A 57,671-nucleotide genomic window follows, 5' to 3' on the forward strand; every position below is an offset into this window, starting at 1 on the left:
CGCATCCGGCCTCGACAAATAGCTGGCGGCAAGTGCGGAAACGGCAACGGTTCTCCGTCCTGTTATCGTGTTGCCATCCATCGATGCAAGGTGTTCGCCAGTGTCACCGTCGAACAGATTGTAGATCGATGTCAGAGCAGGCTTTGAAATCCGCGCGTTTCCTGGGAAGACGTTGACCTGCTTGACGCCGAGATACCGTCGTGGCCCCTGCTTCGACCAAGCAGGCATAAGAAGCAGTGTCGCGTTTTCCCCTGAGGCGACGTCAATCTCATGGTGTTCTCGAGGAGGTGCATGGCATCCGTCTTTGAATGACGTTCGCAGAGCCTCGACGAGTTTGTTCATGGGCAAAAGCGAAGAAAGATCTCGCTCGGAGATCGATATTGGTCCTGTCGTCATAGGTGTTCCCTTTGTTTTTGATTAATGCCGCACGATGGCGGAGTTCAGGCGTCGAGCACAAGATCGCTCAGAGGGACAGCCTGGCAAGTCAGGCAGGTCCCAGGGTCGTCTGGTTCGCTTCCGTGCAGGTGGCGCACCGTCCCTGAAACAATTCTCACCGCGCAGCTTTCACATTGTCCCACCCGACATCCGTTCGGGAGCGTTAGGCCCAGCCGCGTTGCGAAGTCGAGTAGAGGGCCATCAGCAGCCGACCAGAAAACCGGAGGTTCCTGGGACTGCGAGAAGGTCACCGCATGCTTTCGACCGTCATCGACGACCGGACCTGGTGGCGACCTGAAGATTTCGCGGAAGATGTCAAATTTGAAGACCCCACGGGCGGCGAGACCGTCGGCAAACGCGTTCATCATCCCCGGTGGCCCGCACATGTAGACCCGCGGCCTACGCTCGATCAGGTGGTCTGGGACTGCGTCGGCGCTGATCCGCTCGTTGCTGTCGTAATCCACCCCTTGAACGTCCTCGGGTAGGGGGCTGTCGTAGTGATCGATCACTTTGAGGTTCTTCAGGCGGCGCGCGTGCCACTTGATGCGCTCTCGAAAGGCGTGGGTGCCGCTGTTCAAGTTTCCGTAGAAGAGCCAGATTTCGGTGTCGCTGTCGTCGTCTAGCGATTCCAGCAGACTTATGAACGGCGTTATGCCGATCCCGCCTGCCAGCAGGATCAAGGGTTGTAGAGAATGTCTCGGGATAACGAAGTTTCCGGACGGAGCTTTGAGTTCGACAACCTCGCCAACTCTGAGATGGTGGTTGATATAGGTAGACATCCGCCCTTGGTACTGGGTGCCCTCGCTACCAATCGTCTTTTGATGGCGGACCGCGATGCTATACCGTTGTCTTCCGTCGACGATCGCCGCGCCCGTGAGCGAATATGCTCTATCGACCCTCGAACCATCGGTGAGGCGGACCTGGAGGTGCTGACCTGGAAGGAAGTCCGGGAGTTGGCGGCTATCTTCCGCTTCGAAGGCGACCGAACGGACGCCCTCGGCCTCCGCCTTTACGGCGACTACCCGAAAATTCATGAAGTCGCGCCACCCGCGTTGCCGAGTCTCGGTCAAGGGATCAAGCTCGATGTTGCATCGGAACGAGCGATGCGGAATGGAACCGCTGACGGGATCGATTGCGTCGGCCGATATCAGGCTGTTGGCGTTGCTGCTTTCCGGACCCGTTGTCGAAAACGAACCGCGGCCCAACTCCGGGCAGGATTGCCACCAGCCGAACTCAGCCACGACGACGTCGTCTGCGAGTTTTGGGGTGACCTTCGCCACGAAGCGTGCGCTCCCATTTCGTGTGGATATCCTGATCCAATCGCCGTTCCTGACGTCCCTGCTATCCGCTAGTCCAGGGCTAATTTCCGCGATCGGATCGGGGGCCTTTTTCCTGAGTGAGGCGAGGCCGCGGTGCTGGCTGTGGCAGTAGTAGCCATTCTTCGCGGAACTCAGGATCAGAGGAAACCTTCTGCCTTTTCCAGCGCGCTCCACAATCTCGTTTTCTGACGGCGGCACGTAGGTTGGAACCCCAGGTTGGCCGTGGCGATGAAGTAGTTCAGAGTAAAATTCGACGCGGCGTGTCTCCGTGTCGAAGCCTCGAACCCGACCGCTGCCGTCGTGGTGAGGTTCAAGATACTTCTGCTCTCGCGCATCTATCTCGCAACGGATTCCGCCGGAAGTGTTTTTCAAAGTGTCTACGGACGCGCCAAGCGGCTCAAGCATGTAGTCCCAAGCGGCATGCAAATCGCCGCCGAAGAAATCTTCGTCCATTCCCAGGCGGGTCGCGAGATCAAAGACAATCTCGTTATCGGAGCGGGATTCGCCACGCGGCGTCACCATCCGTGGACGCATCTGGACCAGCGAGGCGGCGTCGTCGTTTATCTCGAATCCGAACCTGATGCCTTCATGTTCCCAAGGCGAGTTCACAGGTAAGAATATATCGGCGTAGCGTGCCGCGGGCGTTACAAATAGGTCGCAATGAACGTGGAACTCCAGGTTTTTCAAGGCCTCTTCCGCCATAGCGGTATCAGCTTGGGAAACTGTGAGGTTAGTGCCGAACGCCATGAGCGCTCTGACCTTGTAAGGCTCGCCATCCGTGATCGCGCGGTACATGTCTCGAGCAGTAATCCATCCCGTCGACGGTGGACCGATGGGACGAGCCTCAATCCCCAACGCCTTCGAAAGCTGTTCCTTGGACAGCTCTCCGAGCGCATTTGTGGGACGGTAGAATGGACCGCGGCGGACCCTGTTACCTCCGATCCGATCGTAGCTGCCAGACAACGCGTAAAGCGACGCTACCGCGCGCTCCGTCTGGGTGGCATTGGTATGCTGACCGATACCGGTCCAGGCGTGATAGGCGATCCGGCGGCCGCCTTCCAGGAGTTGCGCGGCAGCTCTCAAGGCGTCGGGTGCAACGCCCGTTATGCCTTCCACCGTAATGGGATCATACGCGCGGGTCGCATTGTGCAGCAACTCGAATGCTGGTGAACATCGTACGGGCATCGAGTCTGTCGACGGAGACACATCGACGGTGCCCAGCAGCAGCACCCGATCGCGCAAACCTTCATTGATCGCTCGACTGTCGTCGACTGGAACAATAGTGGACGCAATCTCGTCCCAAACCAAATATCGATTGGTGTTTGCACCGGGCCAGATCATCTGTTCGCGCAGGAAGAGCCCGTTGTCTTCTCGCACCAGGTAAGGCGCATTCGTCCATGTACGGACGAAGACATCGTCGAAGGTTTCGGCGTCTAAAATCAGGCGCATGAGGCCAAGAGCGAGCGCGCCGTCTGTACCAGGACGCACTGGAAGCCAAACGTCCGCTTGTTTGGCGAAAGCGGTTGGTCGCGGATCAATTACGAGAAGCTTTGAGCCTCGAGCTTTGCCTGCTGACACAGCACTTGCCTGTGCCAGCCAGGTGTTTGCCGGATTGTGACCCCAGAGCATGATCGTGTCTGCGTTGGTGTAGTCCGCAGGTGGAATACCGCTACCGAATGTGAAAGCGTGCGCAGAGTCCTTGTGCCAATTGCAGATTTCGGTTCCGTAGCAGATATTTGGACTGCCGAAGTGACGGATGAACCGCTCGATCCAGTCGATGCTGTCTGACAGGGGCGTTCCACTGGGCGTCGTGACGGAAAACGCCACGGCCTCCGGGCCGCTTTCGGCTTTTACCCGTCCCAGCTTCTCCGCCGTTTCGGTGAGGGCTTCCTCCCAACTGATCCGTACCCACCCCGGGTCGGCGCCACCCTTGGGAGCGGTACGCCGCATCGGAAAGAGTTGACGGTGAGGCGAGTGTACGAGCTCGGGTGCTGCTCTACCCTTCATGCACATCGACTTGCCAGTCGGATGGCTTAGGTCGGGTCGAACAGCGACAAGCCTATCATCTTCGACGGTGTTGATTGTGCCGCATCGCGAGCGACAGAGGGTGCAGTATCCGGCTATCTCTGCAGTCACGGAAGGCCTCATTCGACTTGTAGCGCGTGATAGTAGTGCATTACTAAAAGCAGCCAATGGTCGTTGTCAATGCGTCTTTCATCGGGAATCAAACTCCTAATAAGCCGCTTGACAGGTCCTCAGTAGTGCGTCACTGTCGCGCATCACAAAGGATCGGCATCAAGATCGATCGAGGGGTTCAAAACAGAAATTGGTGCGCCCGCTTTAACAAGCGCTCGTATGCGTCCGCGTGGCTACCACGGGACCCTTCGCTCGACAGATTGCCATCTCCGCAGTTGACACGCGTCTACCGGCGCGTAACCCGTAACCGAGGGAGCTCCCCATGGCTGTGCTGGAAGCGCGAAAAATAAGCATCGCATTCAACGGATTCTACGCCGTGAAAGGGGTCGACTTCAACCTGGAAGAGGGCGAGATCCATGCGGTGATCGGGCCGAACGGCGCTGGCAAAACGACGCTCTTCAACCTGCTCACCAAGTTTCTTCAGCCTACGGAAGGCAAGATTTTTCATGACGGGGCAGATGTCACCATCATGAAGCCGGCTGCCATCGCGCGGAGGGGCGTCGTGAGGTCTTTCCAGATTTCCGCTGTCTTTCAGACCCTCACTGTCCGGGAAAACGTAGAACTCGCGCTACTTCGTCGAAGCGGCTTGCAATGGCGTCTCCTCGGAAACGCGCGCCGTGACCGAGCTCTCGTCCAGCGAACAGAGGAGATAATTGAGCAATTTGGTTTTCAGCGCGAGGCCGACACCGCCGCTGCCCAGCTGTCGTATGGGGGCAAACGTGTTCTCGAGTTAGCCACCACCGTCGCTGCCGATCCTCGCGTTTTGCTCCTCGACGAACCGATGGCAGGGCTTGGAAGAGAAGACATCGACCGTGTTGTCGACTTGATCCAGACGACGGCAATCGGACGTACCGTTCTGCTGGTCGAGCACAATATGCAGGTCGTCGCGCGCCTAGCCCACCGCATCACCGTAATGGTCCGCGGACAGGTTCTCGCTTCTGGGACGTATTCAGACGTCTCGACCCGGCCTGAAGTCATTGCCGCCTATACGGGAGGAGCACACTAATGGGTCAGGTCCTTTCAGTAAACAAACTCGAGGCATGGTACGGCGAATCCAAGGTGCTTCACGGCCTTAACTTCCACCTCAAGGAAGGTGAGGTGGTTACTCTTCTTGGCCGCAATGGCGCAGGTAAATCGACGACCCTCAAAGCGATTATGGGGCTGATGGAGAACCGCTCCGGTTCGATCCGTTATATCGACGACGAGTTGGTGGCTGCAAAGCCCTACGAGGTCGCGCGCAAGGGGATCGCCTTCTGTCCAGAAGAGCGCGGAATCTTCGCAACGCTTAGCGTGCGCGAAAACCTCCTGTTACCTCCAGCCATCGCCGCCAACGGCATGTCGGTCGAGGAAATCCTCGACCTGTTTCCGAACCTTCGCGAGCGCATCGACAGCCCTGGCACGAAACTCTCGGGTGGTGAACAGCAGATGCTTGCACTTGCGCGAATTCTGCGGACCGGGGCGAGGGTGCTACTGCTGGACGAGCCGACAGAGGGTTTAGCTCCGATCATCATCAAGCAGATCGAGAACACGATCGTAAAGCTCAAAGAGCTCGGCTTCACCATCCTTCTCGTCGAGCAGAACGTCGGCTTCGCCCACGCACTCGCGGATCGAAACTACGTCATGGAAACGGGATCGCTCGTAGACGAGGTCGTTGCCGCAGACTTTTCAAGCCGGCTGGCGGCCATCCAACGCTACCTGGGTATCTGACCCCTCGCACGCACGGAAAGCGAAATGACAACTATATTTGGAATTCCGACGGCGCTGCTCTTCGGCCAACTCCTGCTCGGTATCATCAACGGGGCTTTCTACGCGACCCTCAGCCTCGGCCTCGCCGTCATTTTTGGGATGATGAACATCGCGAATTTCGCGCACGGTGCGCTCTACATGATGGGGGCTGTCGGTGCCTGGCTCCTTCTGAACTGGCTGGGGGTTGGGTACTGGCCGGCGTTGATCATATGTCCTGTTCTGGTGGGCATTGTCGGCATCGCGATGGAGCGTTTAGTACTGAGGCGGGTCAGTCACCTCGACCATCTCTACGGCATGCTCCTGACATTCGGTCTCGCCCTGATAGTTCAAGGCGCTTTCCGGTTCTTCTTCGGTGCTTCGGGTCTTCCTTATGCGATCCCGACTTCACTGACGGGTGGCGTCAATCTCGGCTTCATCTTCCTGCCGTACTACCGAGCCTGGGTGATCGTCGCCTCCGTCATCGTCTGCTTCGCGACATGGTTCGTCATCGAGAAGACCAGCCTAGGAGCGACGCTGAGAGCCGCGACCGAGAACCCGAAGCTCGTACAGGCGTTCGGGATCAACGTGCCGCTCTTGATTATGGTGGTCTACGGGGGCGGTGCTGCGCTGGCGGCATTCGCGGGTGTTCTTGCCGCGCCGATCTTGCAGGTCAATCCGACGATGGGCGCGGACATACTTATCGTGATCTTCGCGGTGGTTGTCATCGGTGGTCTTGGCTCGATCAAAGGGGCCATCATCGCGGGTTTCGCAGCAGGCATTCTCGAAGGGCTCACGAAGGCCTTCTACCCCGAAGCGTCCACGACAGTCGTCTTTCTACTCATGGCGCTCGTTCTGCTCGTCTATCCGACCGGGCTGTTCGGGTCCAAAGCACAGGCTTCCCACACGTCGGTAGCCTTGCCATCGCTGTCTCGTGAAACGCCCCTTGTTCGTTGGGCGCTCTTCGGAGCCATGGCCGCTGCGCTCATCGTGGCCCCACTCTTTGCGTATCCCGCGTTCCTCATGAAGGCGATGACTTACGGATTGTTCGCCTGCGCTTTCAATTTGATGGCTGGCTACGGAAAGCTTGTCTCGTTCGGGCATGCGATGTTCCTTGGGACCGCAGGCTATGTCACGGCCTATGCCGCAAAGATGTGGGGTCTCCCTCCCGAACTGGCGATCCTTGCTGGCACGGGTTGCGCGGCGCTGCTGGGTCTCGTCGCGGGTTGGCTTTGCACGCGTTCCAGCGGTGTCTACTTCGCGATGATCAGCCTTGCGCTTGCCCAGATGGTGTACTTTGTCGCCTTGCAGCTACCGCAGACGGGCGGCGAGGACGGGATTCAGAGTGTTCCGCGCGGTATTCTCTTCGGGCTGTTCGACCTTAGCAATCCGACGACGCTCTACGGTTTTGTGGTCGTCGTGTTCCTCGGCGGGTTCCTGTTCCTTTCGGGACTTATCCGCTCGCCGTTCGGACAGGTACTAAAGGCCATCCGCGATCACGAGCCGCGCACACAGTCACTCGGCTTCTCGACCGAGCGGTACAAACTCGCGGCGTTCGTTATCTCGGCGGCGCTATCCGGACTTGCCGGGTCGACCAAAGTCATCGTGACCCAGATCGCCAGTCTTACGGATGTGCATTGGGCGATGTCCGGCGAAGTCATCCTGATGACCTTCCTTGGTGGTGTCGGAACGCTTTACGGACCTGTCGTCGGCGCATTCATCGTCGTTGCCATGCAGAACTATCTCGCGGCCTTCGGAGCTTGGGTGACCGTGATCCATGGCGGGGTCTTCGTGGTCTGCATACTTGCCTTTCGTCGCGGCATCGTCGGCGAAATCATCTCCTGGCTATCGTCGCGCGGTCGCGTCGATACCACCAAATCCTCACCGTCCATCCAGAAGAATCTGATCCCAAGTGCGTAAGCATGAGAGATCGAGGGCAAAGCGCATCATCAAGCAAAGGGAACAGCAGATGAGAAGAATGAATCATCTAAAAGGGACGAGCCGCATTCTGGCAGCACTTGCTATTGGCGTGTCCTGGGCGGCGTCTCCGGCCCAGGCCCAGTCGGTAAGCGATGACGTCGTGAAGATCGGCGTGCTTACGGATATGTCTGGCGTTTACTCGGATATGAACGGGCAGGGGTCGGTAGTCGCCGCCCAGCTCGCAATTGAAGACTTCGGCAAGACCGTTCTGGACAAGCCGATCGAGCTCATCAGCGCCGACCATCAGCAGAAGGCGGACGTCGGTACGAGCATCGCGCATCGTTGGATCGACAACGAACAGGTCGACACCCTGGTCGACCTAACCAACAGCGCTATTGCCCTGGCAGTCCAGGATATCGCTCGCGAAGCAAACCGGATCGCGATCTTCACCTCCCCAGGGACCACGGACCTTACCGGGGCGAAATGTTCGCCAACGGGGTTCCACTGGGTCTATGATAATTACTCGAATGGTGTTGGCCCAGTGAAGGCCTTGATCGCTCAAGGCAAGAAGTCCTGGTACTTCATCGTATCCGACTTCGCGTTCGGTCATTCTCTGGAAGCGATCGCGAAGAAGACAGTGGAAGCCAATGGTGCAACGATCGCAGGCTCGGTGCGGCATCCACTCAACGCACCTGACTTCAGCGCATTCCTGCTGCCAGCCCAGGCATCCGGCGCGGAAGCCATTCTCGTGGCGGGCTCAGGGCGCGACCTCTCCACCCTTGTAAAGCAGGCGAACGAGTTCGGTATCGTCGCAGGCGGACAGACAATCACAGCTCCCGTCATGTTCCTAAGCGACATCCACGCTATGGGCCTCGAGCAGGCTCAAGGCATTTCGTTTATCGATGGCTTCTATTGGGACCGCACAGACGACACCCGGGCTTTCGCCAAGCGTTTCGCCGAGCGCCATGGCGGTGCTATGCCGACGAGCATCCAGGCTGGCGTCTATTCCAGCGTGGCCCACTACCTCAAAGCGGTAAAGGCCGCTGGCACCGACGAGGCGAAGGCCGTCGCCGCCAAGATGCGTGAGCTCCCCGTGGATGACTTCTTCGCACAAGGCGGGAAAATTCGGGAGGACGGTCGAATGGTTCACGACATGTACCTCGTGAAGGTCAAATCCCCCTCGGAATCCAAGTACCCATGGGACTACGAGGAAATCGTCGCCACCATCAAGGGAGATGATATCTTCCTGCCGTTATCGGAGAGCACGTGCACGCTCGTAAAAAAATAAGGAGATAGGGAAGAGGCGCGATCTGCGCCTCTTCCTGCTACATCAAAATCGTCATCCGAATGCCCTTGCGCCCCTATCGGGTTGCATCGCATAAAGTCCGCACTTCGGAGCTTCGCTACGACCATCTGTCGTGACGAACAGGGGCCTCAATGAAAGTCCAAGATACAAACCTTAGAGAACAGGTCTTCAGCCAGATCAGGGGCGAAATCATCGCCGGTCACGCACCGCCTGGAAGCATGTACTCGGTTCCTACAATCGCCGAAAGTTTCGGGACTTCGTCAACGCCTGTTAGGGAGGCCCTCCTCGAACTCGTCCGTCTAGGACTTCTCGAGCCTCACAAGAACCGCGGCTTTCGTGTGACCTCCCCGTCGGTGGAGGAGACCCGGAATATTTTCGACATGCGAGAAGTGCTGGAGGTCCATGCGGCGATCAAGGTCGCGAAGATGCCGAAGAAGAACCTCGGCAAACTCGAGCGGTTCGCCGATCAGATTGCCGCGGCCGTAGAGACAAAGAGCTTCAGGGCCTATCTCATGGCCGACCGTGAGTTCCACCACGTGCTGACGTCGACGGCGGGCAATCCCATACTCACGGATACGGTCTTCTCGCTACGTGACCGGATGCGATTTTACGGCGATATCTCCGAAGAGGGTTTCGAGCGCCAGAAGGCGTCCGTTCCGGAGCACTACCGTATCGTTGAGCTCGTAAACTCAGGCGATGCCGAAGAGCTGTCTGTTTTGCTCAAGTCTCACATTCGGTCATGGGAGCCACTGTTCATGAAAGCCGTCAAGGAGAAGCCGAGGGCTGCCTTCTCCATTGGCAAATCTTGAGGGCAAGCGGCCGGATCAGGTCTGGTGTGCGGATGTGACCTATATCCCGATGCCGCGCGGCTTCCTCTACCTGGTCGCCATCATGAACTGGTTCAGCCGCAAGGTGCTGGCCTGGCGGCTATCGAACACGATGGATGCCGACTTTTGCGTCGCCGCTCTTGAAGAGGCGATCGCCTGCCACGGCAAGCCCGACATCTCAATACCGTCCAGGGATGCCAGTTCACCAGCTTCGCCTTCACGACGCGCTGAAGGACGCCGGCATTCGCATCTCCATGGACGGACGCGGGCGCTGGATGGACAACGTCTTCATCGAGCGGCTGTGGCGCAGCCTCAAATACGAGTGCGTCTTCCCCAACGCATTCGAGACGGGAAGCGAAGCCCGCAGCGGCATCGGTTCCTGGATCGACTATTACAACCGGCGACGCCCGCACTCGACCTTCGGCGGCAAGACGCCCGACGAGGTCTATGCTATGGCGGAAATGACGGAGAAACTGGCGGCGTAAAAACGTAACCCGATCCACCTTAGCCAAGCCGCCAAACTGTCTCACCAAGCGGGACCACCTCTCCTTTCATTGGTAACGCCACAAGCAAAACTAATGAGCGCGGACTGCCATACTGCGCACGATGACCAATTATCTGAAAACAATTAGCGACGTTTCGAGTCCTTTCAGCTGCAAAAAGAAGAAAATTGTTTGCGCGTCCGGCCATCACCCCTTTTCAGAGCATGCGAGCAGTTATGATCCACGCGTAGGAGTCGAAGAGTACTCCCTCGGGGGTAACATGCGCCTCAAGCAAATCACCCAATTGTTTCAATGCCCTGTCACGCTGCTCGGCGGCGTGGGTCATGTCCTCCTTTGCCAGATAGAGATCGATGAGTGCTTCAGAGGCCGCATCGATATCCACGCCATAGAAAACGGATTCTCGCACCTCGGCAAAATTGATCGAACCGAAGCCTGCATCCCTGAGGACTTCCGTTACAATGGCGGGATCGCTCATTGAAAATGCTGCGGGAGCATCGGGGGAAACTGCGATCAGGGGTGCCATAGCCCGTCTGATGGACCGGGCCCAATCATTGCGCTCCTGGCTCTGCCACACCATCCATGCAAGGCGCGCGCCTGGACGCATCGCGCGGGCTATATTGGCACACGCGGCTGCCGGATCGGCAAAGAACATGGTACCAAACCGACTGATGCATAGGTCAAAGCTCGCTGGCGGAAATGGGTGATGCTGGGCATCGCCATGCTCGAATGTAACATTCCGCAGTCCCGCTTCGCTGGCACGTCGTCGCGCGATCTCAAGCATCTTCCGCGACGTATCCACGCCGACCGCATGGCCATTCACCGCGACGCGGGCGGCCTCACGCGTCGTTTGTCCTGCCCCGCAGCCGATATCGAGCACGCGATCTCGTGTGCCAACGCCGGCGGCCGCGCGCAGGTGCTGATTGTGCCGTTGTAATTCGGCGTCATAGAAGTCGGCGCGATTCAAGGTCTTTGCTCTCACTGCTTGTCACTGTCATTTGGCGGCATTCCGACATGTTCGTTGATGGCGGAAACGATTTTGTCCCAGTCACCGGGATGAAGTTCATGGCCCCCACTTTCGATTTTCACAAACCTGGCACCAGCCACGGCTCGTGCGAGAGTCTCGCCATGCGCTATCGGGAAAACCGGATCGGCCGTGCCGTGAATGACGAGAAGCGGCACGTTCATCTCGGCCAGCCGCCCCCGCCATGTCGCGCCGACGTCGAAAAGGACGCTGTGGTTGGTGGCACTCAGATAGCCTCCAGAGCGGTCGAAATCTCGTTCGAGAAAAGCGCGGGTGCCTGCTGCGTCGAACTGGTGTGCCGTCCCTGCCGTCAGGCGCGCATCCTCGACCAGGTAGGCGACTGCATCCGCTCGGTCCGACCAGTTTGCCTCCACGGACATATGTTCCATCCAGGCCGGGCCGCTAGCTGGAAGGCCGGACGTGTCGACGCCGACCGGCGAGGTGCTGATCGTCGTCAGCGACAGCACGCGCTCTGGATTCCTCAATGCGGCCACCTGGCCGACCATGCCGCCGAGGGAGAAGCCGACGATATGAGCGCTTGAAGTCCCGTAGCCGTCGAGCACGCGGAAGACGTCGCCGACAGCATCGTCGAAGGTGTAGCCGGGCCTACCGGGTGGATATTTTGTCGAAAGGCCGGTGTCGCGCTGGTCATAGCGGATGATAAAGCGACCTCGCCCAGCCAGGCGCTCGCAGAATCCCTCGGGCCACCACAGCATCGACGCCATTCCGCCCATGATGAGAACGAGCGGTGGGTCGTTTGCATCGCCAAAGCTCTGCGTCGCGAGTTCGACCCCGTCAGTGCGGATCATCAGTCCACTCATGCGAGTCCCTCCCGGTGCAGCGCGGCTTGCACGGAAGGCCGCTGCATGATTCGTGCGATGTAGCCTTCGAAGGGTTCCGGCAGGGAGAACCCGAGGTGAGTCGCGCCCCAGGCAAGTTGGAAGAGATAGGCGTCCGCGACTGTGAAGATCTCTCCGAACAGATAGCCCCGTTCCAGTCGACCCGCGACGAAGCCGAACCAGTGTACTATTTGCAGGCCGGTCGGCTCCCTGACTTCCTCTGGAAGGGAGAGGTAGGTGGGAAAGCGCTTGTGAATCTCGGTCGCGATAAAGCTCAGCATCTCGAGCAGGCGATAGCGGCTGAGATGGCCTTGCGGTGCCAGCTTTGGTTCGCAATCGGCGACCCAGGCCAGGATCGCGACGTTTTCGGTCAGCATCTCACCATCGTCAAACATAAGAGCGGGCACATAGCCCGTTGGATTGATGTCCGTGTATAAACCGCCGCTTTCAATCTGCCTGGTCTCGAGGTCGACCTTGACCAGGTCGAACTGAAGTCCTGCCTCCAGCATCGCGATGTGGTCCGCTAGGCTTGTGAACCCGGGCGCCGAGTAGAGTTTCATCCAATTGATCCTTCCTTTGCTTGTTATGTGCGTTTCTGAGAAGAGGTAGGTCAGGCCATGCGGCCGGTCGATGCCCGTGGACGTCCCCTTTGTGCCCCATACTGTGGCTAAGGCATGGGGTGCCGCATCAGGCATATTGAGTAGGCCGATTAGAAATGCATGTTGGGAGCAGAGTAATCCGACGGATCGACCGCGCATTTCGCCGGAGACGCTCAGCTTCAACCGCGGCCCTGGCTTCCAGGCACCGCCGGTGCGCTCCCGTCAGTCGGACAGTCGTCTGCTGATCGCGCGCATTGGGACAACTGTGACTTCTTCTTTGCTGATTACGAGTTCACGTTAGCGGAGTATTTTGTGTCGACTTTCTGTAAAAGGGTGCCGCTCTCGGGCCGAACCGCAGAACTCGCTTTCATGGAAACCGCTTTCCGAGATGTTGCTGGCGGCCGGCAACGCTGCGTTCTTCTCGGGGCCGAAGCAGGGGGCGGAAAAAGCCGGTTGGCGCAAGAGTTCGCAGACCGGATCTCCGACCGCGCCTTTATTCTGAAAGGGGGATGCATTGAACAACAGGAATCAGCCCTACCCTATGCGCCTGTCACGGCTCTGTTGCATGAATTGGTTCGTCTGCGCGGCCAGTCCCTGATCACATCGCTCGTCGGCCGTGAGGGTGCGCGAGAACTGGCGTGGCTTCTTCCCGAATTCGGCGAGATCTCCGAACGATTTGATGCGGGCATCGCAAGGTCGCGGCTGTTCGAGACGCTGCGGAGGCTTTTCGAGGAACTGGCACGCGACCTGCCGCTTGTCCTTATCATAGAGGACATTCACTGGGCCGATCAGGGAACCTTCGATCTGCTTCGCTTTCTCACGAGGCGGTTGAAGGGAATTCGGCTCATGCTGATCCTCACCTACCGACCCGAAGAGGCGAGCGCCAGCAACGCCATGCGGACCACCATCGCGGACCTTTCTCTTTCCGAGGGTTGCGATGCGGTGAAACTTCCTCGCCTCACCCGCAAGGAGATTGGCATGCAGCTTGAGGGCCTGCTCGGGCGGCTGCCAACGCCTGCAATGGTCAACAGCGTCTATGCAAGGGGCTGCGGAATCCCGCTATTCACTGAGGCTCTCGTGGATGCATCCGGAAGCCTGCGGACAGATGTTCCCGGCTCGCTCAACGACTATCTGCTGAAAGCCGTGAGAGATGTGCCAGCAACGACGCGCGCATTGCTGAAAATGATAGCGCTCGGTGGGACGCATGTCACCCATTCGCTTCTTCGCAATGTGGCGAACAAGCCGGACCTTGAGCTCGCGGAGTTGTTACTCCCCGCGATAATGGCCGGGATTTTGGTGTCTGATCGAGAAGGGTATGCGTTCCGCCACGCGCTCATCCACAACGCGGTGCGGGACGACCTGATTGCCGGCGAAAAGGTGGCAATCCATTTGATTTATGCGGATGTGCTCGAACGTGGACCGGTTCCAAGCTATCGCATCTGGCATTCCGTAGCGCTGGCGCGGCACTGGCAAGGCGCCGGCCAGGCGGAACGATGCCTCAAATGGGCCTGGCATGCTGCGGCGGAAGCCGCTGCTGCTTTCGCCTATATGGACCAGATGGAAATGCTGAAGCTCGTATTGGCCGCATGGCCTGAAGTCGAAAATGCCAACGGATTGATCGGTGCGGACCATTGCAAAGTGCTGGAGCTCGCCGCTGACGCCGCTTGCTGGGCAGCCGAGGCGGAGCAGGGGCTCGCCTTTGTCGAACGCGCACTTGCCGAACTGGACATCGACCGCGACGGGGAACTGTTGGCAGGTCTTCTCCTGCAGCGTGCCGTAATGCGTCAGCATTCACTTATCGCAGGGGAGATCGCAGATCTCGAGCGTGCACTTGACCATGCAACTCGTCCAACAAGGTTGCGCGCTGACGCCCTCGGGCAGTTTTCCCGCGCGCTGATACTGCGAGGAGAATTCGATCGCGCCAAGCAACTAGGCGAGCAATTGATTGATCTCGCGGAAAGGCTAGATGACGAGGAGTATCGCATCGAGGCCCTGGTCATAGAGGCCTTGGTGAGTTTCGCGGAGAATGGGTCTGACGTCGAGGCGTTTTGGAGCGTGGCTCGGCGCGCCGACCACGCTTCAATCGGCCGGGTCGAGGTGCTGGCTGGCGCCGCCCTACTTCAGGCCCTGTTGGAGACGGGAAACTATGCGAGTATCCTTGAGATCGGCCCAGCGATTTTCGAGCGGACGGTCGAGCTCGGCCAAGCTCGATATATAGGCGCAATAGTCGGTTCACCCCTTTGTCGCGCGTACTTGGCTTTGGGCCGCGTATCCGCTGCCGCTGAGACCTGTGAACGGATGGCGGCGCTTGATCCGCTGCCACTGGGGCTTATTCAAGTCTTTGAATGCCGAGCGGAGATCGCAATCGTGTTAGGCGATGCGGATCGGATAGCGGCGGCGGTACGATCTTTGCGCGGTCTTCCGCCCGGACCGCAGGTTGTCGACTATATGGAGGCCAATCTTCTTAGATTTGAGATCGAAAGCGGTGCTCTTTCAGGTAACTGCGACTATTCGGCAGAGTTGGTGAGATCCGCCCGAAAATACCTGAAGACTCGACGAGGAGTGTCTTGGTCGCTCCTGGTTTCCGCCATACGCGTTGCCGTCGACACGAACCAGAACGACGTCGCTCTTGACCTCGCTGAACTCGCCGCTCGGGCCTCGTGCCGCAATATGCTGGAGCAGGTCCTGAGGCTGGAGATCTCGGCTGAGATGTCACGCGTCACAGCTTCTGATCTGGATACATGGGAGTCAGTCGCTCGAAGCTGGGCCGGTCTAAGCCAGCCGTTCCCGCAGGCATATGCCCTCATGCAGGCAGGTGCCGCCGCAATGAACGCTGGCAAGCGAGCGATCGGGGCGCACAATTTCCGACGGGCACTTCATCTTGCACAGTCGATTCGCGCGCAACCTCTGTCCCACCAGATCGAGGCCATCGCTGCGAAGGCTCGTATTGATCTCCGAGATGGAGAGAGCGGCTATGTCCCAAGGGCGCCTTTCGGCTTAACCGACCGGGAATTCGAGGTACTCCGACTTATCGCCAACGGCCAAAGCAACCGCGAGATAGCCAAGAATTTATTCATCAGCCCGAAAACGGCGAGCGTGCACGTGTCCAATATTTTGAGCAAACTTTCCGTTCCCAATCGTGGCGCAGCGGCCGCGATCGCGCATCGGCTTAGGATCATTGATTTAGGATAAGACTCGTTGGCCCGGATCCACAGAGCACATGCGGATTAACAAAGAAGTTCAGCCGTATAGCGCCGCTCTCAAGCAATGGCGTCTTGAGCGGGAGGCTCTCAAGGGCGACGGCTACTTCGGGAAATGACTGAGCGTCCTAGCCGCTTCGCCACAACTGTCGGCAACCGCGGAAAGTAAGATTAATCCTTGTCAACAGGCAAACCTCGGAAATGCTCCATCGCATCGTCAAGTCGCACCCACTTATGTTTCGATTGTTCAAATACCGACAGGGCAGGTGGTTCGAAGCTGAGATCCGCAAATGATCCCACCGCCACGCCGATCCAATCCGGGGAAGCATCGGCCTGCCAATAGACGGTCGAGCCACAAGTTGGACAAAAATGCATTCGGACCTTACGGCCACTCTCAGCAGTGCGAACGAACTCTGTGGAGGCTCCCGATATTTCGACGCTGTCGATCGAGTAGAACGCATTAGCGCTGAACGGCGCCCCAGTTCTCCTCTGGCAAGCGAGGCAGTGGCATAGCGCAGTCAATTTTGGCGGCTCGCCGACTTTCAATTTCAGAGCGCCGCAGGCGCATTCAGCATCGTGCATGGTACATCCTCCAGGGTGCACCCTGGGATTCTTGTCAAGGTTGAGGGATGAAGCCGCAGGCCCGAATGGCAGTTCTTTGCCCGGGCGGTAGAACGGGGCAAATATCCACTGTCACTTTAGGCTCTCATATATGAGCCGGATTGTAGATCGCGGATATTCCCAAGTCTAGCGGGGATTTGGTCGAAATTATCCAGAAGGCCGAACAGCGTCGTCGCCAAACCATGACGCCCATCGGCTGTGTCTGTTTTGCGCAGTCAAGTCAGTCCGGTGCCTATTGCGGCGTTTCTCCTGGGCCTGGAGGTGAGCTTCGCCCCATTCGGCCGGCGCAGCTGTCCTCAGATGCTCAAGCAAATGTATTTGATTTCGATGTAATCCTCGGTGCCGTACTTCGAACCTTCGCGGCCCTGCTCGGACTGCTGATGCCGCCGAAGGGCGCCACTTCGGTGGAAATCAGGCCGGTGTTGACGCTGACCATGCCGTATTCAAGTGCTTCGGCGACGCGGAAGATCTTCGAGACATCCTTCGAGAAGAAGTAGGAGGCCAGGCCGAACTCGGTGTTGTTGGCCATCTCGATAACCTGTTTCTCCGTCTCGAATTTGAACAATGGTGCCACCGGACCGAAGGTTTCCTCGCGGGCAACGATCATCTCGCTGATGACGCCGGTCAGGATGGCCGGCTGGAAGAAAAGGCCGCCCTTCTCATGCGGCTTGCCTCCGACAGCGATCTTCGCGCCCTTCTTAAGCGCGTCCGCGATGTGTTCCTCGACCTTCTCGACCGCTTTCTCGGTGATCAGCGGGCCTGCATTGACGCCCGATTCGAAGCCATCACCTACCTTCAACGCGCCAACCTTTTCGGTCAGTTTCTTAGCAAACGCGTCATAGACGCCGGCCTGGACGTAAAGGCGGTTGGCGCAGACGCAGGTCTGACCGTTGTTGCGGTACTTGGAGACCATGGCTCCCTCGACCGCCGCGTCGAGATCGGCTTCGTCAAAAACGATCAAGGGTGCGTTGCCGCCAATCTCGAGGCCCAGCTTCATGATCTGTTCGGCGCCCTGGCACATCAGGTTCTTGCCCATGCCTGTCGATCCGGTGAAGGTCAGCTTGTGGACCTTGTCGTTCTCCGCGAACTACTTGCCGATCGCCGGCGAGTCCTTTGAGGTGACGACGTTGCAGATACCAGCCGGGAGACCTGCACGCTCGGCCAGGAGCGCCAGCGAGAGCGCCGTTTCCGCTGCTGGCTTCGAGATCATGGCGCAGCCGGCGGCCACGGCCGGCGCAAACTTGCGGGCCAGCATGGCGTTCGGGAAGTTCCAAGGCGTGATCGCCGCGACAATGCCGATCGCTATTTGATGACGATGATGCGCTTGTCCTGTTGGTGACCCGGAATAGTATTGCCATAGACGCGCTTTGCCTCCTCGCCGAACCATTCGACACAGGACGCGCCGTAGAGGATCTCGCCCTTGGCCTCGGCCAGCGGCTTGCCCATTTCCATGGTCAGGATCGTGGCGAGGTGGTCAGCATTGGCGACGATCAGGTCGTATAATTTGCGCAGCACGGCTGCGCGCTCCTTGCCGGTCTTCCGCGCCCTGTAGGCGGCATCGATCGCACGGGCCGCCTCGGCCCGGTTCATGTCCGGCAGCGTGGCGATCAACTCGCCATTGGCGGGTTCGTCACCTTGGAGGTCTTCCCGCTGTCGCTCTTGGCAGCCCACCTTCCTGCAAGAAAAGCTTTGTCGCTAACGAGAGAGGTGGCGTTCAACTTCGATACGAGTGTGTCCGAGATGGTCATTAGGTAACTCCTGCGCATTTGGGGACAAGCTGCACGTTCACGTCGTTTAAGTTGTATGATAGTCGACATTCTACTCGCCCGAGGGAATTATTGTCATTGTCGCGGCAATGACATGTTGTATGATGTCACGATGATTACAAACCAAGAAACAGGCCATGATGACTGTGTTCAAAAGTGATATGGGCAAGATCGAATATAAGCCACTTAACGAGCGCGCCTACGACTCGATTAAAAGCAGTCTGATCTCAGGAGAGTTCACTCCACGGCAGGTACTTGTGATCCGTACGTTGGCAGAAGCTTACGGCATTTCCACGACTCCTATTCGTGAGGCTTTGCAACGGCTTGTCGGGGAAGGACAACTCGTCATGCTGGCTAACCGATCCATTGCAGTCCCCGACTGGGATGCCGCCAAATTCGTGGAGCTCTTCCGGATTCGATGCGAACTCGAGGGCCTGGCCGCCGAGCTTGCCACGAAGATCCTGCCGCCGCGGGTGATTTCCGAGCTAGCGGCACTGTCTCAACAACTTGGTGACGCCGCCAAGCGCGAAGACCACGCCGACTACGTCTCTCTTAACCAACGCTTCCACTTTACGATTTACCAGCATGCCTCGTCGCCTCGTTTACTTCGTATCATCGAGAATCTATGGGGTGAGGTTGGCGTCTATATGAACGAGCTCTTCTCACACCCCGGGTACGGCTCAATCGCCAACGAGGAACATGAGCACATTGTCAGGGAAATCCGGAATGGCAACGCTTCCGAGGTGCGACGCCATATGGTGGCCGACATCTCGAAAGCCGCAGACTTCCTTCTCCCAAGGATCGAATTTCTCGCAAACGAGGAGAAAACGATCACCGCGCAACTCCGCTAACGGCTGGCAAATGGGACTTCCAGGGATGATGATCCTCGACTTGAGCCGCGAGTTGAAGAAGAGTGGTTTCGTCCCCGTGCCTGGCAACGTACTGGATCCCCACAGGAAGACCAGCTTTAGACCGATGTAGTTTGTTGCGAGCGCTGACAGGCCTCCGGGTCAGGGGCAGGACCCCAGTTGGCCCCCCCCCCCGCGTGACGCCATTTTTCAATTCATCGGAGATTGTGTGCTAAGTGACAACCAACTCTGCTCCGGCTTCTACGTTGCGGAAGGATCGCCAGGAGAATTGTCTGAAGTAACGTCTAGAAATGCTGCCGTGTCCCGGACTGTAGGGCTTTTGCAAAGCGTATATACACAACCGAACCACGCATCAGCGATATCTGGACCATAGGTAATCCGGCCACGTGATCGTTTGAGGCCGACAACCCGCAGCACAATGCAGGAACTCGGATCGATCCGGCTCCGTCCGAACCTTCTGCGACTGCTACGAAACGTGCAGCAACTGCCGCCGCTGCGCCCCCCAGGACCCATCAGCGGTCCGCGATGTGTCGAAAGGATTCCGCGTCTTTCCATGAAGCCTATTCTCGGTGCCTATGGACCATACATTTTCCGGCGCGCTTGAGCGGCCCTGTTTATGCACGAGAGCGGAAATTGGCCGCAATGGCAAGTGAATTAGCCCCCGAAAGGCCCGGACATGCTCCCCCACTTAGCTAAGTGTGTAGGAGTAATGTTGGTAATATGACTAGCAGCAATTTTAAGATGGAAGTTCTCTCCGGGCCGGAACGTCGGCGGCGCTGGAGCACGGCAGAGAAGCTGGCGATCATTCAGGAGACCTATGAGGCGGACGCGACGGTTAGCATCGTTGCCCGGCGTCACGGCATCCAGCCGAACCAGTTGTTCGCCTGGCGTAAGCTGGCGTCCCAAGGGGCACTAACGGCGACGGCCGCCGAAGAGGAGGTCGTTCCGGCTTCCGAATACCGGGCGCTTCAGTCCCAGGTGAAGGAGTTGCAACGCCTGTTGGGCAAGAAGACGATGGAGAGCGAAATCCTGAAGGAAGCTCTCGAAATCGCCAACGGCCCAAAAAAACAGATGTTGCGTGCGCTCTCGCTTCCAAGGGGGATTTTGGGATGAAGACCGTCTGCGAGACTTTGGGTGTCGCCCGGTCGAATATCGCCGCGCGTGCCGCAGGCTCCCCTTCCAGAGCCAGAGGACGGCCACCACTCCCGGATCGGGAACTGGTGGAGGAAATCAAGGCCATCATCGCCGACATGCCCACCTACGGCTATCGGCGTGTCCATGCCATCCTGCGCAGGAATGCGCGGAAAGACGGGCGTTCGTGGCCCAATGCCAAGCGCGTTTACCGGGTCATGAAGCTGCACAATCTGCTGCTGGTGCGCCACACCGGAGCGGTCGACAAACGCCTCCACGACGGTCAGGTCGCTGTCGAACGTTCGAACATCCGCTGGTGCTCCGACGGCTTCGAGATCGGCTGCGACAACAAGGAGAAGGTCCGTGTCGCCTTCGCCCTCGACTGCTGCGACCGTGAGGCTATCGCTCATGTCGCCACCACCGAGGGCATCAAGAGCCGGGACGTGCAGGACCTCGTGATCACCGCCGTCGAGAACCGCTTCGGCCGCATCAACATACTGTCCGAACCCATCGAATGGCTCACCGACAACGGTTCCTGCTTCATCGCCAGAGACACCGCATCCTTGCTCCGCGACATCGGCATGGAACCGTGCACGACGCCGGTGCGAAGTCCGCAATCGAACGGAATGGCCGAGGCGTTCGTCAAAACCTTCAAGCGCGATTACGTCTCGGTGAATCCAACCCCAGACGCCGAAACCGTCATGGCGCAACTGCCGTTCTGGTTCGAGCATTACAACAATCTTCACCCTCACAGTGCTTTAGGATATCAGTCACCGCGCGAGTTCATCAGCTCGAAATCTCACACCTGAGCATGTCCGGTCTTTTGGGGGCAACTCCAGCAAGACCGTGGAGCAGCCAAGCTCGGTCTTCGCGTCTAATCTCGGGAGGCCTCGATCTACGCACGTCATGCATTGGATGCCGTCACTCGGAGGTAATCGTGTAGGCGAGGGAGCGGAGCATGTGGCTCCGCCAGTATCGATCGCCGCGCGTTAACCGGCGGAGATGCATTCTCAGGCGCTAGGGGCTGGCATTATGTGAAAGACGAGAGAAAATCACGGCTGACAGCAGGCGTCGCTAGTCGAAATTGCGTCTTTTCCCCGCAAGTCCTCACTCAGTTTGCGCGATGCGCGGAGGCAGCCACTCGCAAAAAAAGTCAACAAACGCACGAACTTTGGGGACGCGATAGCGATTTGGAGGCCAGAGGATATTGTACGTGCCTCGACGTTCCATCTGCCCATCAAGCACGGTCTTCAGCGATGTGTTAGCCAAACTGGTCGTTAGAATGAAACTCGGAAATGCTGCGATACCTCCGCCGGCGAGCGCCATGTCAAAGAGAGGTGCATTGATTGTAGAGGTAAGGCTAATGGGCGCTTCAAAATCTGGTTCGCTTGGGAAGGGCCACGGTACAAGCCGCCCATTCCAGAATTTTTGCCGAAGGCAGGTGTGCGTGAGAAGGTCTGCGGGGCTGCGCGGTTCTCCGTGCGCCTGGAGGTAGGCTGGCGACGCAGCGAGGACCCAGTCGAAGCTACCGAGTTTTCGATGAATGAGCCTTGAAGTTGAAAGCTCGCCAGTCCTTATCACCACGTCGTAACCCTCCTCGATAACATCGACCAGGCGATCACTGTAATCGAGCTCCAAAACGATACCGGGGTGAAGCGCGGTGAACCGCGCCATAACAGAAGTGAGGAGCTCTCCCCCGAGTGGAAGGCCGACTCGTAGATGTCCACGGGGTTCCTGCGAGACCTCCGCGACCTCGTCCTCGGCAGCTTTCAATTCCTCAAGAATATTGCGCACGCGACCGAGATAGATGCTGCCCGCCTCGGTTAACGACAGACTCCGCGTCGTACGATGAAAAAGTGCACACCCAAGCTGCATCTCCAACCCTGAGATCGATTTGCCTATCGCAGAGGACGTAATCCCGAGAGCGAAGCCCGCACCCTTGAAACTGCGGAGCTCGGCCGCTGCGACAAACGCTCTTAGGGCTGCAACGCTCTCGACATTCGACCTTATTACCAACTTTTCCTCCGCGGAGTTTTTCATTTTGGATGATTTATCTTTAGTTTGTTCTTGCCTAGGTTCGAACGGGTCGGAAGCTGCATAGCCAATAGCGGTGCCCCGAAGACCTTGCCTAGTGGCTCACTTGAGCCGATGCCAACTCGAAAGTGGGGATAGAGGTTTCGACTAGGCGGTATCGCGGGTAGATGCTGCATCTGAGCGCCACCCCTTGCTCCCAACAGATGGCGGGGATTTTGGTTCGCGCGGCTGACAGTATGGCTCTGCGAAAGCTAGCCGCAATTTTGCAAACGTTTCGAAGGACCTATGACTTCATGTCCACTTCTTCCGCTCAGTCCACAAGTGATGTACATCTGCCTTCCACCAAGCAAGTACATATTGCCGTGCTATTCGCGTTGGGTGTTTCCCACCTATGCAACGACACGATACAGTCCATCATCCCAGCCGTATATCCACTTGTAAAGGCAGAGTTTTCCCTCGATTTTATGCAGATCGGCATAATTACACTTGTGTTCCAGATTGCGGGAGCCCTTTTCCAACCGGCGATAGGCCTCTACACAGATCGTCATCCGCTCCCGTACTCCGCGGCTTTCGGCATGATCTTCACTATGGCTGGCCTTGCTGCGCTGGCTTACGCCTCCTCCTATCCGCTAGTGCTAATTGCTGTCACTTTGATCGGAATTGGATCATCAATCTTTCATCCCGAGGCAACCCGCGCTGCCCGCTACGCGTCCGGGGGAAGGCAGGGCCTGGCGCAAGGAATCTTCCAAGTCGGTGGACAGATTGGCGGCGCGTTGGGACCACTAGCCGCTGCGTTCTTGATTGTGTCGAACGGTCGACAAAGCGTCGCCGTATTCACAATCCTGGTTGTAATCGCGATTTTTCTGCTTGTCTGGACCGCCCGTCAGTCCGATCAGATCAAATCGCACTTTGAGGCTTACAAAAAGGCCGCGGGCGAAGCTGGCAGCATTTATCCGCGCCGAGCCGTCATTATTGGGATGGGCATTTTGACCGTTCTAATGGCCTCTAAGCTCTCCTATCTCGAAGGGTTCCGCTCTTTCTACACCTTTTACTTGATCGACCGCTTCAACGTGTCCGTCGAAACATCCCAATTGATGCTTTTTGTATTTTTCATATCTTCAGCCGTTGGCGTTCTGCTGGGCGGATTAGTGGGCGATAGGATCGGGAGGTATCAGATCATCTGGATCTCGATACTCGGTCCACTGCCGTTCACTCTACTTCTGCCCTTTGCAGATTTCTTTTGGACTGGCGTGTTAACCGTGGTGATCAACCTTCTGATGGCAAGCGCGTTCGCTTCGATCATGATCTACGCCATGGAACTGGTACCTAGCCGTATAGGGCTCATAGGCGGTCTCTTTTACGGCTTGAACTTCGCGATTGGTGGCGTCGCCGCTGCTTTGCTGGGATCATTGGCTGATCGCGTTGGGATCGAAGGGGTGTACAGCGTTTGTTCATTCCTGCCAGTTGTTGGCGTTCTAGCCGTGTTCCTACCGCGTCTTCGTAGCAAACGCTCATGATTATACGGACACAAGCACGTTGAGGTACCTTGCGCTCGGCGGCGGCCAAGCATGTTCGAGAAGCGCAATTAATTAGATAGTTGGCATGGGACCAGCTACCTCCCCTGGTTCAGCCAACCAGAATGCCGCCGCAGTGTCGGCGGCATTCTGTTTGAGCCCCCGCGTCGAAGCTAGCCGTATTGGCGCCCTTGAGCTCGGCGGCTGCATGGCCTTTTGACTATAGCCCGAACGACGATCGTCCCGGTGAGCCAGTAGGTCATGATGTCTGTGATCAGCCCGTCGCGACCAAAGCGTGCGTCGGTCTCTTCCGCCGCCCATGCCCGCCATGAAGCTCATGATCCAGGCGGCGAGGCCGACTGGCGAGTGGTTCATGGCAAAGACAGACTTTGCGGCTTGGTAGCGCGCAGATTTAAGGCGCCATGAGCGAAGAACCACTGCTGGATGGCCGCGGCATAGGCCTGCTCGGGCGGGGTAAGCAAGGCAAAGTCGGTGACCCGTCGGGGCGGCCGACATCGGTCAAGTGGTAGCCGAGCAGCTGCTCGGATGATGCTGAGCCAGCGACATCGAGATGATCGAGCCGCTGTCGCCGCCCGCGACGATAAACCTGCCATAACGCCGGGTCTCGTTAATGAGCTTGGAGAAGAGGTCAGCGACCCGGTCCATCGGCAGCGCCGTGCGGATTGAAGAGCCGGAGCCGGCAATGGACGGACAATGACATGGAAGTTCTTCGACAGCGCGCCGTTGTGTCAGGCGGCGGTTTGGAAACGGTTGCGTCGACGACCACCGCGGTGTTGGTGATCAGCTTGCAAACCCATGCCATCGCCGCCAGGTGGAAACGGCGATACTACTCACGGAAGCAATTCTATTAGCACTGAAGCTGCCTCGCTTATGTCACGGCCAGTTGCCTCCGATGCCGCGCATGCGTCCTTTCGCCTAAGGGCGTTTATCATCTTCTCGTGCTCGTCGTTGGCAATTGAATGGTATCGGCCTTCTTGCGCTAGGCCATTGAGCCAAGGACCGGTTCTAAGCCAGCATAGGCCAATCAACTGTTGCAGATAGGGCAGGTTGGACGCTTCATAAATTGTAAAATGAAACGTTTGATTGTCTGCAAGGTAATCTGGGAACGAACGATTGTTTATTGCCACTTGCATCCGTGCCGACAACGCATGAAGTCGGTCACAGAGTTCTTCCCCTGCACGAGTCGCCGCCGCTTCGACAGCTAGGCGTTCTAGTCGAAGACGTATGTCGGTAACTTCGACGAACCGGTCGCGGGTCATCACCGGGACCTGGATGCTACGATTGGCCGCCAGCTGCAGAGCGCCCTCTGCGATAAGCCGTTGCAAGGCCTCCCGCACCGGTGTCGACGAGATACCTAAGCTCGAGCCAATGCCGCGGATGGTTAAAGGCTGCCCAGGCGCGAGCCTGCCGGTCAGTAGCGCGTTGCGCAACGCAACGTACGCCTGTTCGTGCAACGGCTCCGACGTTAACTGAGTGAACTCCATTTGCTCTTCCAAGTTTGGGCTGCCAAAAGAAGCCGTCCGCGCAATGCGAACGTGGCCACTCCTTGGCATTCGGAGTAGACGAGCACATGGCCGGGATTTCCCACTAATGCTCGTCGGTCAATAGGCATTGAAAGCCGCTTTGATGGATTCTACGAGCCGCTCCGCGTCGCTGCGGCCAAGGACTAGAGGGGGCCGAATTTTCAGAATATTTGCCCCCGGTCCGATTGCGCTTATCAGGGCCCCGTTTTGACGGAGATGGTTTACCACGTGGCTCGCAAGTCCGGCGTTGGCCTTATCGCCATCGATGCATTCCACAGCAAGGAACAGCCCCGCGCCACGCACTTGTGCGACATCATCACGCCCGGCGGTTACCTCACTAAAGCTCTTGAGGAGGAAATCTCCGACGGTGCGCGAATTTTCCTGTAGGCCTTCCTGCTCAATAACGTCGAGTACAGCCATTCCGGCTGCACAAGCCACCGGGCTGCCGCCGAAAGTGTTGAAGTATCGTGCCTTTGTCCCAAACTCTTCGACGAGCTCAGGTCGTAGTGCGAGCCCGGCTACCGGAAAGCCATTTCCCATCGGTTTACCCAGACTTACCATATCTGGAACAACGTCGTGGCGCTGAAATCCCCAAAAAGTCTCGCCTGTTCGGGCGAAACCTGGTTGCACTTCATCCGCGATAAAGAGTCCCCCCTCAGCTCGAATGAGCTCAACGGCGGGTTTGAGGAAACCCGGAGGATCAACATAGAGCCCATCGCTGGAGAAGATTGTATCAACGACGAACGCAGCAGGCTCGATGCCGTCGCGGCGCATTTCGGCGATGGCTGCGGCGAGGTCGCGAGCGAGTAGCGCTCCCTGTTCCTCCGGTGGGACGCGGTACGAATCTGGCGCGGGGATCAGTCGAACCCTCGGTCCACGATGGACGAATTCACCTAAGGCAGGGGATATTTCCGAAACCGCCTCGGTCACGCCGTGATAGGCGCGGTTCGTCACGATGACGCCCTGTCGCCCAGTGTACGACCGCGCGATCCTCAGTGCGAGGTCATTTGCCTCCGAGCCGGTACAGGTGAACATCATGTGGCCGAGCGCGTCAGGCATGGATCTGAGCAACCTGTCCGCATAGGCGACCACGCCATCATGTAGATATCGGGTATGGGTATTGAGGATGCCGAGCTGGCGTGTGACCGCCTCAACGACCTTGGGGTGGCAGTGCCCCACGGATGTCACGTTATTGTAGGCATCGAGATAGGCTTTCCCCTTGTTGTCATAGAGCCAGACGCCTTCGCCGCGGACAAGATGAAGGGGCTGCTCGTAAAACAGACGATAGGCAGGTCCAAGAACTTGGTTTCGATGCTCGATCAAAGCCACGTCCTCGGCGTCGAGAGCCGACAGGGTATTGGGATCAAACGCATTGACCATGGTCATTGTACATACTCCTGTGTGGCGGAAAGGGCGGCGGCGCGTAACGCGCGCGCGGTCGGGACGACGCCAATTTCGTCGATAACGTCGAGCCCGCGCAGTGATGCGGCGGCGTTTCGCATAATGTAGCTCGCATTTTCAGGATAACGCCTTGCGCGCCACGAGGTGATGGCGAGCGTTGTAAGATGACGCAGCCGGATTAAATCCGGCAACAGCGATAGTTCGTCCTCATCAAGCGGCAGCACGCTGACGTAGCCGCCAACCATATCAGCTGCACGACGCAAAGGTTCCGCGTCATCCGTAATGTGATAGGAGCAAGCGACAGCTAAGTCACAAATGATCGGTGTGTGTACCATATCGCCGAAATCAATGATCCCGGTCAGACGGGACGCATCCACTTGGTCAACCACCAGGTTGTGGGGGTTAAAGTCATTGTGAACGATCTGGGTGCGAAAGTGCGGAAGCTGTGGAGCGATTTCAGCGTCGAAACGGTCGAGTAGCAAGGCTAACCGCGTGCGGAGCTGGCCATTTTCGATGGCTTCCAGCATGGGACGCAGTCTTCCAGCATGCTTGATGTCCCATTGCAGGGCGTGGCCCGCTGCCGGATGAAAAAAGCCGCGCAACGCCTTTGTCAACTGTGCAAGCAGGACGCCAATCTCCCGGTAAACCGTGGACCTCGGATTGGCTGCATGTAACATCGTGCCATCGATAAAGGTCAGCAACCGCGCGACGTGTTCTTGCCCAGATGGTCCCTGGATAATCTCCCAAGGTTCGCCGGACAGGGTTTGGCATATCCGCTGCACGGGCAGTGAAGGATCGACGGCTGCGATATGCGCAAGAGCCGCGGTCTGCATGGCAGTGACATCGCGATCTTCCGCCACGTTTGTGATCTTGAGCAACGCCTGCTCGCCGCTTGTTAGGCGGACGTAGAAGTTGGAATCTCGTTCCGATGATAGCATCCTTATCTCGCCGGAAACGCCAAATACGCGCTTGGCAATATCGCTTGCTTCTTCCGGGGAGATCCCTGGTGGCGCAACCGACAGAAGCGAACTCTCATCGGCGTTTCCGGTCGGAAATGAGGAGAAGCAATCGGTCGAAACAATAAATGGCGGCAGCTCAGAGGAGACGCCAGCTCCGCCCGCTCGAGGATTAATGACCACGGTTGTATCCTTTGGTTATGTATCGGGCCGCACGTCAGACCGAAGAGTTACTGCCGCCGGCAAGGCACTCGCCACCATCAACCACCAGCGCATGACCGGTGATAAAGGACGAGCGGTCCGAGCAGAGAAAGAGGACAGCTTCGGCGATCTCCTCCGGCCGACCGAAGCGGCCCATTGGCACGAGATCGCGCACGACGTTTTCCAAAGCCGCGCGGCCGCCGAGCTGGGCCTCGTACGGACCATTGAACGGCGTATCGACCCAGCCGGGGCAAAGTGCATTCACCCGGATGCCATCGCGGGCGTAGTCCAGTGCGATCTGCTTCGTCATGGTTATAACGGCCGACTTGGTGGTGATATAGGCAAGCATCCCTTTGTCGAGGAACACGCCGGCATTCGAGGCGGTATTGAGGATAACGCCGCCGCCCTGTGCCCGCATGTGCGGCAGCGCCGCCTTGCAGGCCGTGAACTGCGCTACGACGTTGATCTCGTAGCTTTTGCGCATGTCGTCGGCATTTATCGCTTCCAGCGCGCCTCCGATTTGGATCCCGGCGTGATTGTGCAGGATATTGAGAGCGCCGTGTTCGCGGACGAGCTTGGCGAATACCTCGGTGACGGCGGAATCGTCCGCTACATCCATCACGGAGGACGCGGCCAGGCCGCCGGCGGCGAGGATGGCCTGCGCAGTCTCCTCGGCCAGTGCCTCGTCTCGGTCGGTCACCATCACGAAGGCACCGTTGGCCCCAAGGATAAAGGCGGATTGCCGCCCGATACCGGAGCCCGCTGCGGTCACGAGCGCGGTTCTGCCGCTGAGGATCTTTTCGCTCATGGAGTGTCTCCGACATGGCGCAAGCTGCGCTCGGTCTTCGCGTCAAACAGGTGCACGGCCCCGATGTCGATATAGAAGCTACGCACTTCGCCGCGTTCAGGCGCGGTGCCTGGTTGGAGACGCAACGTGACTTCCCGGTCGGCGAGATCACCGATGACGTAGACCTCGGCGCCGCACGGTTCGATCAGCGACGCTGTGATGGTGAAGGTCGGCCAATCGGAACGCCGCGCCTCCAGGTGGAACGCTTCTGGCCTGACGCCGAGCAACACCTCTCGACCGCGTTCCTCCTTCAGGTTAGCGAAGGCTGCCGGAAGAGGGAAGGAGAGGGCACCGTCGACTGAGATGAGGCCATCTTTGATCTTCGCGGGCAGGAGGTTCATGGCTGGGGAGCCGATGAATTTTGCAACAAAGGTGGTGGCTGGGCGATTGTAGAGATCATCGGGCGAGCCGATCTGCTCAATGCTGCCGCCCCGCATGGCGACAATCCGATCAGCAAGCGTCATAGCTTCAATCTGGTCATGAGTAACGTAAATCACGGTCTGCTTCTCTTCCAGATGCATGCGCTTGATCTCGGCTCGCATCGTGGTACGGAGCTGCGCGTCGAGATTGGAGAGAGGCTCGTCAAAGAGATAAACCGCTGGCTCGCGCACCATCGCGCGGCCCATGGCGACACGCTGACGCTGGCCACCGGAGAGGTCCCGGGGCTTGCGTGCTAGCAGGTGTTCGATATGCAGCATCTTTGCCGCTCGGTTAACCTGCTCGTTGATTTCTGCTTGCGGGACCTTGGCTAGCTTTAGGCTGAAGCCCATGTTCTCCGCAGCGGTCATGTGCGGGTAGAGCGCATAGGACTGGAAGACCATTGCGATGTCACGATTGCGCGGCGAAAGATTTGTTACGTCTCTGTCGCCGATGCGGATCGCACCGGCAGTGGTAGTTTCCAGCCCGGCTATCATGCGCAGCAATGTGGTCTTGCCGCAACCTGAAGGCCCGACCAACACGACGAATTCTCCGTTGGCGATGCTCAAATCGAGATCGCGTATGATATCGACGGTGCCAAAGCTCTTAGCAAGCCGAACCACTTCTACCTGGGCCATGCGAAATTTCCTCTTCTAGAATCTCTTTGAAAAAAGGCCGCGTCGTTCACAGACATCGGCAGCCTCTTCAATCAGGTCGGCTATGCGGGTTGCGCCATAGTCGCGCCGCATAAGCACGGCGCGCTCGCGCAGCTCAGTGGCGGATTTTGCGCGGCCGGGACGTAGCAGTTCGTAAGTATCGAGCAGCATGTCCTGCGGGACAGCCACCAGCTCGGCGGCGCGCTCGAAATTCTCGGCCAGACGGTCGCGGTTGGTGGCGCGCGCCACATCGGCCTGCAAACGCAGCGCGTCGGGCGTGATCGCCAGATCTTGGGCGGTGATCCTGCCTTCCAGGACGGCGTCGACCGTGAAATCCTCGAGGCCCAGCCCAGTCTTACTGCGCACCAGATGCGGCGCTTTTTCGGAGAGCGGGTAGAGTTCGCGTGCATCGGTGCTCATGAGTTTCGCTCCGCGCTATTAAAGAACATCTCTTCCGGCTCGGCGCCGGGTTGGGTCATTTCCGTTTCGATTGCGTAAAGTAGCGCCACGCGCGGGTGGAACCGCGCCCCAAGCGCTTGCCCATCATTGGTCACGATAATTGGTTCGGGCGTTTCGCCCCAGGTCATGCGCCCGGCGTTCCGGCCCATAGCGCGGTATTGCTCCAGTGACACCAGCGGTGCGTTGGAAAACAGTTCCAGGTTCATATGCGGCAGCCGGTCGCGATGGTGAATTATCGCGGTTCCCTTTGCCTGTATTCCGATGCCATAGCCCGAGCCCGCGAGATGTGCAGCGCTAAGGCCAAGGAATGACGTGTCCGCCGTATGGCGAATCCGCACTACGCGCGGCATGCCACCACCTTCCAGCACGCCCCGCGTCAGTGCTTCCAGCACGTCGGCTACGGCATGGCCCGCTGTCGTGCGGTGAAGGCGTTCGCCGAAGGCCGGAGAGATGCCGATCACCACCTCGTGGGGGTCTACGCCCTTCTCTGCCTTGCCGATCGCATAGAACTGGGCCGACCCAGTTGGAGGCTCATGGCTGCCTTCCGCGCTGAGGACATGATCGCGATTGATCGTGCCCCTGACTGCTTTCACGCGATTCCATCGCGCCTCGTTCATCCGGTAGCCGGTGCCCGGCCCTGAATAATGGTTCGGCTCGTTCACGGCGCTGACGACCTTGCCGTCGCGCAAAATAGCAGAGGTCTGAAGGTAATCGCCGCTGATGCGCTGGCGCAGCATGTTCATCAGGTTCTCCGCCATTTGGCGATGGCCGCGCAGCGCCAGTGCCCGCACCACGTCGAGCGCCGTCAGGCCGCGCGCGGCTATATCGCGGCTGATCTCCAGGGTGCGGACCGGGGCAAAGGTGACCGTGTCGTTGGACCCGGACGCGTGGATAACGCTGTCTTTCATGTTAGGCTCGGTTTTCGCGAGACCGAGCTCATCCAGCACATCGTCAAGCGCGTCTACCGCCTGACGCCGCACATTAAGTGCGTCCTCCTCGGCTAGCGGAGCAAGCCCGCCATCCACTTCAAAATCTCGCTGCAGGACGAGGTAGTCTTCCATCTCCTCGGCATTGATAAGCGACGGGTTGAAGGAATTGTCATAGGCGCGAATAGAGCCGAAGCCTGAGGTGATGAGGTCCGACCCGGCGAGCAGATAAGGTGTAATCTTCGCGCCGATCCGGATCTCGGATTCCGAAGTTTTCGTGTCATTGCCGGAGGCGCATTCTAGACCTAGCCATACCGCAAGCAGATTCTCCGCCATCAACTCGCGAACGCCGCCAGGCATCGAAGCCGTCAAAGGCGCGCCGTCGACGCCGCCGTTCTGAGTGCCCTGGACGCCCATAGCACGCTGGAGACAAAGACACCGAGCCTCAAGGTAGAGCACCGAGCATTTTTCATGAAAGCCCATCAGTAGTTCGGCCCCAGCACCGGAGGTGCAGCGCGCCTTGATGCCACGTGAGGCATAAGCGGCGGCCAGAAACGTTTTCGACCATGGCGTATCGTCGCCATCAATGAACGTCCGTTCGCTGCCATATACGGAAACGGTCTCCGCATAAGTGGCAAGCCCAGCGAGACCGATCTTGAGTTCCTCGGCCTCCTCGATTGAGCATTGAAACAACGTGCTGCCGCGGCCGGTAGCGGCGCCCACCGTGCAGGCGAGCGCATTGGCCCAGGCGTTGCCTGCCACGCGCATTGTGGTTTCAATCTCGTCAAAACCCAGCGCGACCGCAGTGGCGGAGTCCGCCGCCAGTTGAAGTGGATCGTCCTTTGCATTTGTGACGTGCGCCTGGTTGCCTGGGCTGTGCCGCTGACGCATCTTGGAATAGGCGAAAGTAGCTTCCAGCGCGGAAAGGTCACCTACCACTTGCGCCAGCTTGGCGGGGGTCATGCCGCGCGCTAGCCGCTCCAGCTCCCCGCGGGGTACGTTCACGTCGACAAGCATCCGTGCAACAGCTGTGCTGTCCAGCGCCATGGCTTCCGCCGCGACAGTTCGGTCGATGTGGTGTGCGGCAATGAACGCGTCGAGAATGTCGAAATCGGCGGCTTTGCGTCCGTCCATCTCAAGGATCTCGCCATCTGGTCCGAGTACCAGCCCGGGTTCAGGGTCCCAAGGCGAGTGAAACACGGCAAACCCGTTCTCTGGGCTTTCCTCGGAAAAGCTGTCGAGGCGAAGGGGGCGCTTGTCCCATTCTTGAATGCGCTTCCAGCGCTGTTGATGATCGTGCGTCACATCAGTTCTCCCGCATGATGCGCAACAGAATGACCGTCAGGACAATCACCGCCGCGAGAAGAATGAACGAAACGGCGGCTGCCTGGCCGATATCGAGAAAGCGAAAGCCGAGGCGATAGGCGTAGAAGCTGATCGTCTCGGTAACCTTGCCCGGGCCACCCTGTGTCAGCATGTAGATGAGGTCATAGCTCTTCAACGCAGTGATCATGCGGATGAGAAGCGTTACGAGGATGACGGGCTTGAGCATCGGAAGCGTGACGTGGCGGAGAATTTGAAACGCGTTCGCACCGTCAATGCGTGCTGCCTCAACTGGGTCCTGCGGCAACGATTTCAGCCCGGCATAGAGCATGATCAGCATAAGCGAAGTCTCAGTCCAGACATCGACAAACACCACAGTGGCAAGGGCGAGATTGGGATCACCGAACCAGCCCTGGCCCGGGACGCCGACCAGCGACAGTAGCCAATTGATGATCCCAAGGTTTGGATTGAACATCAGTCGGAACATCAGCGCGACAGCCACCGGAGTCATGAGGATCGGCAGCATCAACACCATGAGATAGAATTCGCGGAACTTCAGCCAGGATTGGTTCAGGAGGAGGGCAAGGCCGAAAGCGAGCAGGAATTCAAGGACAACGACGGTCACCATAAGTTTCATCGTGACCCAGGAGACGCTGGCAAACTCACGCGTCATGATGACAGCGTAGTTCTCGAACCAGACAAGGTCTCCCATGCCGTAGGTGATAATGTACTCGTGCAGGCTGAGCCAAAATGAATAGAGAAGCGGTCCCGCCACCACTAATGCCAACACAATGATTGTCGGCGTCATGAACAGCAGTTTGTAAAATCCCGTCGAGAACCCGTCCGACTTACGGGCCGGGGCCGAGGAGGTTTGGCCTGCGATCTGGCTGGCGCTTGTCATGATTTGGCATCCGTGAAACTTGAGGAGTAAGCGCTGCGGCCGACGAAACGTCCAGCCGCAGCTATTTCGTATGAGGCGACGTTCACTTCAGCAGCGGATCGCCTTTAGTCAGGCGGGCAAACTTGTCCTCAGCATTGGCGACGGCCGTGGCCGCGTCAGTGCCGTTGGCGAGGACGTCACCCATCACCTCGGCGAAGACCTCTACGAGCTGGGTGGCGCGCGACATCACCGGCAGGCCCTTGGCGTGAGCGAGCGCATCGCCGACCGCAGCCATCTGAGGCCAACGCTTGAGGTATTCCGCGTCGTCATAGATCCAGGTCTGGGTCGCCTGACCGCCGGCCAAAGCGCGCTTTTTCGCGATGTCTTTGGATTCCACCCATTTGATGAACTCCCAGGAACAATCTGCATTCGCGGCATTGGTAGGGATCGCCCAGCCCCAAGCGCCAAGCAGGCTGTCCTGGCCAGGCATACGCGCAAAACCCACTTTGTCGACCACCTTGGATTCCTTTGGGTCCTGCAGGGTGGGCATCAGAAACAGGTAGGAGATCGCGAAGACGGCCTTGTCCTGCTTCAACGCATTGGCAACGTCATCGAAATTCGCGCCAAGCGCGCCCGGCTGCGCGGCATTCGAGAGTAGGTCAGCGTAGATTTTCACCGCCTCGATGCCTTCTGGGGAGTTCAGAGAGGGCTCCCAAGACTCGCGGTTGTAGAAGTCACCCCCAAGCGAAAAGACGTAGTTTGTCGCTTCCATTACGACCGGGTCGGCGCGCTGGCCGGCCATTGCGATGCCTACCTTGCCGGTTTGCTGACCCGCCCACTTTGCAACGTCCGCAAATTCCTGGAGCGTCTCGGGAAGGCGCCAGTCGCGGCCAAACTTCTCCTTATACGCGGCCTGGAACGCCGGGTCCTCGACGATGTCCTTCCGGTAGAGCATGCCCATCGCATATTGCCAGAACGGCAACATGTAGGTGGTACCCTTGACCTTGCCATTAATTTCCATCAGCGCGGGATAGTACACCGATGTGTCGATCTTGTCGGCGGCGATGCGTTCGTCGAGGGGCTGGATCCACTTGGCGGTAACGAATTCGCCCGCCCAATAGCTATCCACCGCAAGCACATCGTAGGAGCCTGAGGAGGCGGTCAAGGAGGGCACGAGCTTCTCATGCATCAGAGTGTAGTTGACCGCTTCGATGTTGAGCTTCGCACCCGAGAGCTTCTCAAACTCTGGGCCTACCGCAATCAGCGCGGTGGTATCGGGGACGGTTTCGAGCAAGAGGTTGAGTGTTTTTCCCTTGCAGACGGCGGCAGGATCAGCGAGCGCTGTCGAGGCGGCAAGCAGCGAGGCGGCCATCACGCCAAGCCTGGTTGTGATCATTCGGGGCATGCTTCGATCTCCTTTTTGCGTGTTGAATGCAGGATTGGACCGTCGTCCCGTTTGTCAGTTGGTCAGCCTTTGACCGCTCCGAGGTTCAGCCCCGAGACGAGGAAACGGCGCATAGCGAAATACAGAATTGCCATCGGCAACATGGCGAGAATGGTGGCCGCGCTTACCGCTCCCACAGCTGTACCCTGCTGGGTAACCAGACTGGAAATTGCGACGGGTAGCGTTTTTGACTCATTGCCCGATAACATCAAAGCAAAGAGAAACTCGTTCCAGCTCAGTACAAAGCTGAGAATTGCGGCTGCACCGATGCCCGGCAGTAGCGCTGGAACAATGATGCGGATGAACGCCGTCATAGGTGTGCAGCCGTCAATCAGCGCTGCCTCGTCCAGTTCGCGGGGGACGCGCTTCATAAAGCTCATCAGAAGCCAAACGACATAAGGTAGGTTGAAGGCGAGGTATGTGACGATCAAGCCGGTGCGCGAGTCGGTCAGGCCGATATTCTTGAAGATCAAGAAAAAAGGGATGACCAGGACAATGGGCGGCATCATCTGCGTGGCGAGGATGACGATCGGCATCGCGTTGCCGCCGGCCTTGTAGCGATCGATAGCATAGGCGGCAAACGCGCCGATGACGACCGCGAGCGCCGTGGACGTTAGCGCGATGATCAGGCTGTTTAGAAAGAAGGCGCCAAAGTTCATCTCGAAGATGATCGTTCTGTAGTTATCGAGAGTCGGCGTAAAAAACAGCGCAGGCGGCAGCTGATAGGCGATCACCTTGTCGGCGAATGACGTCCGCAGCACCCAGAGGAGAGGGAGGACAACGAAGAGGGCGCAAACTCCCAGAATGAGATGCGTCATTATCCGTGCGAAGAGTGACGGTTGCACGATTGCTCCTCCGTGTTATAACAAATACCGTATCACGTATATGAGATCATACCCGGCGTTGCTGTCAAGAGGTTTTCCGGCGAACCGACAACGCGCTGAGCGTCCAAGGCGGGGTACGGCGGCCCGCTTTGCCGCCGCGGAGCCGACTCGAAGTCGGTTCGAGGAGACTCGCGCCTACAGTGGAGACATCGTTTAATAGGATCTGCCCAAGGATACGAACGTAGCACCGTGGCGTGCTGGAGTGCAGCGGCGACGCGAGCACATCGCTCTACAGACATCAGCTCCGAAACAGCCACTGGGCTTTTTGCGCAATTGAATGAAGATGGCGACCCATTGCGGAAACCGCGCATGCCCGCAGCAGGCGAATGTTGGTCATAAAGGAATACTGATATGTCGAGAGAATTTTTGGGAAAAGTTGTTCTGGTCACAGGTGCTACATCCGGAATCGGTGCAGCGATCGCGACCGCCTTCGCCGCACTGGGCGCCTCGACGGTGCTGACAGGTCGCAACGTCGATGCCGGCGAAAAGCTGCGAAGTTCCCTCTCTCCGCTCGGCACAGAAGTGTCATTCATCGCGGCCGACATCACTGGGGCTGGCGAGGCGGATCGCATCGTCGCCGAGGTAATCGCCACCTTTGGAAAGCTTGATGTTCTCGTCAACAATGCCGGCATTCTATTTCGCGGGACCTCACTCGACTGCACCGACGAGGAGTGGCTCCGCACGTTTGAGACCAACGTCACCGCAACCTTTCGGATGTCGCGTGCCGCGGTGCGAGTAATGCTCGAGAAGAAGGCCGGTGTGATTGTCAATATTGCATCCGACTGGGGGCTTGTGGGCGCGCAGGGAGCTGTAGCTTATGGCGCAAGCAAGGGAGCTGTCGTGCAATTGACTCGTTCCATGGCACTTGATCATGCACGCGATGGCATTCGCGTGAACGCGATCTGTCCGGGCGACACCGACACCGCCATGCTCCAGAGCGCGCTGCCTGATACCGATCACGAGACGCGGCTTCAGCGTTTGGGAGGGGCTATCCCTTTAGGGCGAGTTGCTCGCCCGGAAGAAATTGCGCGCAGCGTTTGTTTTCTTGCGTCCGACGGCGCGTCCTTCATTACGGGAGCTACGCTTGCCGTCGATGGTGGCAACAGCGCGGGATAGGGCACCCAGCGGACCTTCGAACCGTGGTGGCGGAAGACCGGTCGCATGTCACCTGAAGGCTACAAGGAAACAAGTGCCCGACGGGCTGACGCTAAACTGTATCGGCCCGCCTCATATGTCACGAACCGGCGCCGGGCATCAGCAGGTCTTATGAAGGTAGAAGAAAATCCTCTTTGCCGCGCTCGCGCATCTTTCATATTTTCAGAAAGCTTGCTGGTCGGCGGCCTGCATGAGCGCGGTCCGCTCAGAGGCCGAGGGGCCCATGGGCTTTTGAGGAGAGCGGTACATGGCAAAGCTTTCGGGACGAACAGCATTCGTAACCGGCGCATCGTCGGGCGTCGGCCTCGCTGCGGCTCGCCATCTGGTCGACCAGGGAGCTCGGGTGGCGATTTCAGCCCGTCGGGTCGATATTCTTCGCCATATCGCATCAGAAGCGCCTGACAGTTTCATCGTTGTCCAGACCGACGTAGCCGACGCTGGAAGCGTTGACAACGCGATTGACCATTCCTGGCAGGAACTCGGGCATATAGATTATGTCATCCACGCCGCCGGGATCGTCACGCCAGCGGCAATGGCCGATCTGACCCCGGCGGTTTGGAAGCAGCACATCGATATCAACCTCACGGGCTCCTATAACGTCCTGAGAACGGTGGCGATGAAAATGAGACAGCGAGGTGAAGGGAGCATCGTATCGATTGCTTCCGACCTTTCGTTCAAAGGGCTCGCGAACTACGCACACTACTGCGCGTCGAAAGCGGGACTGGCAGGACTCACGAAGGCCCTGGCGCTTGAACTCGCACCGAGCGTCCGGGTAAACTGCGTTTGTCCTGGTCCAATCGATACCCCGATGATGGATTCCGAGCTTGGGTGGTTCGGTGGCTCTGACGAAGTGCGGGCCGTGGCCGTTGCCGCTGTTCCGCTAAAGCGATTTTCCAGCCCAGAGGAAATTGCGGAGTTTGCAGTTTACGTGGCAGCAAATATGAGGTTCGCCACAGGGAGCATGCTGAGCATCGACGGCGGTACGACAGCGGGGTGAGCCGCCCGACGGCAACGATCGCCAACATGTTCATTGCTAAAAGTCATTCTCCTCCCAGCATGCAAGCCTGGCAGCGGAGGGGGTCAGGCGCTGACCCATAAGACTACGACCCCTGCGATTGTGACGCAGGCTGATTAAGGCCCCTTCGATCGAGAGACGCGCCAGATGATTTCGTCGCGCCGGCGACCATGACTTCTATCTGGTGATTTCCTCGACTGTCAGGCCGCGCGCGATCAAGACCTCTTCCGCAGTACACCCCAGGCTCTTTCTCAAATCGGATATCCCCTGGACTATGTTTTCTATAGTGTTCGGCTCGCCGCGGGCTACAAGAGAAACACGGTGCAGAGACCACAGGCCCAGCGAGCGCTTTCCGATCGATCAACACTATCGCCTCGATTGCAGGCGTTTCCACGCGGCATCGATTGAAATTGAAAAGGACACGTATGGCATCGAGGCTCGTCGCGAAACAGACCACCGACGAACCGCACGACCGCCTTCACTTCCCGGACGAAGATCATGGCGGTGTGTTTAAACATGTCGTTCTCCTGAACGATGATCGGAAGATCGCCTTTGCCGTTCGGACATGCCTAGACCTCGTGCAGGAAGTGCCCGAACTTTTCGCGCTTGGTCCGAAGATAGTCGACACTATGCGACTGGGCGGCCACGATTAGGCTTCTGCGCTCCACCACGTCAATTTTCTCAGCGCGGAGTGCCTCGAGCTTGGCGGGATTGTTGGTCAGCAGGACAATGCTCGATACGCCGAGCAATCGCAGAATCGAAGCCGCGGCCGCGTAGTCTCGGCCGTCAACTGGAAAGCCGAGTTCCAGATTTGCGTCCATCGTGTCGTAACCACGATCCTGAAGTGCGTAGGCGGCGATCTTGTTTCCGATGCCGATTCCGCGACCTTCATGCCCGCGCATGTAGATGAGGCACCCGAGCCTGGCTTGTTGAAAAAATTCCAAGGCGTGCGAAAGCTGCTCACCGCAATCACATCGCAAAGATCCGAAACTTTCGCCCGTCAGGCACTCGGAGTGCACCCGCACCGGTACCTTTTGGCGGCCGAATAGATCGCCGCACGTAAGAGCGACATGCTCAACGCCCGTGCGTTTGCAAACAAACGTGGTTGCCTGGAAGTCCCCGAAGCGAGTTGGCATTTTGGAAGACGACGTCCTGTGAACGACGATCTCGTTCGCCCGCATGTGATGTATTAGATCTTCCATATTCGACAGCACCTTTGATGTCATGACAGCGATCGCGTACGTCTAAGCAAGCCGTAGGTTGCCGCTTAGAGCCATTGCGGTCGCTAGAAAAGCGCTTCCTAGACGGTCGCTGAACTCGTCTCTTCTTTGAGACCGCATTCCGGGATGCGGTATCAAGATCGCTGTTGGCGTGCCGTAAAACCGCCGTTCTGGCCGGAGCAAGAGGCCGGTAAGACGACTTCATTTTCCATTGCATCGCAAAACGAGCTTCAGTCGAAGCGCAGTAAATCCGTAGCCGCATGCGGGTTAAAGTGTTTGAAGAAGCGCCACCTTCGCCCGCTCAGCCAAGAGCTTCCGGGTTGCGTTTGCAGCCTCCCGGCCCTTGTGCACGAAGTGATCCCTGAAGAACGCGATTTGATGTTCATTCTCCTGGAAGGTATGCGGCGTGAGCACGGTGGACAGGACGGGCACGCCAGTATCGAGACTGACACGCATCATGGCGTCCAGAACGGTCCGGGCGACGAAATCGTGACGGTAGATGCCGCCATCGACGACGAACGCCGTCCCAACGACCGCGGCATATCGGTCGGTCCTGATCAGCGTCTGTGCATGCAATGGGATTTCGAGCGCGCCGGGCACATCGACGATCTCGACTTCCTCGCGGTTGCCTCCGAGCTTCTCCCACTCGTCGACGAACGATTCGACGCATCTGTCAACGATGTCCGAATGCCATCGGGCACGGATAACGGCGATCTTTTGTCCTTTCGGATCGAAAGCGATGGTCATGGGCGTCTCCATAATGTCTGTCGCACAGAAGTCATTTCTTGAGTGCTTCCGCGGCCTGCTTCGCCGCGAGGCTGACGAAGCCCTGGCGGTGCCACAAGAGGCAACGATCGGCATCTTGGTTAGGAAGAAGGATGTCGTGGATCTTCGCGATTACGATCGTGTGGCTGTATCCGTCATGCGTCTTGGCTATACGACAATCGAACGCAACAGAGGCCCCGGCTAGCAACGGGGCTCCCGTCTCCTGGAAATTCCACAATGCGCCTTCGAAGCGATCGGGGCCCTTGGCGCGTGCGAAGTGGTCGGCAAACGCCAGCATCGAGTCGGTCAAGACCGACACGCCGAGGAAACCCTGATCGATGATGGTATCGTGAGCGGAGGCGCTTTTGTTGATACAGACAATCAAGGACGGCGGATCGGCGGACAGGCTACACACAGCCGTGGCCATCAGTCCGCAAGGAACACCGTCTTTGATCGAGGTTATTGCTGTGACGGGGCCTGCGAACCGCTGCATGGCCTCGCGAAAATCCTCGGTACTGATCATGGCAGGGCAGTTCCCTAGTTGGCGTCGTGAGTGATGAAACGGGTGTTCATGTAGGCCTCTAGTGCCTCACTGCCGCCTTCGTAGCCATATCCGGAGTCCCGGACGCCGCCGTAAGGCGTTTCGGGCAGCCCAAGCCCGATGTGGTTGATAGACAACATGCCCGCCTGAACCCCTTGCGCGAGCCGTCGCGCATTAGAGGCGCTTGACGTCCAGGCGTAGGATCCGAGACCGAACGGCAGTCGGCCAGCTTCCTCGATTGCCTCGCCGAGATCGGAAAAGGACTTCACCAGAGCTACCGGGCCAAACGGCTCTTCGTTCATCGCCCTCATCTCGGTCGTCACACCCGTAAGCACGGTAGGCTCAAAGAAGAAACCGCTGTTTCCGATGCGGTGTCCTCCCGTCTCGATTTTCGCTCCCTTGCTAACTGCGTCCTCGATCAGCGACTCGACGGCGGCCCTACGGCGTTCGTTGATCAACGGGCCGACCTGGACGCCATCGGCCAGGCCGTCGCCGACCTTAAGAGCCTTCGTCTTTTTCACGAAGGAATCAACGAACTCGTCATGCACGTTGGTCTGGATTAGGAAGCGTGTTGGGGAGATACAGACCTGGCCTCCATTCCTAAATTTTGCGGCAACCAAAGCTGTCGTCGCCGCATCGATATTGGCGTCGTCTGCCACGATGACGGGGGCGTGTCCGCCAAGCTCCATCGTCACCCGCTTCATATGCAGGCCCGCCAACGAGGCAAGGTGCTTGCCAACTTGAACCGAACCCGTAAACGACACCTTGCGGATTACTGGATGCGGAACGAGGAATTCGGAAATCTCCGACGGTGTCCCGAAGACAAGGTTCACAACACCTGCGGGAACACCCGCGTCGTGGAGGCACTGGAAAAGTACCGCCGGTGCGGCAGGAGCTTCTTCCGGACCCTTTATGATGATCGAGCAGCCTGCCGAGATCGCGGGGCCAAGTTTCCGGACGATTTGGCTCATCGGAAAGTTCCACGGGGTGAAACCTACAGCCGGGCCAACCGGGTCCTTGACCGCATACTGCTGGATGCTAACGCCACGAGAAGGGATGACCCGACCATATGTCCGGCGGCCTTCTTCTGCGAACCAGTCAAGCAGGTCCGCGCAGGAGTTTACTTCTAGACGCGATTCGGAAAGTGGCTTTCCTTCGTCCGTGGTCAGAAGACGGGCGGCGTCCTCGAGACGATCACGGAGCAGGGATGCCGCGCGGCGGATGACCTTATAACGTTCGAAAGCAGACGTGGCGCTCCACGTTTTAAACCCCGAGGCGACGGCCTGGACCGCTCTTTCGAGATCCGTCCGCGATGCGTGGGCTACGTTTCCGATTACCTCTCCGTTGATCGGGTTTACGACATCCAGCGTCTTGCCCCCGGAGGCGTCGCTCCACTCTCCGCCAATGTACAGTTTGGTATTCGGATAAGCCATGTAAGTCTCCTTTTCGCAGTGCCATTGGGCCTACCTTGGAGGAGCAAGCCGCGTGCCACTCACCTAACCGGCTGAATTACAAGGCAACTTGGAGCTTAGATGACCTCCCGCTCAAACGTCTCAATTTTGTCTCAAACATGAGACGCACAAGGACGTACTCTCGTCCTTGACTTGACGCAATTTTGGATCACTAATTCGAGCAAATAAGGGAACACCAAAATGCTTGGACCAGACGATCACTTCCGTGTGATTGAGGAGGCTGTGCTGACGACTGCCGGAAGAGGCGAGTGGCGGACGGCCTCGTGGGCGCGCTGTCTTCAGGACTACAAGCTGGATCCCTCGCGCCCCAAACTGGTCGATCTCACCAATAGAGAGCTGCGCGAAGAGCAGGACACTTTCGACGCGGACGTGGCACTGGCGACAAACGAGCTCGAAGCAACGTTGATGATGATCGAGGGCGGTGGCTACAGTGCCCACATAGCCAACCGCAACGGAGTGATTATATCTGAGCGTCGCAGCAGAGATGCCGCGTTCTATTGCAGCACGGACCGGATCGGCGCGGTGTGGAGTGAGGAGGTCGGCGGTACAAACGGTATTGGGACGGCGCTAAAAAATTTAGAACCGACCGCGGTCTACCTCTCGGATCACTTTTATGCCGATCTAACCGGTCAAGCGTGCGCGACAGCTCCCTTCTTTGGGCCGGACGGCAACATACTCGGCGTCGTCAACCTTTCGACGTACAATCCGGGCGTACCCCAGTTGGCGCATCGTGTGGTATTTGGCGTCGCCCAGATCACTGCGGATCGGCTCGAGACCACATATTTTCGGAACGCGTTCCGGAAATACTACACACTAGCTGTCAGTACCGAACAACGATCGCCGACCATCTTCGCCGTCGACAGCGACTGCCGTATCGTAGGCGCGACACGGAATGCCAGACGCCTCTTCAAGCTGGAGGAATCTGCGATCGGAACGCGAACGCTCTGGGCCGTTTTTGAAAAGATCAAAGGAAATCCCCCGCTCGACTATCTGTGCGACAATCTACGCGAACTCCGGCCGCTGGGTAGCGGAAAGGTCATCGACGTGAACCTCAGGCGACCGCTATCGGTTCTGCCGGCTTCGATCACGTCGCTTGCCGCCGGCGCGACAACCAAGATTGCTAAGCCGAAGCTCGGGAAGAAGATTACCTCGCTAGCCGAGTGTGCGGGCAACGACCGCAATATGAAGCGGAACATCGATGTCCTGAGGAAGGTATTCGGCAGCGGGCTGCACATGCTGCTCCTCGGCGAAACGGGGGTTGGAAAAGACACGCTTACCCGTGCCCTGCACTACGAGAGCGAACGGGCTACGGGCCCCTTCGTTGCGTTCAACTGCTCCGCTGTCCCGGAGACGCTCATAGATAGCGAGCTTTTCGGATACAGCGGCGGCGCGTTCACCGGGGCAAGCAAGGAGGGAAATGTCGGGCGGATTGTAGAAGCGGATAAGGGTACACTTTTCCTCGATGAAATTGGGGATATGCCGCTCCCTCTGCAGACACGACTCCTGCGGTTCCTTGAAACTCAGGAGGTCATGCCGCTGGGCTCCGGCCGTGCGCGCACCGTCGATGTCCAGGTTGTCGCAGCGACCCACCAGGATCTTAACTCGAAGGTTGCTGCGGGCACATTCCGACAGGACCTCTTCTATCGCCTCGCAGGGACCATAGTGACATTGCCCGCGCTGCGTGATCGAGAAGACCTCGAAACAATCATCGGCAATTTGATGGAACAGTTTTCCGAGGATGTCGAGATTTCGTTATCGGACCGCGCTATGAAGATTTTGCTGGCCCACTCCTGGCCAGGTAATATTCGCGAGTTGCGCAACGTCCTCACGCGCGCGGCCAAGCTGGCCACCCGCGGCCTGATAGAACCGAACGACCTGATGCTTGTGCCCACTCCCGTCTCGGCCGTTCCCCCGCCTTCGTCAATGCCCACAGCGGTCACTTCGTCCGGAGAAGTGAGGGAAGTGCGAGTACGACGTCCGACGTCGCCGCTAGCCGGACGAAAGCGGCAAATGACGCCGTACAAGGCGGCGGCGGCCGAAGCCGAGAAGGTCGCGCTCGCAACTGCCATGGAACGGTTTGGCCGCGATCCCATAGCGTGCATGGAAGCACTCGGTATCAGCAGGGCCACGTTCTACCGAAAACTCAAGCAGCATGGCCTGGTTCTCGGTGAGCACGAGGATCCGTGAGGTGCGGCGCTGGCCTCGCGGCCAGCAGCGCCAATTTCAAACGGCAGCCTGAAGCGCGATCTCGATCAATATTTCGTCGGCGGCGAGATTGGACTCGACCGTAGCCCGGGCAGGAAGCGCGTCTTCCGGTATCCAGGATTCCCAGAGTGCATTCATCGGCGCAAAGTCGCGCTTGATGTTCCGGAGCCAGATCTGGGCAAAGAGTATCTTCGACTTGTCGGTGCCAGCAACACCGAGCAGGTGGTCGATCCGGTCTAGCAACTGCAGGGTCTGCCCTTCGATACCCTGGGAGCGGTCAGTCGGGACCTGCCCGGTGACATACGCAATGCCATTGTGGACGAGCACGTGGCTCAGACGTTTGCCGTTGGGTTCAAAGCGGTGAATGGTCATAGTGCTCTCCAATTCTGTATCAACGGGTCCCGACACGCATTCCCATGACGCGTGGCAAGTTCGAGATCGCTTGGGCGATAAGCGGCTGGCGGCGACCAGCGTCCTCGGCGTCTTCACAACGGACGATGGCATCGCGCACCATCGTGCCGCCCACAAAGCGGAATGGCTCGATCGGGAAGGTCATCCGATTTCGCGAGCAGAAAGCCGACGTCGTCCATTCGTCTTTCTGGTTCAAGATGAGGGACGAAAGGCATTCCCCGGCGATAACCGTGGCATTGACGCCATGCCCCGAGTAACCGGAACCGTAGTGGATCCGGCTTCCCTGCAACGTGCCGAAATAGGGGAGGCGGTCCGAAGTGACTTCAATCGGATATCCCCAACTCGTGGCCACGCCGCCACTCATACCGGGAAAGAACCGTTGGAGCCCGATAGCTGCCCGTCGAGCGCTTGCCCCGTCATTGCGTAACTTCTCCGAGTTGTGCGCGCTTCCCCATTCAAGCGGTCCAGAACCCGATCCCATAAGAACCCGCCCGTCGTTCGTCCGTCGGAAATAGTGCGTGAACATGCGGAGGTCCGCGAGCCCGCGCGCCTTTCGATAATTGATGCTTTCTAAATATTCGGGATCGGGATCAGACATCACTGGAAAGCTGGAGAAAAGCGTGGTTGACTTGGCAACCGGGCTCAGTCCCATCGTTCCAGTATACGTGGCGAGTACAACATCGCGCGCGGTCACTGCACCGCGGTCCGTTTCAACGAAATTCACGGATCCCTTTTGGACACGCCGTACGGGGGAATTCTCGAAAATCGATATTCCTGCGTCCAACGCAGCCTGACGCAACTCATGGACCAATCGTCCCGGGTTTACCGTTGCGCCTTCTGTAAACAACAGCCCTTCTAGGAACCTCGGCGAGTTACAGAGTTCTCTGAGTTCCCCTTGCGGCAATTGACGGAGAGTGTCACCCAAGCCCAGGTCTCGTGCGGTGCGGACAAACTCGCGGATTTTCTTTACCTGAGCGGGCGAGGTGGCGACGCGTAGATACCCCTCTTCGACCCACCATACGTCCCGTCTATGTGCCGTGGCGAATTTTCGAAGACGACCCTGAGCCACGGTACCCAGACGCGCAGCTTCGATGCTCTTGTCGGCGCCGAAGATCGGTAAAAGGGTAGGGAGCGCCCCCCAGTATCCATGGACGTTGCCCCCATTTCGAGAGCTCGCCCCATCGCCGCATCGATATGCGTCGAGGATGGCGACCCGAAGCTGAGGATTTCGCTCTTTCAATATGAGCGCCGTCCAGAGGCCAGTAAAACCGCCTCCAACGATGGCGACATCGACGTCCATCCTCGATGTCAGCGGCGGTTGCCTTGGCGTACCGAAAAGACTGCGGACGTCCTTCTGCCACCACGAGAACTCCCGCTCAACATCTGAGCGAACTGCTGCCAGCAAGTCCATGACCAAACTCCAGCTCTCAAGCGGCCGAAAACTTGTTGCCACGGATGAAATCCGCTGCCCGCTCACCCACCATGATCGCCGGCGCGTTCAGGTTTCCAGACGGAACGCGGGGGAGGATCGAAGTGTCTGCAACGCGCAGCCCCTCGATGCCGCGAACTCGGAGCTGGGTGTCTACGACGGCCATGTCATCAGTCCCCATCTTGCACGCGCCCGATGGGTGAAGAGCGCCTTGCCCCGTTGCTCGGACGAACTCCATACGCTCGGCCTTCGTCTTCAGAATGCCTCCAGGGCGGAACGGGTGTGACACGTACTTAGAAAGTGACCTTTGCTGGAGGATTTCCTGGCCGATGCGAACACCTTCCGCGAGGCATTCCACATCATACTCCTCGGCGCAGTAGCGGGGATCGACAGCCGGAAAGACGTTCGGATCAGCGCTGCGGAGCTTGACGAAGCCCCGCGACCGAGGACGCGACTGGTAGACGTTCGTCGTGCATCCGTTGCCACTCGGAGTGGAGTCGGACCCTTCTTCGACGCCCGCTCCCGGCAGGAAGTGGTACTGGAGGGTCGGCAGCTTGTCGTCTTCCGCTCCGTACCAGCAAAGCCCCCCTTCGCAGACGTTTGACGTGACGGGACCGTTCCGGAACAAGGCGTATTGCAGCCCCGCCCAGGCCTGCCAGCGTAGTTTTTTGTATTTGTCGTAGCTATGAGCACCCGTCAACTCGTAGATCAGGAACATGTCGAAATGGTCCTGAAGGTTCTGGCCGACACCCGGAAGGTCATGCTTCACGTCAACGCCGATCTCCTTGAGATGATCGGCTGGGCCAATGCCCGAAAGAAGCAACAGATGTGGCGAACCAATGGCACCGGAGCATACCACTACCTCCTGTGAGGCCATCGCCCGCGTCACCTGACCTTTATGAAAGTACTCGACGCCGACGGCGCGGTTGTTCTCGATAATGATCCGGAGGGCCTTGGTCTTGGTTTGAACCGTGAGGTTTTTACGCTTGCGCGCGGGCTTGAGGTACGCCGCAGCGGCGCTGCAACGGAGTCCGTCCTTCATCGTGACCTGGTAGAAACCGACACCGGCCTGGTCACCAGAGTTGAAGTCGGGATTGAAGTTGATGCCTAGTTCCTGTGCCGCCCGCACCCATGCCTTCGTGAGGTAATGCGTGTGGCGTTGGTCGGATACACTGAGCGGACCTTCGGTCCCGTGGACATCTCCGGAAAATCGCTCGTTGCTTTCCGCCTTCTTGAAATACGGAAGCACGTCGTCGTAGCCCCAGCCCGTGCAGCCGTCGGCTTCCCACTGATTGTAGTCGCTGGGAATTCCGCGCATGTAGACCATTGCGTTGACAGAGCTTCCGCCACCCAGAACCCGCCCCTGCACAAACTCGGGAGTAACCCCGCCCTGATGATGCTGCGGTTCGAGCTTGTAGCGGGTGAGCATGTTACTCTTCGAAGTCTTATAATACGTCACCGGAAGATGAATATAAGGGCTCCAGTCGCGGTCGCCCTGCTCGAGAAGCAAAACCTTGCTGTCAAAGTCTTCGCTAAGCCGTGACGCGATAGTACAACCCGCCGAGCCGCCACCGACGACAATATAATCGTACATTTTGAGATCCTATAAATTTCTGCTTCAGCTCGCGAGAACGACGACCGACGCCGGGTCCCAACGCAAGGACACCGGGCTACCGACGCCGAAACGAATTCCGGCTGCTGCGCGATGCTCCTGACATTTCAGTAGTGCCCCCGTCTCGTGACGGACCTTGTACACAACCCGGCTGCCGATGAAGACGACATCTTCCACATTGCCTTCCACCCGGTTCACCGTTTCGGAATGCCCGTCGGATGCGGCGATGCTGATCGCCTCCGGCCGGATAGAGACGTGCACGGGTGTGCCCGCGCGCAGGCTGCTCGCTGCAACCTGCGCGGCCCCGATTGGCAGTTCGACCAGAGCGCCGGACGCGTCCGACGACTTGACCTTCCCATCGAGAAGATTGGTGTCCCCGAAGAACTTCGCGCAGAACAACGTCTTGGGCGCGCCATACATCTCGTCCGGCGTTCCGATTTGCTCGATGGTACCCTTGTTCATGAGCACTACGCGGTCCGACAGGATCATCGCCTCATCCTGGTCGTGCGTAACGTAGATGAACGTAGTCCCGGTTTCGGTGTGAATACGCTTGAGCTCGTCGAGCATGTGATGGCGAATCTTGAGGTCGAGCGCCGCAAGAGGTTCATCAAGCAAGAGAACCGAGGGCTTGTTCACCAGCGCACGCGCCAACGCCACGCGCTGGGCTTGACCACCGCTTATCTCGCCGATCCACCTGCTGGAGAACTCCTCGAGCTGTACCAGCTTCAACATGGCCGTCACCTGGTCGTTCACCTGCGACTTGGGAACGCCTTTCAGGCGAAGGCCAAAAGCGACGTTGTCGAAGACATCAAGGTGGGGGAAAAGCGCGTAGCGCTGGAAAACCATGTTGACTGGCCGTTTCTCGGGCGGCACTCGCGTTACATCTCGTCCGGAAATCACAACGTCGCCAGATGTCGCGTCCTCGAAACCCGCAACGATCCTCATGAGGGTCGACTTTCCGCAGCCGCTCGGCCCAAGCAAGGTGAGGATTTCCCCCTTTTTTACGGTCAGGTTTATGTTTTCTAAAGCTGTAAAGATGCCGAAGGACTTGGTGATATTGTTCAACTCGACAATGTTCTGAGACATGACGATCCCCTTATTCATTCGTGTCGCGCGCGGCGACAGCTCGTTTTCTTTGAAGCCAGAGAGTGAAACCGCCCGCTGCCAGAACGGCAATTGAAAGTGCCAACGCGATAACGCTGGCAGCATTGATCGAGGGATCGACGGTGCGCCGCATCATCGACCAGATGTAAAGCGGAAGCGTCGTGTCATTGCCGCTCACGAAAACCGTGACAATGAACTCGTCGAACGAAAGGGCGAACGAGAGGATGGCCGCTCCGGCAATGGTGGGCGCGAGGATTGGAATGGTCACCATTCGGAAGGTCTGGAACTGCGAGGCTCCGAGATCGCGAGCAGCTTCTTCCAGCGACTGGTCGAAATAGTTGACGCGCGAGCGCATAGTCTCCACGAAGAACGGCAGTGTGCAGAGAACGTGAGCGATCGTGACCGTAATGAGCGACCGCGCGAGCCCGATCTGAGCAAACAGCGTTACGAGCGCGATACCAATAAAGAGACCCGGTAGACCGATCGGGGCGAAATTCAGCCACTCGAATGCGGATTTGTGGTTACGCCTCATCCGGATGAGCGCTAAGGCCGCCATCGTTCCTAGTATCGTGGTCACGGCGGCGGTAAAGAACCCTACCTTTAGACTGTTGAGAAGCGATGCCACGAAGTCAGGCTTCGAAACCAGTAGTTCGTACCACCGCAGACTAAGCCCCTGCAGGGGGAATGTCAGGGCGGGACTCGCGTGAAAGCTGAACAGGATGATGATCGCGATCGGGGCGAACAGGAAGAATAGGTAAGCAGAGAGATAAGCCCGTAGCATATCGATCACCCGTGATAGCGCCGGCCAGGCGCGAGCTTTAGAATCTTCAGCGTCATAGTGAACACGATGTAGACGCCGATGAAGGTTGCCAAGAGCGTGAAGGCCATGGCTGATCCCAGCGGCCAGTTTCCGGCGCTGCGGAACTGATTGGCAATGAGGAGACCGCTGGTTACACCGTCTCTGCCGCCAAGTAGCTGCGGAGTGATGTAGTCGCCAGCGGCAAGGATAAACGTGAACATGAACGAGCCGACGATCCCTTTGTAAGCCATGGGCATGATGACCTTCACGAACACCCCAGCCTTCGTGGCGCCGAGATCGCGAGCAGCATCCAAGTAGTCCTGTTTGACGTCGCGTAGGGACGCGACGAGTATGAGGAGAGAGAACGGCAGCATGATGTGGATCAGCGTCAGGACCGACGCAAACGGGCTGAAGAGGATGACCTCGAGCGGCTGCGAAATTATCCCGCTACCCATGAGCAGCGAGTTGATCACGCCGTTTGTGCCGAGAATCGTCCGCCAAGCATAGACGCGGACCAGATAGCTGGAAAACCAGGACAGCAGCACCAGATACATGATGATGTTGCTTCTGGTCCTGTAGACAAGGAAGTAAGCCACCGGAAAGCTGAGGATCACGGAGAAAGTCGCGGTGAAGAAGCCGTTCTTCATTCCGACCCAAGTCGCTTGCCAGAAGCCAGCCGCAGACAAAATCCTGGCATAGTTGTCGAGATTCCAAACGGGTTCGATCACAAAGGAACGAGCCGTGAAAAAGCTCGTCACGAATAGGAGGACCACCGGTAAGATGAAGAAAACGAGCAGAAATCCGAACGGCAGACCTGCGAGTGCGAAACCCGGCGCGAGGCTGAACCCGGACGATCGCGGGGTGACCGCATTGTGCTTCTCGACGTAGTCAGCGGCAGTCGCCATGAGCGTACATCCTGTTATGTAAGAAAGATATCATAGCGCACTGATGAGCGGGCCAGCGGTAATTGTCCCGCTGGCCCGGGACATCAAAAGCCCGCGCGGAAGTCGGCCCAGACCTGCAGCCAGTCGTCGTATGTCGCGAACTCTGTAGAGGTCCGCGGCGGTTGACCGTACACCTTCATCGTCTTGAACTGTTGGTCGAAGTTGTCGTAGTCGAAAAGAGCTTTCGTACCCGCGTCCATCAAGGCGGGCGCCTTTTTGGAAACAGCTGCTGCGACGGCGGTCTTCGAAATGGATGCCTGGATTTCCGGCTCAAGTGCCTCATTGATGAAGGCGTGGGCGGTCTCGATGTTCTCGGCGGTCTTGGGAATAAACCAAGCGTCCGCCCAAACGGCTGCGCCCTCCTTCGGGTAGACCGCAACCGTCTTGACGTTCTGTTTGGCCGTTTCGAGCGGAACGGCGCTCCAGACACAGAAGCATGCGGCGATTTCACCGGAGGCGAAAAGCGAGATGACGTCGCCGTTCGACGAGGCGAAAACCTTCGTCTGATCGCGGTAGGGCTTTAGCTTCTCGAAGCAATCGCCAAGCTCGTCCTTCGTCAAGTTCGGGAACTTTTCTCCGTAGCCGGTGACCTTCGCGATCTGGGGCCAAACGGTGAGCGGATTGTCGAGAAACGCAAGTTTCCCGGTGAGTTCCGGACGGAGGAGGTCCTCGTAGCTTTTCACTTCGAAGCCGGTCAGTTCCGGATTGACGACGATCGTGTCCAGACCCCAGACCCAAGGCATGGCCCAGTTCTTGCCATCCCAGTACCACATGTCACCCTCGTAGAACGGGGCGTAGATGTCGTCCTTATTGTAGTTGGGGATCTTGGAGACATCCAGCTCCGTAAGGACACCCAGCTCATTGTAGATCGCGTTGTAGCCGTTGGAGTACTCGGCGAGGTCGAGGCGAACGGCGTTGCTTCCGACGATCTTTGCGGTGACGTCATCTTGGTTGCTCATGATGGCAGCGCGCATGGTGATGTTGTTAGCCTTGCGCCATTCCGCGGTCTCGGTCTCGAGCGTATAGCCTTCCCAGGCCATCACTTCGAGGTTGCCACCGACGGCGGCACGTGCCTGGGGTACCCAGGCTCCAAGCGTGGCACCGGCTGCAATGGCAGCCGTACCCAGCATGAAGCTGCGGCGGGCGAGCATTACCTCGTTAAAAAGATCTGCGGTTCGGGCGGACGTGATTTCTTTCTTGTTGTGGTCTTCATGCTTCATAACAGGGCTCCCAGTTCGAATAGGTGAAGAGTGAATATTCCCGTGAAATTTTCTTATTAGTGGCCACGCGGCCCGGGCCGCGTGGCTGGACTGCAGGACGCGTTACTCGGCTGCAGCGAGCGTGCCCACGTGTTGACGCAGCTTTGGCATGACGTCGGTCGAGAGGAGTTCCATGGAGCGCTTGTGGATGGCGGGGCGGTCCCAGTCCTTCTGGGTCATCATGAGAGAGCCAAACGGACCGCCAACTTCGTCGACGAAGGCAACGAGCTTGTCGAGAACTGTTTTCGGAGAGCCCGAGAGCACCATCCAGTCGAGGCAGTTCTGCACCGTGATGTCGCTGTCCAACGTGTTCATCGAAGGCTTGAGCACGCCGAGGAGCTTGAACGCCTTCATATCTTCCACGATGTACTCGTAGTACCAGCGGTAGGAAGACGTGCCCTCGGCGAGGTAGTCGGCCGCTTCCTGATCGCTGTCGGTCACGAGCAGCGAACGTGCGATACGCCACTTGTTGCGGTCAGGGCGACGGCCGGCCTTTTCGCAGCCCACGACGTACTGTTCCCAATGGGTTTTGACGTTGGCGACCGGGGTAAAGTTGGCAGAGACGATGCTCCAGCCGTTTTCGCCCGCCTGGCGCGCGCTGCTTGAAGATGGGCTCATCACCGAGATCGCCAGCTCGGGGAACGGCTGCTGATACGGCTTAAGCATCGGACCGAAACCGAGGCTGGGAATGAGCGTATTCTCGATAACCACGTCCCAGTATTTGCCCTTGATGTTGTAGGGCGGGTTCTGCGACCAGATCTGGTGCATGATCTTGATGGATTCGGTGGTCATTTCGGCGCGGTTCTTTTCCTGCGTGCCGAACAGTTCCATATCGGTCACGAGACCGCCCGGGCCAACGCCCATGATGAAACGGCCTTCCGAGAGATGGTCGAATTGTGCGATCTGGCCGGCGAGACGTGCCGGATGGTGCTGCGGTAGGTTCAGGACCCCCGTGGCGAACTTGATCTGCTTCGTCGCATGGATCAGCGTACCGAAAAATTGAAGCGGGTCGGCAATCGGTTCGCAGGAGCAGCTAATGTGCTCGCCAACCCAAACTTCCGAGAAGCCGAGACGGTCGGCGAGGATCACTGCTTCACGATCCTGTTTCAGGAGTTCAGTGAAGTTGCGCCGCTGATCGTGCAGGGGCATCATAAATAGACCGAGGTCCATTTGGTATCTCCTCTAGAATTGAGATCGGCCTGTCCGATCCTCGCATATTCATGAGCAAGCGATATGCCACGCTGGAAATAGCTGCGGAATCAGTACGTTAACGAACAAACCTGACGAGTCTCACTTTTCCAGTGCGGTCTCAGGTTTGAGTTTCAATATTGAGAGCGCTTAGTCTTGAGACAGTCTTACGGACGAAATAACGGGGCCCGACATACGCCAGGCCCCGGTTTGTTCAAGCTGTCCTGCGACCGCTGGAGGTCGGCGTCTGCTGAACCAATTCCGCAACGAGTTCCGCCGTCGCCGCTGACAGCGTCCAACCAAGATGACCGTGTCCGGTGTTGTAGAAAACGTTGGGACGGCAGCCCTTTTTTATCCGTGGCATCATGTTCGGCATCATGGGGCGAAGGCCCGCCCAAGGCACGACGCGGGATGTCGAGGCCTCTGGAAAGAGCGTGCGCACCCAATCTACCAAGGGTTTGATGCGATCATGTCTAATATCGCGATTGATACCGTTGAACTCCGCCGTACCGGCGACTCGGAACCGGTCGTTTCCAAGACGGCTCGTGACGATCTTTGCCCGGTCGTCGAGTAGGCTGACCCAGGGAGCGCCGTTCTGGCTTCGCTCGTCATCGAGATGAACCGTGATCGAGTAGCCTTTTACCGGATAGACATTTATTCGATCGCCGAGCATCCCAGCGATTTTCCTGCTGCCGACGCCAGCACATACAACCACGCCGTCAGCCGTCAGGACGTTGCTTGAGCTTCCAGGGTTTTCGGCAGGCTTCCAGTAAACAGTCGTGCTTTCTCCGGATTCTACCCGTTGGATTTCCGTGTCGAAAAGGAAATTCACGCCGCGTTTCATACATGCCTTGGCAAGGCCGCGCGTGAATTTGTGGATGTCTCCTGTGGAATCCGACGGCGTAAAGAAGCCGCCGTAGAAATTACCGACCAACGCGGGTTCGATCGCCTTGATTTCCTCTTGCGATACGGATCTCCGGTCCAGGCCGCCCTCGGTCAGCATCGCGTTCACCTTGCCGGCATAATCAAAGCTCGGTTTGTCATAGTAGACATGGAGGATGCCCCGCTTTTCGAGGTCGAACTCAATCTTCTCGCGATCGGCTATTTCGAACATGTGCTGACGCGCAGCGATTGCGAGCCGCGTAGTCTCGATCGTATTGGTGCGATATCCGCCTATGCCCCCCACAAATTCCCCCATCCAGGAATATTTGTGCCAGCTCGGGGTAGGGTTCATGAGAAGCGGCGCGTCGCTTTTGAGCATCCATTTGATGCCTTTCAAGACCGTAGACCAATGATTCCAGACCTCAGCATTGCTTGCAGAAAGCTGTCCGCCATTGGCAAACGAGGTCTCCATCGCGGGATAACGATTGCGGTCGATAACGGTAACGTCGAAACCGCGGCGTGAAAGCGCGTAAGCAGTTGTCACGCCGGTAATACCGGCGCCTAATACAGCGATATGGGGCACTTTTGTCTCCAACAGTTGGTGCCGGGGCTTCGCCAGCCCCATAGCCCCCAATCTGTCTTTTTACCTGAGAGCTTTTCCCCACGGGGGTCCCCTTCGGTGGACGCGAGCGCCTCTCTCCAGATCGTTCAAACTGTGCAGTCTTGGTTGCCTGAGAGTTTCCTGGGGGGTTGCTCCTTCGGCGTGGCGTCGGTGCCATCTCTCCTGCACGGCCTTCGAACACCCTTAGGGTACTCACATGTTTGGATCTTGCGCAAGTCCTTCGTATCGGAAATTATTAAATTGGCACACAAATTGCATCTACATAACAAATAACCTTAAAGGATTGATTATGCGTGATTTTTCCGTATACGTGGAAAACGCCGTGCCGCCCGGGTCCCCCTACTTCGTCTCGGAACCCGCTGTTCTCAAGGCTTTAGGAGCGGTAGCGGGATTTGCAGAAGTGCGATCATTCAACGCTCAATTTCCCGACTACCAGGCGCTAGAAGCCGCAGACTATTTCGTCGGCTCCGGATTCGATACCGCGCGCCTCAAAGTCCACGGCAAGCGCCTGCGTGTGGTTCATTGCACAAGTGCTGGCGTCGAGAAGTATATGCCGCTCGACTGGCTTCCGAACGGAGCGGTCCTGACAAACAGCAGCGGCGTACACGCGAAGAAGGGCGGCGCTTTCGGCTTAATGACCGTTCTCATGTTGTGCGAGGGCGTGCCGCGACACATTCAAAATCAGCGGCTCCATCGCTGGGACAATCGCCTCGCGACGGGGATCGATACGAAGACCATAGTCTTCGTAGGTTTTGGAGCGCTCGGCACCGCGATTGCGGACCGTTTGCGCCCGTTCGGCCCGCGGATTGTAGCAGTCACCCGTTCAGGTAAGACCAGTCCATCGGCCGATGAGGTATTCACCGTCGCAGATCTTGACCAGGCGCTTACCCTGGCCGACTGCCTTGTCGTCAGCTGCCCTCTCACTGCCTCGACCAAGGGGCTCATCGGTGAAAAGCAACTGGCCCTGATGAAACCAGGCGCGTCTTTGTTCAACATCGCGCGAGGTCCTCTCGTCGATACGGGGCCCCTCATCAGGGCGCTCGTCGATGGCCGTCTGAGCGGTGCTGCGCTGGACGTCTTCGACGAGGAACCCCTGTCGGCCGACAGTCAGCTGTGGGATGTACCCAACCTGATCATCTTCCCGCATATTTCCTGTGACGACGCCGACGGATACGTCGACCGTTGCCTTTCGATCTTCGCTGACAACATTGGCAGGGACCTGCGTGGCGAACCCTTACGGAATCGTGTCGATGCGACCGCAGGATACTAACCCCTAGGAGAATATGATGACCGATTCCTATCTCGAAGCACTTGTCCTATCGCACGCAGGTGCGTTGGACGCTTTGGCTGCGGCGGTTTCGAAAGCCGCGGAAATCTCGGTTCCGCAGTGCATTTGTATCGTTGACGCCAGCGGCGAGACGATCGCCAGTCTCCGTATGGACGGAGCAAAATACCTAAGCATGCAGACAGCGAAGGCTAAGGCCCGCACATCGGCGTCCATCCGCAATAAGACAGGCGGCATGACACCCGAATTCAGCATTGCCGCCGGAATTGCCACTGGCGGCGGCGTCACAAATCTGCCCGGCGGTCTGCCGATCAAGTTCAGCGGCAAGCTGGCGGGTGCAATAGGAGTGGGCTCCGGCACTGGAGATCAGGACATCGAAGTCGGCAGGGCTGCTCTTGCGGCTATAGGGGCCGACCCCGTCGAATGAACCGTCGCGCGGGCCGGGTGTCTACCGCCCCGCGCGTTCGAAGGAGGCGAACATGCTTGCACTTGAAGAAACGGACTTGCTGGTTCCCGAAGAATGCGCCCACCACCATGGATACGCAACCACCCTCGCAGAACAGGTGGAAGTTCGAGGTGTGGTCGTTCATGGCGCTAAGCTCGGACGTGCAATCGGCTTCCCGACGGCGAACATGAAGCTGGGCGGATGCTGTAGGCTCGCGCCAGGGATTTATGCGGTGCGATTTCGGGATGGCTTCGGAACCGTTCGCAATGGTGTCGCCAGCTTTGGCCGGCGGCCGACAGTCGTCGACGACGGCGAGTTGCTATTGGAGACGTATGTCCTCGATTACGCCGGCGATCTTTACGGCCAGACATGTCAGGTGACATTCATCGAGTATTTGCGTCCCGAGACAAAGTTCGACGGTCTTGAGGCAATGGTCCAGCAGATCGATCTGGACGTGGTGATGGCCAGGGAGGTTCTGCGGAAAAGAAAAATCTCGCTGGGGGATGAGATTACGGCACGGGGCCGCAAAAAATGAAATATCACCAGATCGAGGCATTCTACCAAGTGATGTTGACTGGCAGCATCTCGAAGGCCGCGAAGAATCTCGGTCGCACTCAACCTGCCGTGAGTATGACGATAGCGACACTTGAAGAGCAGCTGACAACCACGCTGTTTGACCGACACGCAGGACGAATATCACCGCGCGCCGAGGCAGAGGTGCTATTCCAGCAGGTGAGCCCGGTGATGGCTCAATTGAACGACATACGTCACCATTTCGGCCGCCTTACCTCAATCGAGGTACCAAGGATATCGATCATATCCTCCGGGAATGCGGGAACCCACCTTGTTCCAACCGCAATTTCCAAGATTGCGGCTGGGGGACAGCAGTTTCGTCTCATGATCGGGACCTCTGCCTCCATCGTATCGGAGATGGAAAACCAACTTCACGACATCGCGTTGACCGATGAGGGGGCGTTCGAAGTGTTGACGAATTCACCGCTGTTCGAGGTCGAGGTCTTCAACATTCCCGTTTACGCCGTCTCGCCACGCGGTCTGATCTCGACGCAAGGCGATACCCTGCTGACTGAGGAGATCAAAGGCTACAACGTCTGTACGCTTTACGAGGAGAATCGATCCAGTCGACAGATTCGGTCGAAAATCGCGCCCCCCAAGGTGGAATTTTCCAACTTCTTCCCGATGGCATGTTTTGCCATTTCGAACGGCGGCGTTGCGGTGGTCGACAATATCACGTGCGGCGCTATGAGAGCACTCACCAACGGGAGCCTGGATGTCGTATACCACCGGATATCCGACGCATCTCCGTCCCACTACTATCTGATCCGTCCGAAATATCGACCGAGGTCGAAAGTGGCGGACAAATGCTACGGCAGCCTCAAGACGGCCTTGCTGTCATACGAGGACATCTCCCGACCCGATCGGACCTAAAGCTCTCCGCGCGCCTGGTCATAAGCTTCACTCATGGAGGCATAAAACCTTCGGTTTTGCTGTCGATTTCGCAATGCGGGATGACTGTAGTGCGCTCGGCGGCGCACTTGTG

General features: G+C 58.1%; 47 protein-coding genes, 2 pseudogenes and 1 riboswitch (1 of these 50 only partly in view). Of the genes and pseudogenes, 17 read left to right on the forward strand and 32 right to left on the reverse strand.

Annotation, left to right across the window (positions count from 1 at the left end; translation table 11 throughout):
- On the reverse strand, window positions 1–396 hold the 5' end (the start) of the coding sequence (locus tag ACST81_RS25140) for an ornithine cyclodeaminase family protein (RefSeq protein ID WP_269703786.1). The gene continues 591 nt to the left of window position 1, outside the view; 396 of the gene's 987 nt are visible here — the first part of the coding sequence; it begins with the start codon at window positions 394–396; its stop codon lies beyond the left edge, outside the window.
- 44 nt (window positions 397–440) lie between these two features.
- Complete coding sequence (locus ACST81_RS25145; protein WP_269703784.1) at window positions 441–3,902, reverse strand: molybdopterin-dependent oxidoreductase; 3,462 nt, start codon at window positions 3,900–3,902, stop codon at window positions 441–443.
- A gap of 310 nt (window positions 3,903–4,212) precedes the next feature.
- On the opposite strand from ACST81_RS25145, the gene ACST81_RS25150 reads away from it, so the two are divergent.
- The 6 genes and pseudogenes from ACST81_RS25150 to ACST81_RS25175 form a co-directional block, all read left to right on the forward strand.
- Complete coding sequence (locus ACST81_RS25150) at window positions 4,213–4,956, forward strand: ABC transporter ATP-binding protein (RefSeq protein ID WP_269703782.1); 744 nt, start codon at window positions 4,213–4,215, stop codon at window positions 4,954–4,956.
- Entirely contained in the window at window positions 4,956–5,657 is a 702-nt protein-coding gene (locus ACST81_RS25155) for an ABC transporter ATP-binding protein (protein ID WP_269703780.1), read from the forward strand. Before ACST81_RS25150 ends, ACST81_RS25155 begins: the two co-directional genes overlap by 1 nt.
- A gap of 24 nt (window positions 5,658–5,681) precedes the next feature.
- Entirely contained in the window at window positions 5,682–7,592 is a 1,911-nt protein-coding gene (locus ACST81_RS25160) for an ABC transporter permease (RefSeq protein WP_269703778.1), read from the forward strand.
- A 49-nt stretch (window positions 7,593–7,641) separates the two neighbouring features.
- Window positions 7,642–8,880, forward strand: a complete 1,239-nt coding sequence (locus ACST81_RS25165; RefSeq protein ID WP_283159217.1) for an ABC transporter substrate-binding protein — start codon at window positions 7,642–7,644, stop codon at window positions 8,878–8,880.
- 149 nt (window positions 8,881–9,029) lie between these two features.
- A complete protein-coding gene (locus ACST81_RS25170; protein WP_269703776.1) occupies window positions 9,030–9,707 on the forward strand; it encodes a GntR family transcriptional regulator in 678 nt (225 codons plus the stop codon).
- Window positions 9,694–10,210 (forward strand): annotated as a pseudogene (locus tag ACST81_RS25175) (IS3 family transposase); the annotation flags it as partial. The gene ACST81_RS25170 and the pseudogene ACST81_RS25175, both read left to right, overlap by 14 nt.
- A gap of 214 nt (window positions 10,211–10,424) precedes the next feature.
- Here the strand turns inward: ACST81_RS25175 and ACST81_RS25180 are convergent.
- The 3 genes from ACST81_RS25180 to ACST81_RS25190 are packed head-to-tail and all read right to left on the reverse strand — an operon-like array spanning window position 10,425 to window position 12,648.
- Window positions 10,425–11,192, reverse strand: a complete 768-nt coding sequence (locus ACST81_RS25180; protein ID WP_142859817.1) for a class I SAM-dependent methyltransferase — start codon at window positions 11,190–11,192, stop codon at window positions 10,425–10,427.
- Window positions 11,193–11,203: 11 nt separating this feature from the next.
- Window positions 11,204–12,070 (reverse strand): alpha/beta fold hydrolase, encoded by an 867-nt coding sequence (locus ACST81_RS25185; RefSeq protein WP_142859815.1) that lies wholly within the window; start codon window positions 12,068–12,070, stop codon window positions 11,204–11,206.
- Window positions 12,067–12,648 (reverse strand): glutathione S-transferase N-terminal domain-containing protein, encoded by a 582-nt coding sequence (locus tag ACST81_RS25190; RefSeq protein ID WP_142859813.1) that lies wholly within the window; start codon window positions 12,646–12,648, stop codon window positions 12,067–12,069. Before ACST81_RS25190 ends, ACST81_RS25185 begins: the two co-directional genes overlap by 4 nt.
- Before the next feature lie 408 nt (window positions 12,649–13,056).
- Here ACST81_RS25190 and ACST81_RS25195 point away from each other — a divergent pair, with 408 nt between their 5' ends.
- Window positions 13,057–15,879: a helix-turn-helix transcriptional regulator gene (locus ACST81_RS25195; protein ID WP_428845911.1), complete on the forward strand. Its 2,823-nt coding sequence runs from the start codon at window positions 13,057–13,059 to the stop codon at window positions 15,877–15,879.
- Between the two features lie 179 nt (window positions 15,880–16,058).
- On the opposite strand, the gene ACST81_RS25200 is transcribed toward ACST81_RS25195, so the two are convergent.
- Both ACST81_RS25200 and ACST81_RS25205 read right to left on the reverse strand, forming a co-directional pair.
- The gene (locus ACST81_RS25200; RefSeq protein ID WP_142859809.1) at window positions 16,059–16,469 is read right to left on the reverse strand and encodes a GFA family protein; all 411 of its coding nucleotides are present in this window, start codon (window positions 16,467–16,469) and stop codon (window positions 16,059–16,061) included.
- A 335-nt stretch (window positions 16,470–16,804) separates the two neighbouring features.
- Window positions 16,805–18,256, reverse strand: a pseudogene (locus ACST81_RS25205) (NAD-dependent succinate-semialdehyde dehydrogenase).
- A gap of 155 nt (window positions 18,257–18,411) precedes the next feature.
- Between ACST81_RS25205 and ACST81_RS25210 the strand changes: the two are divergent.
- Window positions 18,412–19,125 (forward strand): GntR family transcriptional regulator, encoded by a 714-nt coding sequence (locus ACST81_RS25210; protein ID WP_142859807.1) that lies wholly within the window; start codon window positions 18,412–18,414, stop codon window positions 19,123–19,125.
- 302 nt (window positions 19,126–19,427) lie between these two features.
- Here the strand turns inward: ACST81_RS25210 and ACST81_RS25215 are convergent, their stop codons facing one another.
- A complete protein-coding gene (locus ACST81_RS25215; RefSeq protein WP_236774525.1) occupies window positions 19,428–19,649 on the reverse strand; it encodes an amidase family protein in 222 nt (73 codons plus the stop codon).
- Between the two features lie 214 nt (window positions 19,650–19,863).
- Here ACST81_RS25215 and ACST81_RS25220 point away from each other — a divergent pair.
- Window positions 19,864–21,083, forward strand: a protein-coding gene (locus ACST81_RS25220; protein WP_269703770.1) for an IS3 family transposase whose coding sequence is annotated in 2 segments (ribosomal slippage) — window positions 19,864–20,200 and window positions 20,200–21,083 — 1,221 coding nt in all. Because the reading frame shifts where the segments join, the coding sequence is not laid out codon by codon here.
- A 298-nt stretch (window positions 21,084–21,381) separates the two neighbouring features.
- Here ACST81_RS25220 and ACST81_RS25225 read toward each other — a convergent pair.
- Complete coding sequence (locus tag ACST81_RS25225) at window positions 21,382–22,314, reverse strand: LysR substrate-binding domain-containing protein (RefSeq protein ID WP_142859805.1); 933 nt, start codon at window positions 22,312–22,314, stop codon at window positions 21,382–21,384.
- A 287-nt stretch (window positions 22,315–22,601) separates the two neighbouring features.
- On the opposite strand from ACST81_RS25225, the gene ACST81_RS25230 reads away from it, so the two are divergent.
- Window positions 22,602–23,825 carry an MFS transporter gene (locus tag ACST81_RS25230; protein ID WP_142859803.1) on the forward strand — a complete coding sequence of 408 codons (1,224 nt, stop codon included), beginning with the start codon at window positions 22,602–22,604 and terminating at the stop codon, window positions 23,823–23,825.
- Between the two features lie 848 nt (window positions 23,826–24,673).
- On the opposite strand, the gene ACST81_RS25235 is transcribed toward ACST81_RS25230, so the two are convergent.
- From ACST81_RS25235 to ACST81_RS25280, 10 genes are all read right to left on the reverse strand, one after another.
- On the reverse strand, window positions 24,674–25,327 hold the full coding sequence (locus tag ACST81_RS25235) for a GntR family transcriptional regulator (RefSeq protein WP_161991865.1): 654 nt from the start codon (window positions 25,325–25,327) through the stop codon (window positions 24,674–24,676).
- Window positions 25,328–25,444: 117 nt separating this feature from the next.
- Window positions 25,445–26,752, reverse strand: a complete 1,308-nt coding sequence (locus ACST81_RS25240) for an aspartate aminotransferase family protein (RefSeq protein WP_142859799.1) — start codon at window positions 26,750–26,752, stop codon at window positions 25,445–25,447.
- Window positions 26,749–27,906 carry a phosphotransferase gene (locus tag ACST81_RS25245; RefSeq protein WP_142859797.1) on the reverse strand — a complete coding sequence of 386 codons (1,158 nt, stop codon included), beginning with the start codon at window positions 27,904–27,906 and terminating at the stop codon, window positions 26,749–26,751. The genes ACST81_RS25240 and ACST81_RS25245 overlap by 4 nt, the downstream gene beginning before the upstream one ends.
- Window positions 27,907–27,940: 34 nt before the next feature.
- Window positions 27,941–28,732, reverse strand: coding sequence for an SDR family NAD(P)-dependent oxidoreductase (locus ACST81_RS25250; protein WP_142859795.1), 792 nt, complete (start codon window positions 28,730–28,732; stop codon window positions 27,941–27,943).
- Window positions 28,729–29,826 carry an ABC transporter ATP-binding protein gene (locus ACST81_RS25255; protein WP_142859793.1) on the reverse strand — a complete coding sequence of 366 codons (1,098 nt, stop codon included), beginning with the start codon at window positions 29,824–29,826 and terminating at the stop codon, window positions 28,729–28,731. Before ACST81_RS25255 ends, ACST81_RS25250 begins: the two co-directional genes overlap by 4 nt.
- Window positions 29,827–29,841: 15 nt before the next feature.
- Entirely contained in the window at window positions 29,842–30,264 is a 423-nt protein-coding gene (locus ACST81_RS25260; RefSeq protein WP_142859791.1) for a diol dehydratase small subunit, read from the reverse strand.
- Entirely contained in the window at window positions 30,261–32,534 is a 2,274-nt protein-coding gene (locus ACST81_RS25265; protein WP_206666274.1) for a propanediol/glycerol family dehydratase large subunit, read from the reverse strand. The genes ACST81_RS25260 and ACST81_RS25265 overlap by 4 nt, the downstream gene beginning before the upstream one ends.
- A gap of 1 nt (window position 32,535) precedes the next feature.
- Complete coding sequence (locus ACST81_RS25270; protein WP_142859790.1) at window positions 32,536–33,453, reverse strand: carbohydrate ABC transporter permease; 918 nt, start codon at window positions 33,451–33,453, stop codon at window positions 32,536–32,538.
- An 82-nt stretch (window positions 33,454–33,535) separates the two neighbouring features.
- Window positions 33,536–34,837 (reverse strand): extracellular solute-binding protein, encoded by a 1,302-nt coding sequence (locus ACST81_RS25275; RefSeq protein WP_142859788.1) that lies wholly within the window; start codon window positions 34,835–34,837, stop codon window positions 33,536–33,538.
- A 62-nt stretch (window positions 34,838–34,899) separates the two neighbouring features.
- Window positions 34,900–35,694, reverse strand: a complete 795-nt coding sequence (locus tag ACST81_RS25280; protein ID WP_142859786.1) for a carbohydrate ABC transporter permease — start codon at window positions 35,692–35,694, stop codon at window positions 34,900–34,902.
- Window positions 35,695–36,111: 417 nt separating this feature from the next.
- On the opposite strand from ACST81_RS25280, the gene ACST81_RS25285 reads away from it, so the two are divergent.
- Complete coding sequence (locus ACST81_RS25285) at window positions 36,112–36,876, forward strand: SDR family NAD(P)-dependent oxidoreductase (protein ID WP_142859785.1); 765 nt, start codon at window positions 36,112–36,114, stop codon at window positions 36,874–36,876.
- A 286-nt stretch (window positions 36,877–37,162) separates the two neighbouring features.
- Window positions 37,163–37,912, forward strand: coding sequence for an SDR family NAD(P)-dependent oxidoreductase (locus tag ACST81_RS25290; protein ID WP_142859783.1), 750 nt, complete (start codon window positions 37,163–37,165; stop codon window positions 37,910–37,912).
- A 587-nt stretch (window positions 37,913–38,499) separates the two neighbouring features.
- On the opposite strand, the gene ribA is transcribed toward ACST81_RS25290, so the two are convergent.
- From ribA to ACST81_RS25310, 4 genes are all read right to left on the reverse strand, one after another.
- Window positions 38,500–39,156: a GTP cyclohydrolase II gene (ribA, locus tag ACST81_RS25295; RefSeq protein ID WP_142859781.1), complete on the reverse strand. Its 657-nt coding sequence runs from the start codon at window positions 39,154–39,156 to the stop codon at window positions 38,500–38,502.
- A gap of 261 nt (window positions 39,157–39,417) precedes the next feature.
- Window positions 39,418–39,897, reverse strand: coding sequence for a 6,7-dimethyl-8-ribityllumazine synthase (locus ACST81_RS25300; RefSeq protein ID WP_142859779.1), 480 nt, complete (start codon window positions 39,895–39,897; stop codon window positions 39,418–39,420).
- 31 nt (window positions 39,898–39,928) lie between these two features.
- Window positions 39,929–40,438: a flavin reductase family protein gene (locus ACST81_RS25305; RefSeq protein ID WP_142859777.1), complete on the reverse strand. Its 510-nt coding sequence runs from the start codon at window positions 40,436–40,438 to the stop codon at window positions 39,929–39,931.
- A 14-nt stretch (window positions 40,439–40,452) separates the two neighbouring features.
- The gene (locus tag ACST81_RS25310; protein ID WP_142859775.1) at window positions 40,453–41,889 is read right to left on the reverse strand and encodes an NAD-dependent succinate-semialdehyde dehydrogenase; all 1,437 of its coding nucleotides are present in this window, start codon (window positions 41,887–41,889) and stop codon (window positions 40,453–40,455) included.
- Window positions 41,890–42,108: 219 nt separating this feature from the next.
- On the opposite strand from ACST81_RS25310, the gene ACST81_RS25315 reads away from it, so the two are divergent.
- Window positions 42,109–44,115 (forward strand): sigma-54-dependent Fis family transcriptional regulator, encoded by a 2,007-nt coding sequence (locus ACST81_RS25315; protein WP_142859774.1) that lies wholly within the window; start codon window positions 42,109–42,111, stop codon window positions 44,113–44,115.
- Window positions 44,116–44,151: 36 nt separating this feature from the next.
- Here ACST81_RS25315 and ACST81_RS25320 read toward each other — a convergent pair whose 3' ends face one another.
- The 9 genes from ACST81_RS25320 to ACST81_RS25360 form a co-directional block, all read right to left on the reverse strand.
- Window positions 44,152–44,505 (reverse strand): RidA family protein, encoded by a 354-nt coding sequence (locus tag ACST81_RS25320; RefSeq protein WP_142859772.1) that lies wholly within the window; start codon window positions 44,503–44,505, stop codon window positions 44,152–44,154.
- Window positions 44,506–44,524: 19 nt separating this feature from the next.
- Window positions 44,525–45,955 carry an NAD(P)/FAD-dependent oxidoreductase gene (locus ACST81_RS25325; protein WP_142859770.1) on the reverse strand — a complete coding sequence of 477 codons (1,431 nt, stop codon included), beginning with the start codon at window positions 45,953–45,955 and terminating at the stop codon, window positions 44,525–44,527.
- A 16-nt stretch (window positions 45,956–45,971) separates the two neighbouring features.
- On the reverse strand, window positions 45,972–47,567 hold the full coding sequence (locus ACST81_RS25330) for a GMC family oxidoreductase (protein ID WP_142859768.1): 1,596 nt from the start codon (window positions 47,565–47,567) through the stop codon (window positions 45,972–45,974).
- Between the two features lie 24 nt (window positions 47,568–47,591).
- Entirely contained in the window at window positions 47,592–48,671 is a 1,080-nt protein-coding gene (locus ACST81_RS25335; RefSeq protein WP_142859766.1) for an ABC transporter ATP-binding protein, read from the reverse strand.
- 10 nt (window positions 48,672–48,681) lie between these two features.
- A complete protein-coding gene (locus ACST81_RS25340; protein ID WP_142859764.1) occupies window positions 48,682–49,470 on the reverse strand; it encodes an ABC transporter permease in 789 nt (262 codons plus the stop codon).
- A gap of 5 nt (window positions 49,471–49,475) precedes the next feature.
- Complete coding sequence (locus ACST81_RS25345) at window positions 49,476–50,393, reverse strand: ABC transporter permease (protein WP_142859762.1); 918 nt, start codon at window positions 50,391–50,393, stop codon at window positions 49,476–49,478.
- Between the two features lie 83 nt (window positions 50,394–50,476).
- A complete protein-coding gene (locus tag ACST81_RS25350) occupies window positions 50,477–51,652 on the reverse strand; it encodes an ABC transporter substrate-binding protein (RefSeq protein ID WP_142859761.1) in 1,176 nt (391 codons plus the stop codon).
- A 102-nt stretch (window positions 51,653–51,754) separates the two neighbouring features.
- Window positions 51,755–52,861 (reverse strand): LLM class flavin-dependent oxidoreductase, encoded by a 1,107-nt coding sequence (locus tag ACST81_RS25355; RefSeq protein WP_142859759.1) that lies wholly within the window; start codon window positions 52,859–52,861, stop codon window positions 51,755–51,757.
- A gap of 232 nt (window positions 52,862–53,093) precedes the next feature.
- Window positions 53,094–54,344: a D-amino acid dehydrogenase gene (locus ACST81_RS25360; protein WP_142859758.1), complete on the reverse strand. Its 1,251-nt coding sequence runs from the start codon at window positions 54,342–54,344 to the stop codon at window positions 53,094–53,096.
- A gap of 125 nt (window positions 54,345–54,469) precedes the next feature.
- A riboswitch (glycine riboswitch) is annotated at window positions 54,470–54,558 on the reverse strand.
- 114 nt (window positions 54,559–54,672) lie between these two features.
- On the opposite strand from ACST81_RS25360, the gene ACST81_RS25365 reads away from it, so the two are divergent.
- Genes ACST81_RS25365 through ACST81_RS25380 form a run of 4 tightly spaced genes read left to right on the forward strand, consistent with a single transcriptional unit; the run spans window position 54,673 to window position 57,559 of the window.
- Complete coding sequence (locus ACST81_RS25365) at window positions 54,673–55,653, forward strand: D-2-hydroxyacid dehydrogenase (RefSeq protein WP_142859756.1); 981 nt, start codon at window positions 54,673–54,675, stop codon at window positions 55,651–55,653.
- 16 nt (window positions 55,654–55,669) lie between these two features.
- Entirely contained in the window at window positions 55,670–56,095 is a 426-nt protein-coding gene (locus ACST81_RS25370) for a GlcG/HbpS family heme-binding protein (protein ID WP_142859754.1), read from the forward strand.
- 52 nt (window positions 56,096–56,147) lie between these two features.
- Window positions 56,148–56,648 (forward strand): riboflavin kinase, encoded by a 501-nt coding sequence (locus ACST81_RS25375; protein WP_142859752.1) that lies wholly within the window; start codon window positions 56,148–56,150, stop codon window positions 56,646–56,648.
- Window positions 56,645–57,559 carry a LysR family transcriptional regulator gene (locus ACST81_RS25380; RefSeq protein ID WP_142859750.1) on the forward strand — a complete coding sequence of 305 codons (915 nt, stop codon included), beginning with the start codon at window positions 56,645–56,647 and terminating at the stop codon, window positions 57,557–57,559. The genes ACST81_RS25375 and ACST81_RS25380 overlap by 4 nt, the downstream gene beginning before the upstream one ends.
- Window positions 57,560–57,671 lie beyond the last annotated feature (112 nt).

The sequence above is a fragment of the Pararhizobium sp. O133 genome (assembly GCF_051669845.1).
In the GTDB taxonomy this organism is placed as follows: domain Bacteria; phylum Pseudomonadota; class Alphaproteobacteria; order Rhizobiales; family Rhizobiaceae; genus Pararhizobium.

Coding starts and splice junctions, on each gene's coding strand:
- ACST81_RS25195 (WP_428845911.1), top strand. CDS start 13,057: ATGGAAACCGCTTTCCGAGATGTTGCTGGCGGCCGGCAACGCTGCGTT.
- ACST81_RS25230 (WP_142859803.1), top strand. CDS start 22,602: ATGTCCACTTCTTCCGCTCAGTCCACAAGTGATGTACATCTGCCTTCC.
- ACST81_RS25190 (WP_142859813.1), bottom strand. CDS start 12,648: ATGAAACTCTACTCGGCGCCCGGGTTCACAAGCCTAGCGGACCACATC.
- ACST81_RS25315 (WP_142859774.1), top strand. CDS start 42,109: ATGCTTGGACCAGACGATCACTTCCGTGTGATTGAGGAGGCTGTGCTG.
- ACST81_RS25270 (WP_142859790.1), bottom strand. CDS start 33,453: ATGACAAGCGCCAGCCAGATCGCAGGCCAAACCTCCTCGGCCCCGGCC.
- ACST81_RS25375 (WP_142859752.1), top strand. CDS start 56,148: ATGCTTGCACTTGAAGAAACGGACTTGCTGGTTCCCGAAGAATGCGCC.
- ACST81_RS25330 (WP_142859768.1), bottom strand. CDS start 47,567: ATGTACGATTATATTGTCGTCGGTGGCGGCTCGGCGGGTTGTACTATC.
- ACST81_RS25225 (WP_142859805.1), bottom strand. CDS start 22,314: ATGAAAAACTCCGCGGAGGAAAAGTTGGTAATAAGGTCGAATGTCGAG.
- ACST81_RS25285 (WP_142859785.1), top strand. CDS start 36,112: ATGTCGAGAGAATTTTTGGGAAAAGTTGTTCTGGTCACAGGTGCTACA.
- ACST81_RS25260 (WP_142859791.1), bottom strand. CDS start 30,264: ATGAGCACCGATGCACGCGAACTCTACCCGCTCTCCGAAAAAGCGCCG.
- ACST81_RS25290 (WP_142859783.1), top strand. CDS start 37,163: ATGGCAAAGCTTTCGGGACGAACAGCATTCGTAACCGGCGCATCGTCG.
- ACST81_RS25345 (WP_142859762.1), bottom strand. CDS start 50,393: ATGGCGACTGCCGCTGACTACGTCGAGAAGCACAATGCGGTCACCCCG.
- ACST81_RS25200 (WP_142859809.1), bottom strand. CDS start 16,469: ATGCACGATGCTGAATGCGCCTGCGGCGCTCTGAAATTGAAAGTCGGC.
- ACST81_RS25310 (WP_142859775.1), bottom strand. CDS start 41,889: ATGGCTTATCCGAATACCAAACTGTACATTGGCGGAGAGTGGAGCGAC.
- ACST81_RS25240 (WP_142859799.1), bottom strand. CDS start 26,752: ATGACCATGGTCAATGCGTTTGATCCCAATACCCTGTCGGCTCTCGAC.
- ribA (WP_142859781.1), bottom strand. CDS start 39,156: ATGACATCAAAGGTGCTGTCGAATATGGAAGATCTAATACATCACATG.
- ACST81_RS25305 (WP_142859777.1), bottom strand. CDS start 40,438: ATGATCAGTACCGAGGATTTTCGCGAGGCCATGCAGCGGTTCGCAGGC.
- ACST81_RS25335 (WP_142859766.1), bottom strand. CDS start 48,671: ATGTCTCAGAACATTGTCGAGTTGAACAATATCACCAAGTCCTTCGGC.
- ACST81_RS25365 (WP_142859756.1), top strand. CDS start 54,673: ATGCGTGATTTTTCCGTATACGTGGAAAACGCCGTGCCGCCCGGGTCC.
- ACST81_RS25170 (WP_269703776.1), top strand. CDS start 9,030: ATGAAAGTCCAAGATACAAACCTTAGAGAACAGGTCTTCAGCCAGATC.
- ACST81_RS25185 (WP_142859815.1), bottom strand. CDS start 12,070: ATGAGTGGACTGATGATCCGCACTGACGGGGTCGAACTCGCGACGCAG.
- ACST81_RS25380 (WP_142859750.1), top strand. CDS start 56,645: ATGAAATATCACCAGATCGAGGCATTCTACCAAGTGATGTTGACTGGC.
- ACST81_RS25370 (WP_142859754.1), top strand. CDS start 55,670: ATGACCGATTCCTATCTCGAAGCACTTGTCCTATCGCACGCAGGTGCG.
- ACST81_RS25325 (WP_142859770.1), bottom strand. CDS start 45,955: ATGGACTTGCTGGCAGCAGTTCGCTCAGATGTTGAGCGGGAGTTCTCG.
- ACST81_RS25320 (WP_142859772.1), bottom strand. CDS start 44,505: ATGACCATTCACCGCTTTGAACCCAACGGCAAACGTCTGAGCCACGTG.
- ACST81_RS25355 (WP_142859759.1), bottom strand. CDS start 52,861: ATGGACCTCGGTCTATTTATGATGCCCCTGCACGATCAGCGGCGCAAC.
- ACST81_RS25155 (WP_269703780.1), top strand. CDS start 4,956: ATGGGTCAGGTCCTTTCAGTAAACAAACTCGAGGCATGGTACGGCGAA.
- ACST81_RS25250 (WP_142859795.1), bottom strand. CDS start 28,732: ATGAGCGAAAAGATCCTCAGCGGCAGAACCGCGCTCGTGACCGCAGCG.
- ACST81_RS25340 (WP_142859764.1), bottom strand. CDS start 49,470: ATGCTACGGGCTTATCTCTCTGCTTACCTATTCTTCCTGTTCGCCCCG.
- ACST81_RS25210 (WP_142859807.1), top strand. CDS start 18,412: ATGATGACTGTGTTCAAAAGTGATATGGGCAAGATCGAATATAAGCCA.
- ACST81_RS25145 (WP_269703784.1), bottom strand. CDS start 3,902: ATGAGGCCTTCCGTGACTGCAGAGATAGCCGGATACTGCACCCTCTGT.
- ACST81_RS25235 (WP_161991865.1), bottom strand. CDS start 25,327: ATGGAGTTCACTCAGTTAACGTCGGAGCCGTTGCACGAACAGGCGTAC.
- ACST81_RS25280 (WP_142859786.1), bottom strand. CDS start 35,694: ATGACGCATCTCATTCTGGGAGTTTGCGCCCTCTTCGTTGTCCTCCCT.
- ACST81_RS25275 (WP_142859788.1), bottom strand. CDS start 34,837: ATGCCCCGAATGATCACAACCAGGCTTGGCGTGATGGCCGCCTCGCTG.
- ACST81_RS25160 (WP_269703778.1), top strand. CDS start 5,682: ATGACAACTATATTTGGAATTCCGACGGCGCTGCTCTTCGGCCAACTC.
- ACST81_RS25165 (WP_283159217.1), top strand. CDS start 7,642: ATGAGAAGAATGAATCATCTAAAAGGGACGAGCCGCATTCTGGCAGCA.
- ACST81_RS25150 (WP_269703782.1), top strand. CDS start 4,213: ATGGCTGTGCTGGAAGCGCGAAAAATAAGCATCGCATTCAACGGATTC.
- ACST81_RS25255 (WP_142859793.1), bottom strand. CDS start 29,826: ATGGCCCAGGTAGAAGTGGTTCGGCTTGCTAAGAGCTTTGGCACCGTC.
- ACST81_RS25300 (WP_142859779.1), bottom strand. CDS start 39,897: ATGACCATCGCTTTCGATCCGAAAGGACAAAAGATCGCCGTTATCCGT.
- ACST81_RS25350 (WP_142859761.1), bottom strand. CDS start 51,652: ATGAAGCATGAAGACCACAACAAGAAAGAAATCACGTCCGCCCGAACC.